Source organism: Aquimarina mycalae, from assembly GCF_029906345.1.
In the GTDB taxonomy this organism is placed as follows: domain Bacteria; phylum Bacteroidota; class Bacteroidia; order Flavobacteriales; family Flavobacteriaceae; genus Aquimarina.
Window position 1 is genome coordinate 566,258 of sequence record NZ_JARYGY010000002.1, and the last position, 57,671, is coordinate 623,928.

Below are 57,671 nucleotides of genomic sequence, written 5' to 3' on the forward strand. Positions count from 1 at the left end.
TGAGAAGCTTTCTCCAAACCAGGTGGCGGTGTTGGTGGCGTATAAGGAACGGACACATATGCTAAGATATCATCAATATCTTTGTTTGTTAACTGCGGAAATGCATTCATTGCAGTTTTATTGTACTCTTCAAAAATAGCAATAGCGTCTGCATCACCAGAAGCGATCATCGCAGCACTATTCTTTATCCAAGAATACAACCATTCTCTATCGTGTTTTTCTGTAACTCCAAACAATGCTGGTCCAGTCATTTTTTTGTAACGCTTATGACAAGCTGCACAAAGTGACTTAAACAAAGCTTCTCCTTTTGTTATATCTCCTCCTGCTGCAGATTCTTCAGCAACGGCTTCAGTTGAAGTCGCTTCTTCCTGAGCACAAACTGGATTCATGAAAGAGAATAAAAAAACAGTTCCTAGGAGTAGGAGTTTTGAGGCTGAATTTCGGTATTTCACCTGTTTCATATTATTAAGTAGAATTATCGTCTAAATTTTGGTACGGTTTTTTCATTATTCATAAAAAAAGATGTAAAAACCACGTCCTTTTAATTCGACGACAAAAGTACTATAATAAGTCGATTTTAGAAATGTTAGCGAACTGTTAAGTACTAATTTATAATAATTCTAAATAATATTTTTAAAGGATTTTGAGTTATTAAACTTTACCTTTGCATCAAATCTATTTGTAATGAGAATTTTAAACCCAATGAACAACCTTTTACTATTAGGTTTTTGTTTTACCGGAATAAGCTATATAAGTGCACAGGATTCTACTAATTCTGACAATCCAACGGTTTTTACAACCATAGAAATAGCTCCTCCTTCTGATCCTACTGTTTCAATTAGTCAAGATCCAAAGATCCAACAACTACTTGACATTAAAACCAAAATGGATAAAGATGGCGAGTTTAGCGATAATTATAAAATTCAATTGTATAATGGCAATATGAATGAAGCCCAAAAGGTTTTAAAGAAAGCAGAAGCTTTGTTTCCTCAATGGAATACAGAAATCAAATGGGAAACTCCAGAATTTAAGGTATGGATTGGTAATTATCGAACTAAGCTAGAAAGAGATCGCGCTCTAAGAGAAATCAAAGCAGAGTTCTCTGGTGCTTTTGGACCTCAGAAAAATAAGTAAATTACTTTTTACCAAATAAAACAAAACCCGATAATTTAATTATCGGGTTTTATTGTTTTACTATTTATTTAAGTTGTTATAATTTCTTCTTCACAGCAACTTCCTGGAAGGATTCAATTACATCACCTATTTTGATATCATTGTAGTTCTTAACTTGCAATCCACAGTCATATCCTTTTGATACTTCTTTTACATCATCTTTAAATCTCTTTAAAGAAGCAAGTTCTCCTGTATACACAACCACACCTTCACGAATTAATCGTACTCCTGCGTTGCGGATAATCTTACCTGTTTGTACCATACAACCAGCGATTGTACCAACTTTAGATATTTTAAATGTCTCTCTAATCTCAGCCGTACCAGTAATCTCTTCCTTCATTACTGGAGAAAGCATACCTTCCATTGCATCTTTAAGATCATTGATCGCATCATAAATAATAGAATATGTTCTGATATCAATTTCTTCCTTATCAGCAACCATTCTAGCATTACCAGCTGGTCTTACATTAAATCCAATAATAATAGCATCTGATGCTGAAGCTAAGAGCACATCACTCTCAGTAATCGCACCAACGGCTTTATGTATAATATTCACATGAATTTCTTCAGTAGACAATTTCTGGAAGGAATCCGTCAATGCTTCTACAGAACCATCCACATCACCTTTAAGAATAATATTCAATTCTTTAAAGTCTCCAAGTGCAATTCGACGTCCTATTTCATCCAGTGTAATATGTCGTTGTGTACGTACAGATTGTTCTCTATGCAATTGAGCACGCTTAGATGCAATATCCTTCGCTTCTCTTTCATCTTCTAAGACACTAAACTTATCTCCCGCTTGAGGCGCACCATCCAGACCTAATATAGATACTGGTATTGAAGGACCAGCCTCTTTTACATTATTACCTCTTTCATCGTGCATTGCCTTAATCTTTCCACTATTCTTTCCTGCCAAGACATAATCTCCAACTCGAAGTGTTCCTGTTTGAACTAAAATAGTTGACACATATCCACGTCCTTTATCTAAGAACGCCTCTACAACAGTACCTGCTGCCAATCTATCTGGATTTGCCTTAAGCTCTAGAATCTCAGCTTCAAGCAATACTTTTTCCAACAATTCCTTAACTCCTAATCCAGTTTTTGCCGAAATATCATGGGACTGGATTTTTCCACCCCAATCTTCAACTAGCAAATTCATAGAAGCTAACTTCTCTTTTATCTTTTCAGGATTTGCTTCAGGTCTATCTACCTTATTAATAGCAAAAACAATTGGCACTCCTGCAGCTTGCGCATGGCTAATCGCCTCCTTAGTCTGAGGCATCACATCATCATCAGCTGCAATTACGATAATTGCTAAATCCGTTACTTGAGCACCACGAGCACGCATTGCTGTAAATGCTTCGTGACCAGGTGTATCTAAAAATGCAATTTTTTGCCCATTTTCTAATTGAACCCCATATGCACCAATATGCTGTGTGATTCCACCACTTTCTCCTGCAATTACATTTTCTTTTCTAATATTATCTAATAGCGATGTTTTACCATGATCTACGTGTCCCATCACCGTAACAATCGGAGCTCTAGACACAAGATCCTCTGGAGCATCTACTATTTCTTCTATAGCTTCTTCTATATCCGAAGTTACAAAGTCAACCTCGTAACCAAATTCATCAGCAACTATAGAAAGTGTTTCAGCGTCCAAACGCTGATTCATAGTAACCATTATACCCAATGACATACAAGCAGATATTACTTGTGTAGTTGGAACATCCATCATGGTTGCTACTTCAGAAACTGTAACAAATTCTGTTACTTTAAGCACTTTGCTTTCTTGTTCCTGTTGCGCCACATCATCTTCCGCTTTTTGACGGTGTTGATCACGCTTATCTCTACGATACTTCGCAGCTTTTGACTTATTAGATTTCCCTTGAAGCTTTTCAAGAGTTTCTCTTACCTGCTTTTGTACTTCTTCTTCACTCGGCTCCTCCTTAACGATAGCAGGTCTTTTACCTTTTCCTGGACCTCTGTTTCCTGGACCTCTATTACCAGGACCACGATTTCCTCCTTGTCTATTACCAGAACCTGGTTTTCCTCCACCAGATCCATCTTTACTTATTCTTTTTCTTCGTTTTTTAGGATCTCCTCCAGAAGTTTTATCAGATTTCTCTTCCTTCTTTTTTGGTGGCTTTTGAAACTTAGTTAAATCAATTTTTTGACCTGTAAAATTTGGGCCATCCAATTTTTTATACTGTGTTTCAACCTTTACAGGATCAGCAGGAACCTCAGCATCTTGATCAGCTGGAGTTTCCTTTTTTGAAGTTGGCTGTTCTGCTGGTTTCTCAGCTTTTTTCTGTTCCAAATCAATTGGAGCAACTTTAGCTATTTTAATACCTTTTTTAGCAGGTCTGTTTGAAACAACTTCCGGCTCCCTTTCCTTTACCTCTTCCTTTTTTACTTCTTCTTTTTTCGGAGCTTCTTCTGCTACTTTTTCTGCTGTTTTTTCTTCGGGCTGTTCAGCAGTTTCTTCTTTTTTATCCAATTCAATCTTACCCACTTGTTTAGGTCCAGTCAATTGGGCTTTAGCTTTTACAACTTCACGAGCTTCAGCACGCTTACGTCTTTCCTCCTGCTCTGTCTCAATCTGCACTCTTAGCGCTTCTTTCTCCTTTCTTTTTTCCTCACCAACCTCTTTTGAAGCCACTTTCTTACTCTTATCTGTTTGGAACTCGTCAAACAAGAGTTGATAGATCTCTGGAGAAATTTTTGTGGTAGGACGCGAGTCTATCTCATGACCTTTTGAATTCAAAAAGTCAACAGCCCGATCTAGTGAGATATTGAATTCACGTAATACCTTATTTAATCTCATTGTTTTTGCTTCAGCCATAAATGCCTATTATTTTATGCTCAAATATAAATTAATTGAAGTTATTAATCTTCAAATTCTGATTTTAATATTCTAATAACTTCACCTACAGTCTCTTCTTCGAGATCTGTTCTTTTTACTAAGTCTTTAATATCTTGTTCTAAAATACTTTTAGCTGTATCTAATCCTATTTTAGCAAACTCTTCTATAATCCAAGAATCGATTTCATCAGAAAACTCAGATAACTCTACATCTTCTTCTACACCTTCTCTAAACACATCTATCTCAAAACCAGTTAACTGACCCGCCAATCGTATATTATGTCCACCTCTTCCAATTGCCTTAGAGACCTCTTCTGGTTTTAACATAACTTCTGCACGTCCTCCATCCTCGTTTAACTTAATCGAAGTTACTTTAGCAGGACTCAACGCTCTGGTAATAAACAACTGCAAGTTATTTGTGTAATTAATTACATCGATATTTTCATTACCTAGTTCTCTTACAATACCATGGATACGAGACCCCTTCATACCTACACAAGCTCCAACAGGATCAATTCTATCATCATAAGAATCTACCGCTACTTTTGCTTTTTCGCCTGGAATTCTAACCACTTTTTTCACAGTAATTAAACCGTCAAAAACTTCTGGTATCTCAGATTCGAATAACTTCTCTAAGAATAAAGGCGATGTTCTTGACATTATAATAGCAGGTTTATTACCTTTTAACTCTACAGACTCTATAACTCCGCGCACATTCTCGCCTTTTCTAAAAAAGTCTGAAGGAATTTGTCTATCCTTAGGCAAAATAATTTCATTCCCCTCATCGTCTAATAAAATTATTGCTCTGTGACGAATATGATGAACCTCCGCAGTATAAATTTCTCCTTCTAATTCTTTAAATTGCTTATAGATGTTAGTATTATCGTGTTCGTGGATTTTAGAAATCAAATTTTGACGTAACGCCAAAATAGATCGTCTTCCTAAATCTATTAATTTCACCTCTTGAGAAACATCTTCACCTATTTCAAAATCAGGTTCTATTTTCTGCGCTTCAGAAAGAGATATTTCCTGATTACCATCTTCTACTTCACCATCTGCAACAACAATACGGTTTCTCCAAATCTCTAAATCCCCTTTATCAGGATTTATAATGATATCGAAATTATCATCACTACCAAATTTCTTTTTTAATGCATTTCTAAATACATCTTCTAAGATCGCCATCAGTGTAACACGATCGATTAACTTATCATCTTTAAATTCCGAAAATGACTCAATTAATGCGATATTTTCCATATCAATCTATAATTAAAATGTTATCATAACTTTTGCTTCTTGTATTTCATTATAAGCAATACAAGCTTCTTTGGTTACTGTTATTTTTCCTTTTCCTACTGGCTTCGGCTCTCTAGCTTTCCAAACCAACGTAATATTCTCATCGGTCACAGAAGTTAATTCTCCTTCAACAGTATTATTATCTTCTTTTTTTACCTTAAGTTTTCTACCCAAGTTCTTCTTATACTGACGTTGATGCATTAAACCTTCAGAAACACCAGCAGACATTACTTGTAAAGAAAAATCTTCTTCTTCGCGATCTAAATTATGCTCAATAGCTCTACTTACAGCAATACAATCTTCTACTGTCACACCTTCATCACCATCTATAATAACTTCGATACTATTATCCGAATGTATTTTATGATCAATCAAAAACAACATAGGCCTCTCGTCAAGTGCCTTTTCTAACAAACTCTGAACTCTATCTTTTAATAACATAAGTAGATAAAAAGAGGGGACTTTTCGTCCCCTCAATCTGGTTTTTTAATTTCAACGGTGCAAAGATAGTAATAATATCTTAGATTCAAAATCTAGATAAGAATGAATTTATTCGTAAATTTAAGTGACTATTAAGGCATTACCTCATTTTATATGATCTAGAAACACATTATCAAAGCTTAATTACGATAAAACAACACTTCTAAATCATTTATTATTCTATTGACTAATTTTTTTAAACATACTTTATCATGATCAAAAAAATACTAGTACCAACAGATTTTTCGCCTCAAGCTGAAAGTGCGTTGAAAGTAGCTGCACAAATAGCCAAAAAAAATGACTGCCAAATTTACTTATTACATATTCTTGAAATGCCAGTCCATTTAGTCGACTTAATGTCCTCTAGCAACTCTGCACCTGCACCAGAAGCTGTATTTTTCATGCAACAAACTCACAAAAAATTTGAGGAAGTAATGGCTAGTGACTACCTACAAGGTCTAGAAGTAATTGAAACAGTTAGTTTTGAAGATGTTCTTCAAGGTATTATAGACTCTTGTGAAAAAAATCAGATAGACATGATCATTATGGGATCTCATGGTTCTTCTGGTTTCGAAGAATTATTTATTGGTTCCAACGCTGAAAAAGTTGTACGAACCTCAAAACAACCAGTCTTAGTTATAAAAGAAGATTGTGACATCTTTAAAGTTAGCGACCTAGTATATGCAACGAATTTTGACGATGAAGACAAACCTTCACTTATTTCTGCACATGAGTTTGCAAAGCAGCTAAACGCAAAACTACATTTAGTATGGATTAACACAGCAAATAGCTTTAAAACAACCAGTGAAACGGAAGAAAAGATGAATTTCATGATTGCTGGTTTACCTATTGACAATTATACATTAAACATATATAATGACATTAACGTTGAAAAAGGAATTTTAAATTTTGCTAACTCTGTAGATGCGGGTCTTATAGGAATTAGCACACACGGAAGAAAAGGTTTATCTCATTTTATCAATGGAAGTTTAGGAGAAGATGTAGTAAATCATGCCAAGAGACCAGTTTTAACTTTTAAGATCTAACGTAGAATTATTACAAATAAAAAAAGGAACGTTAGATACGTTCCTTTTTTGTTGGTCTACTAGGGCTCGAACCTAGACTCTTCTGGACCAAAACCAGACGTGTTGCCAGTTACACCATAGACCAATGCGTGATTGCGGGTGCAAATTTAATACATTCTTTTTGGTCTGCAAACATTTTTTTCAAAAATTTATCTCTACTTCATTTTTTAACAATTAAATTCGACTGAATTTAAATACATACTACGCCAAAATATAAACTTCTGTTAAGCGTTTGCTAAAAAAACTAATAGAGAAGTATTTTTATTACTAAATTCGCCACACGTTATATAACAGTTAGATCTTATGAACACATTCAACTTTAAAAAGTGGAATAAAATATTGGGATGGGCAGTTTTCGGAATCGCCCTATGTGTATACTCCCTTACCGTAGAACCAACAGCTAGTTTTTGGGATGCTGGTGAATATATTGCTACCTCATCAAAACTACAAGTTGGTCACCCTCCTGGAGCTCCTCTGTTCCAAATGATTGGTGCATTTGCTTCTATATTTGCATCAGATGCTACTCAAATTGCATTGGTAGTAAACATGACCTCGGCTTTTGCAAGTGCCTTTTCTATTTTATTTATGTTCTGGTCGATCACAATTCTTGTTCGAAGACTTGTTATAAAAGATGAAGAATTTACAACTGGTAAAGCTTTTGCTGTTTTAGGAAGTGGGTTAGTAGGATCTCTGGCTTTTGCTTTTACTGATAGCTTTTGGTTTAATGCCGTAGAAGCCGAAGTATATGCTATGGCAATTTGTGTTTTATCTATCTTATTCTATCTAGGATTACTTTGGGAGAGAGACATGCATAAACCAAGAGCTAATCGCTGGTTAATTCTTATCGCATTTATTGCTGGACTTTCTTTTGGAATTCACTTTATGGGATTACTTTCAATACCAGCCATAGGTTTATTGTATTATTTTAAAAATTATAAAGTAACTGTAAAAAGCTTCATCACTGCTAACTTAGTAGTAGTTGCAATCTTATTATTCATTTTTAAATTGCTTTTACCTACTACATTGAAGTTATTCGGGTGGTTCGAAGTTACCTTTGTAAATAGTTTTGGAATGCCTTTTAACTCTGGAACTATATTTCTGGGACTCATTATAGCTGCTGCGTTTTATTTTGCACTAAAGTATACTCGAAAAAAAGAATATCCATTAATCAACTCATCAGTACTATGTATCTTGTTTATTTTTATTGGATTTTCTTGTTGGATTATGTTACCTATAAGAGCCAATGCAGGAACTGTTATTAATGAAAACAACCCAAATAATGCACGTGAATTATTAGCATATTATAATCTAGAGCAATATCCAGAAACTCATTTATTCTACGGACCTCAATTTACAGAAATTTATGCTGGATTGGATGAAAACAATCCGTATGAGGACGATAAACCTAAATATGAGAAAAATCTTAAAACTGGCAAATATGATATTGTAAATGACTGGAAAAATGCAAAACAAAATATAGATGACTCCCAAAAAGCTTTTTTACCTAGAATGTGGAGTACAGAGCACATAGCCAACTACATGGATTTTACAGGTCCAATAAAATTTACCATCAAACCCGAATATCAAGATGAAGGTGAATTATTGGATGCTGTTACTCAATTTAGACGAGAATATGCTACTGGAAAGTTAGATAACGATGATTACAATAAATTTTTAAGATCGTTTGGTGACTATATAGATGTAGAAAAACCTTCTTTCAAATCTAATATCCAATACCTTTTAGAATACCAAATGGGATATATGTACTGGAGATATTTTATGTGGAACTTTGTTGGAAGACAAGATGATAACCAAGGTAAGTACACAGATTTAGAAGGAAATTGGTTAAGCGGAATTAAGTTTATTGACGAAATGCACCTAGGCTCTCAAGATAATTTGCCTACTGATGTTCTTAAAAACAAAGCACGTAATACTTATTATTTCTTACCATTATTATTGGGTCTAATTGGTTTTGTGTTTCAGATGCAACGAGACAAAAAGAATTTCTGGGTTTTATTAGTCTTTTTCTTATTTACCGGATTAGCCTTAAAAATATATCTTAATGAACGACCTTTTGAGCCTAGAGAACGAGACTATGCCTTAGTAGGGTCATTTTATGTTTTTGCTATATGGATTGGCTTTGGGGTATATGCGTTATTTGATATTTTAAAAAATGCATTAAAGCCTAAATTATTGGCCCCAATAGTTACCACCGTTTGTTTGTTAGCAGTACCCGTATTATTGGCTGCTCAGAATTGGGATGATCATGATCGTTCTAACAGATATACTGCGCAAGCTATGGCAAAAATGTATTTACAATCCTGCCAGAACGATGCTATTCTCTTTACTATTGGGGATAATGACACATTTGCTTTATGGTATGCTCAAGAAATAGAAGAATACCGAACCGATGTTCGAACTGTAAACACTAGCCTTTTTGCTACTGATTGGTATATCGATCAAATGAAAAAGGCCGCATATGATGGCAAACCAATCCCATCCCAATTGACTCATGATTTTTATCGTTTTGGAAATAATGATGCCATCTATTACCAAAAGGTGACAAATGATACTATGCTTATCAAAAATTGGATGCGCTGGATTGAAACAGATGACCCAAGAACTAAAGGTGACTTAGGAAATGGAAAAAAAGTAAACACTTTCCCAACTAAGCACATTAGAATTCCAGTAGATAAGGAAGCTGTTCTTAGAAACGGGATCGTACCTCAAAAAGATGCTGATCTTATTGTTCCATACATTGACATACACCTTAACGGAAATCTATTATTTAAAAACAGGTTGTTAATGCTAGACATTATTGCCAATAATAATTGGGAACGCCCTATCTATTTTACTGGTGGTAGTTTTGGGGATGATGACTATTTATGGATGAAAGACTATCTGCAATTAGATGGTGTCACATATAAATTAGTTCCTATACGAACCAAATTAGATAAACGTAACCCTTATGACATGGGACGTATCGATACAGATGTTATGTATAAAAATGTAACAAGCTGGGATTGGGGAAATAGCGAAAGCCCTAGTATTTATCATGATCCCGAAACTCGAAAAAACGCAATTACATATCGTAGTAATCTTGCCCGATTAGTTGAAGCTCTAATTATCGAAGGCAAAAAAGACAAGGCTAAGGAGATTCTTGATCTTGGAATGGAAAAAATGCCAATAGAGTATTACGAATATTATACACTCTTAGAACCATATGTTAGTGGTTATTATGAGGTAGGAGAAAAAGAAAAAGCTCGTGAGCTCTGGAATAAAGTTGCAAAAAAATACCAAGAACAACTTACCTATTTCGGAAGTCTTACATTAGAAAACCAATATCAATATGCTGGAGAAATTGTGAGTAATGTAGAACGATACAGAAGTGTTGTAGATCTATTACTAATTAATCAGGATAGAGATATGATCGAAGAAAAAGCAGAAGAATTTAATCGATATCTTAGATTATTTACAAGACTTTATTCTGAAGATGAAGAATATGATCGTGACCAACCAGTGACTATAGAAGAATTAGATGAGAATAGCTCAATTGGGAAAGAGATTCTAGAAGCAACTCCAACCAATGATTCTTTGGATAGTATACCAAATTCGTAAACATAAGGAGCCTCTTTGATGAGGCTCTTTTTTTTCTAGAATAATTTGAAAATAATACCGACTAAAACACCAGACAGTATTAAATTACTTTTTCCAAATTATGTTTGGGATTTTTATGCAAAGAAAGAAAGGAAGATATACCTAACTTTTGATGATGGACCTATACCCATAATAACTGAATTCGTTTTAAATCAGCTAGAACAATATAACGCAAAAGCTACATTCTTTTGTATTGGTGAAAACATTAAAAAACATCCAGAAATATTTAAAAAAATCATTACTGCTGGTCACGCCATAGGAAATCATACTATGAATCATCTAAAGGCGAGAAAAAACAACACCACTACCTATATAGAAAATGTTGCACATTGTGATAAAGAAATAAAACAACATACAGATTGTAAAAACAAACTATTTAGACCTCCTTATGGCCAACTAAGTAAGTCCAAGTTAACAACATTGAGAAAGCTTGGTTATCAAATCATATTATGGGATGTATTATCAAAAGATTGGGATAAAGATACATCTAATGAAGAATGTGCAAGCAACGTTATAAACAACTCAAAAAGTGGCAGTATTATTGTTTTTCATGACAGTATTAAAGCTTCAGAAAATCTAAAGTTTGCACTACCAAAAGTTTTAGCATATTTCACAGAAAAAGGATATATTTTTGATAAGATAACTAGCAGTTAACTTCAAACATACTCTTTCATTAATCCGATAAGTGTGTTAGCGTCTTGTTCCCCACTCTGTCTCCATACCATTTCACCTTCTTTATAAATCATTAGTGTAGGAAGGCCTTTAATACGAAGCGCTGTAGCCAACTCTTCATTTTTATCAACATCTATCTTGATCACTTTGGCTTTATCGCCAAGAGCAGCAGCCACATCTTTTAATACAGGGTGCATGGATACAGATGGTTCATTCCACTCAGTATAAAAATCCAGTAAAACTGGAACCTCGATACCTATTAACTCTCCAAACTTTGACATGTTCTAAAAATTTTATCTTCCAACTCTGTCATAGTAACGAACAAAGCTGCAATATAATTGTAAATATAACATTTTCTATGAACTAAGTTGGTTTAGAACCTTTTCTCAATTCGATTACTGTAATCTCCGGCCAAATCCCAACTCTACCTGGAAACGCATGAAACCCAAAACCTCTATTCACATTTAAATATCGTCCCATCTCAGAATACATACCAGCCCATTGCTTATACACATACTGAACTGGACTCCATTTTAAAAAACCAGGAATTTCTATCCCAAACTGAAATCCATGAGTATGTCCACTTAAGGTAAGATGATAATGATCCTCATGTTTTTTTACCTCGTATTCCCAATGTGAAGGATCATGACTTAACAAAATCTTAAAATCTTCTTTGGAAACTTGCTCAGAAGCCTTTGTTAAATCCCCTGCTTTCTTAAAGTTATGCCCCCAATTCTCTACTCCTACAACAGCTATTCGTTCGCCATCTTTTTCTACAAAAGCACTTTCATTAAGTAATAATTTAAAATCTATCTTGGCATGAACTTCTTTTATTGCTTCAAAATTAGCTTCTTTTTCTTCTTCACTATCCCAAGTTACGTACTCTCCATAATCATGGTTACCTAAAATTGAGTATTTGCCGTACGAAGGTGTTTTAAGCCCTTTAAAAACATCTATCCAGTCATCCATTTCACTTGCCATCGTATTTACAATATCACCTGTAAACACCAATAAATCTGTTTTCTGTTCATTAATCAAATTAACAGCATATTCAATTTTAGTAACCTCATCAAAGCTACCAGAATGAATATCAGAAATCTGAGTTAACCGAAACCCATCGAATGCATTGGGCAGATCTTCAAAATATAATGTGTGATTGATCACTTTAAAATTATACTTCCCCCTAAATATACCGTGTACCAATCCCGTAAAAGGAATAGCAGCTACTCCTAATGCAATCTGGCTAATAAATTTTCTGCGATCAGGTAAATATTGTGTAGCGTTTCCATCAAAAAAAGTATTGGTTAAATACGTATATCCAGCAACGCAAAGCCTGATAATATCCTCTCCAAACATAAACAACACCAAAATCAGTTTTGGAACTAATGTCACTAGCAACAAACCACTAGCTCTAAGACTATATTTTGTAGGCCCTACACTTCTATCATAATTAGTGAATATATAAATTACATATCCAATAATAACTAACGAAAAAACCAAATATAATATCTGAATCCATTGATTTTTGGTAATTGTCCTAATTACCTGGTAAGCATATATTTCTATTAACACATATATTACAAGAGGAATAATCCAACGCATATCTAGCAAAATTTATTAATGGAGCAAAACTATCTTACCTTTTCTCAATCGTAGTTATATTTAAGTAAAAATTAACTGTTTACAAATGAATCGCAAGAAAAAATCACCATTACAAGTGTATACAAATACGGTACTCTATAAATCTTAGTATTTTCTTTCATATGTAAACTTTTTATTCGTACCTTCGTTTCACCATATAACAATGGTATATGTGCAAAAAAAATCTACTTTATTTATAAAATATTACTATCGTATTTATAGCAATTGATAACATTGTTATCAATTTTATTTTGGGGCGAAATGCCGTCATTCATTGACGGCATTTCTTATTTAATAGATTTTGAAACCATTTTCATCAATCTTCTTTTTATATTGTATTTCTAAAAAACTGAACTCATATTATGTCACAAAAACGTCTTTTCCTTCTAGATGCTTTCGCTCTTATTTTTCGCGGTTATTATGCTTTGATTAAAAACCCAAGAATCAATTCTAAAGGGCAAGATACATCCGCAATCATGGGATTTGTCAATTCACTTTTTGATGTTATCAAAAGAGAAAAACCAGATCATCTTGCAGTTGCTTTTGATAAACAAGGTAGTAGGGATCGTTTAGAAATATTTCCAGAATACAAAGCGAATAGAGATGAAACTCCAGAAGCTATAAAAATTGCAGTTCCTATTATACAAGAAATATTAAAAGCCATGCATATTCCTATTATTGAAGAAGCTGGTGTAGAAGCAGATGATTTAATTGGAACTATTGCAAAACAGGCGGAAAAAGAAGGATATCAGACTTACATGGTTACTCCTGACAAAGATTACGCACAATTGGTATCAGAAAATATTTTTATGTATCGCCCAGCCAGGATGGGAAATGGTATTGAAATATGGGGTATTCCTGAAGTACAAAAAAGATTCGAGGTTGAACGACCAGAACAGGTAATCGACTACTTAGGAATGATGGGAGATGCTGTAGATAATATCCCAGGACTACCAGGTGTTGGAGATAAAACTGCTAAAAAGTTTATTGCTGCATATGGTTCTATGGAAGGACTTCTTGCCAACACAGATAAATTGAAAGGCAAAATGAAAGAAAAAGTAGAAGCTAATGCCGAATTAGGGTTACTTTCTAAAAAACTGGCTACAATTATTCTTGATTGTGATGTTACTTTTGATGCAAAAGATTACGAGATTTCTAAACCTGATGCAAAAAAAGTAGGGGAAATCTTCGAAGAACTGGAGTTTAGAAGATTAACAGACCAATTTACTAAAATTTTCTTTCCTTCAGAAACAGCAGCAACCCAAAGCACAACACCTTCTTCTAAAAAACAACCAGAGCAAGCAGGTGCGGGTCAATTTTCGTTGTTTGGAGATAATCAAGAAACTAGCACTTCATCTACCTCATTTTCTAATAGAAAAACAATTGTAAATACAGAGCATTTTTATCAAAGTATTGCACCCGGAATGGCAATGAAGTTATTTCTTCAGAATTTACAGAAACAAAAAAATGTCTGTTTTGACACTGAAACCACAGGTCTTGATCCATTAACTGCAGAATTAGTAGGTATCGCTTTTTCGTGGGAAGCAGGAAAAGGGTTTTATATCCCATTTCCAGAGGATCGTAACGAAGCTCAAGAATTAATTGAACAATTAAGACCATTTTTTGAAGCTTCAAACATTACTAAAATTGGCCAGAACCTAAAATACGACATCAAAGTATTGGCAAAATATAATATCGAAGTAAAAGGACCGCTTTTTGACACCATGCTAGCTCATTATCTTATCAATCCAGATATGAGACATAATATGGATGTACTTTCAGAAACGTACCTTAATTACACTCCTGTTTCTATTACTGAATTGATTGGTAAAAAAGGCAAGAATCAACTATCGTTTAGAGAAGTTCCTGCAGAAAAACAAACAGAATATGCAGTGGAAGATGCTGATATAACCTACCAACTCAAAGAGCATTTTACTCCAGAATTGAATGAGGCTAATATTTTATCTTTATTCGAAGATATCGAAGTGCCTTTATTACGTGTACTTGCCGATATGGAAATCGAAGGAATTAATCTCGATAAAAACTTTTTACAATCCCTTTCTGAAGAGTTAGATAACGACATTAAAACATTAGAATCCAATATATATGCTGAAGCTGGAGAAGAATTCAATATTGCTTCTCCAAAACAATTAGGGATAATCCTTTTTGAAAAAATGAAATTGGTAGATAAACCTAAGAAAACCAAAACAGGTCAATACTCCACCGCAGAAGATGTGCTATCATATCTAGCAAAAGATCATAAGATTATTCAGAATATTTTAGATTTTCGAGGACTTTCTAAACTAAAAAGCACCTATGTAGATGCATTGCCGAATCAGGTAAACGAAACAACTGGTCACGTACATACTGATTATATGCAAACCGTTGCAGCAACAGGTCGATTAAGCTCTAACAATCCTAACCTACAAAACATCCCGATCAGAACCGAACGTGGGCGACAGGTAAGGAAAGCTTTTATCCCTAGAAACGAAGAATATACCTTACTAGCTGCCGATTATTCTCAGATAGAATTAAGAATTATTGCTGCATTAAGTGAGGAAGAAACTATGATTAATGCTTTTAAGAGTGGAGAAGATATTCATGCATCTACAGCCGCAAAAGTGTTCAATGTTCCTTTAGAGGAAGTAACCAGAGAACAACGTAGTAATGCCAAGACAGTAAACTTCGGAATTATATATGGTGTTTCGGCATTTGGATTAAGCAATCAAACAGACCTCTCTCGTAGTGAGGCGAAAGAACTAATTGACACCTATTATAAAACGTATCCTAAATTACGGAACTATATGAGTGAATTAGTAGATTTTGCCAGAGAAAATGGATATGTTCAAACCGTTTTAGGAAGACGTCGATATCTAAAAGATATCAACTCTGGAAACGCAGTTGTTCGTGGAGCTGCAGAACGAAATGCAGTAAATGCACCAATTCAAGGAAGTGCTGCAGATATTATCAAAATTGCTATGATTAATATCCACAATAAATTAAAAGAAGGGAATTACAAAACCAAAATGTTACTACAAGTGCATGATGAATTGGTTTTTGATGTCTATAAACCTGAATTAGAAGAAATACAGTCTCTCATAAAATCCGAAATGGAAAACGCTTATATCTTAGCGGTACCTTTGGATGTAGATATGGGATTAGGAAATAATTGGCTGGAAGCACACTAAAAACTTGTAACTTCTTATTGTAATTTCGTACTTATACATAAAACTAACCAATCTTTATTCAATTTATGGAACAATTACTTACCATTGATAGTTTATTCACTTTATTAATGCTTGTTTTACTACAAGCTGTATTAGGTTTTGACAACCTTTTATATATTTCTTTAGAATCCAAAAAAGCGCCAGCAGAGAAACAGAGTTTCGTTCGTAAAATGGGTGTTGGACTAGCCATCATTCTACGTATTGTTTTACTTTTTGTACTTATGTCTCTCATACAGTTCTTTCAGGATCCTTTTATGAGTCTTCATGATAATAACATTATCGAATTTGAATTTAATGTACATAGTGTCATCGTACTTGTTGGAGGTGTTTTTATTATCTATACCGCAATAAAAGAGATATGGCATATGATGATGATGAAAGAACACGAAGACATCCATAAGGATGAAAATAAAGGTTCCACAAAAAAAATCATTTTCTGGATTGTGATTATGAATCTAGTTTTTTCTTTTGACTCTATTCTTAGTGCCATGGCATTAACGAGTCATATGGAATACATTCCTCAATTAGTTTTAATGTCTATTGCTATTGTTTTAGGAGGTGTTTTAATGATTGTCCTAGCAGATAAAGTATCTAATTTCCTTCAGAAAAACAGAATGTATGAAGTATTAGGTCTTTTTATATTATTTATAGTTGGTATAATGTTATTATCAGAAGGTGGTCATCTGGCGCACTTACACCTTTTCAATAATGCTATTACACCAATGAGTAAAACTACGTTCTATTTTGTAATTGTGGTTTTAGTGATAGTAGATATTGTACAAGGACGTTATCAGAAAAACTTATTAGCTAAACAACAACATCTGGAAAAATTATCTGAAAACAAAGAAGAGCACTAAACCTTTTCATTTAATAGTACAAAAAAGTGCTTCTGCAGAAAACAGAAGCACTTTTTTATTTACTTAAATTCATAAATTATCATTGTCTTGTAAACACTAATGCTACTTGCCCTAAATCAGCCACGGTATCTGTAAAAGAAAGTGTAGTTTCTGTTAATACTATGGTTACTGTATTTACATTCATTCCTGTTGGAGTAAATGTCAATTCATCCCCATCTAAGCTCCAAGTTCCTGTTTCTGTAAGTGTATTGCCTGTGCATTCTGCTGTTACCACAGGAAGTGGTCCAGAAGTATCTACATTCACAGTAATTTCTGTTACGTCCTGACTATACGTATTATCATCACTTACTGTAATTGTATCTTCGAAACAAGGCAACTCCTCTAATAAATTAGTAGATGCCATTCCATCCATATTCAAGTCAACAGGTAGTACTCCTGAAGCAGAAGTAAGTTGCCAAGTCCCAACTATAGAAATCGTAGTTGGATCTCCTCCATTATCATCATCAGAGCTACAAGAAGTAAAAAATAATGCAATAGAAATTGCGAAAAGAAAAAAATTGGTTTTCATAATATGAGTTTTAATTAGTAACGAGTTATTATTAATTCTTAGTATCTACAAAATAAATACATTTAAACACTTAAACCCATCTGTTTTAGCTTAACCACCCGTAGTTGCAGTAAAAAAATCATAATAATTTAAAAAAGTAGGGATCACAGGACCATTAAAAGTATTCGGGCCATTGAACAAAACACAAACAGCAACTCTGTTCTCAAGATCTACCATCAACTGTGTTTTATATTGATTTACGTTTCCGCCGTGATAAATAATTCTTCTTCCTCTGTAATCCAATACTCGCCAGCCCTTAGCATAATAAGAATCTGTAACTCCATCCCATAAGTTCACATATGTATCCTTATTACTAGTACAAATCATAGGGTTAAAAATTTCAGTCAAGCTTTCTTCAGAAATTATATCAGGTCTATATCCCAATAATACCTTTAAGTATTCTGACATGTCCGATATAGATGCATTAATTCCTCCTGCAGCGGCAACATTATAATAGTTTTTATGAATATCTGTTAGATAGTACTTTTTCGAATAATGATTCCACTTATGAGGCAAGGCAACATTCGTATTGTTTTTAATATTGGCATACGTACTTGAAGCATTGTTCATTCCCATTGGCACAAACAATCTTTCTTTAAGTAAGGTTTCAAAAGATTTTCCTGTTCCATTTTCCATTATCTTTTCTATAATAGAAAATGCTGCATTTTGGTATTCATATTCAGCACCTTCCTTTGCTACCACACCATTTCTTTTAAAATTAGAAATAATACTCTTTAAAGGCAATCCTTTGTGTATCAGCTTAGAGTTTGTATACTTATAAAATCCCGCAGTATGAGACAATAGATGATTAACTTTCAATCGATTTGCTTGGGCTTTATCTTTTAAATCAAAATCTTTTACAGATTCTTTGACTCCTTGTTTCCATTGCAATTCATTGCGATCTACAAGATTTCCAGCAAGTACAGATGTTACCCCTTTGGATAAACTCGCTATTCTAAAAACTGTATGTACATCTACAGAATCTGTTGTATGTATTTTTTTTACCCCAAAACCTTTTTTATAGATCACTGTAGAATCTTTAACAATAACGACAGCTGCTCCAGGACATTCAGAAACATTAAAATTGGTGGTAAAAAATCGCTCATAATGATCCAGAAAAAAAGATAAAGAATCCGTTTTCTGTTTTACAAATTTTTGTTCTACAACCACTTCTTTTTCTTCCATTTTAGAGGTAGTACATCCAACGATACAGATAGAAACAAAAAGGCCTAAAATATTCTTCATACAGCAATGATCTTAATTGCTGCAAAATACATTTAAAAATGTTTTATGTAAAAACTTTCTTGGAAGCTTTTTATAATTTTATAAAACAAATCTATATGTAGCTTTAATTAAAAATGTATTATCTGGTTGTTGATCCAAAATTTGATTATCCAAACTCCTAAACAAATGGTCTCCAGGATCTCCTAAACCGGTTACTCCTTGCGACCATACCAGAAAAATCTCTGAACCTGGAATATATTCCCAACGCAATACCAGATTTGATCTAAATTGCACAAAGGCAAAATCGGGATTACCAATGGTATAATCAACAGTTCCATCCCTATTTTCATCTACCGAATATACATCATCAGCAAAAGAAATCTGATTATCATCATACAAGGTAATTCGCTCGTTCAAATCGTTTGATATTGGGTTATTTACATAGTTGAAATCCTTATATCTTCCTCTGGATATAAATGGTTGTCCATAATATTGAATAGTAAGATTTGGGTTTAGATTATAATTAAGACGTATACTTGCACTTAAAGTTTGTTGATCAATTCTAGCAGTAATATATCGAGGTGTTCCCGCAAAATCAGTCTCGGTTACATACTGCGTTTTATTAGGGTTTCTAGTAAACTCAGGGTTTAAAGAAACACTAAACGCATTAAAAGGTTGATATCTCAATCTAAGAACATAGCGTTGAAAAGAAAAATTATTCTGTCGCGCCTGCGAATTCACATGCCCCATTGTGAAACTAAACTTTTTTCTTTGGTCAGAACCAAAAAACAACACTCCGATATTTTCTTGTGAAAAACGAAAACGCGGTCCTCCTCGTAGGATTGTATTCGTAAAAATTCTTGGTTTATGAATATATTCTACTTCTGTCCACCAATTATTAGTATAACTCATAAAACCACTTAATCCATATTGTATTCTATTATAATTCCCTTCAAAATCAAATGTAGAAAACTGATTAAAATTAATGTTCCCTCTTCTATACCATTTTGTAGGTTTCAGAAACAGATAACGAACATTAGTAAACTGTCTAATCTCATCCGCTTGTCTTAAGAACCCTACATCATTTAATTCTAGTTCTGGAGAACGCCAAAACAAGCCACCTTCATATCGCCAATTTCCTCCTCCTGTTTTACCTCCAAGAATCTTACCTCCAGTTCCAGTTAGCGATGTACGATTAGGGTCTACCTCAACATGATCAGCATCCACTCGATTAAATAAATGTGTAAGTGAATTCTGAGTAGCTTCAATTGATTCTTTAGAACCTTCAACATGACTGGTTACAATACTACCCAGCACAAAATACTTTCTATCTTTCCAATTATGCCTAAAATCCAAACCACCAGTGTACGCTGATTTTCTTAAAAAGTTTAGATTATTTTCTCTTAATCCAGCTAACTCAGAGGTTTCATCGGTATCTGGATTATCATAATCTATATTCAGTATATCTCCAAGATCACGATTCGTAGCAGTAAAAATACCACCAATGTATGTATTGCGATCATTAAAATCTTTTTGCAACCTACCTACAAAATAGTTCGTTAGTGGCTCTACTATTGTTTCTCGCCTGTTTCCATCGACATCTTGTATTTTTGCTATTTCTCTTTCTGTAACACTTTCTAAAATACCAATAGACCATCCATTCTTGGTTTTACCGCTAAACTTAGCAGCTCCTAATATTGTTGTATTATTAGGTCTATCAACAAACTCTGTATTAATTGGACTGGAGCCAATAGAGCCTTGTGGATTTCGACCAATTCTTCGCGAATAAAATACATTGTCCTGACCATTAGCAAATCGATAATCAAAAATATTCTTGTTCTCCACAAAAAAAGGTCGTTGTTCTCTAAAGAAAATTTGAAAACCATCTAAAGCTATTGCCGCAGGATCCGCCTCAACTTGACCAAAATCAGGATTCACTGTTAAATCCATAGTAAGATCATTGGTAATACCAATTTTAGCATCCAAACCTCCATTTAACTTAAAATCATCTCCATCTCTAAATGGATTACCTTCTTCTTCTGGAAAGGTATCATATTGAGTAACTGCAAAAGGTTGAATTTCTAACTGCTTTTGTGGTTCGATATTGATCAAGCCGTGTAATTCTCCAAATTCACTAACCCATCCAGGCGCATCCTGAGGAACACGTTGCCATACAGATCGCTCTTCTTGTCTAAAAAATCTTCGAGTGAATTGAAGTCCCCAAATTTGTTCTTTACTTTTTCCAAATTTTAATTGACTTAAAGGTATTTTTACTTCGGCAGTCCAACCTTCATTATCAATATTACTAGCAGCATACCATATTGGGTTCCAACTACTATCCCAATTATTGCCATTATTAGATATAAACTCATCACCTTTTACTCCTGCGGCGGTAATTGTAAAAGAAAAACCTGTACGTTTATCATGATAACTATCTAAATTCATTTCTACCCAATCACCAGCAAAACCATCTCTTCTAGATAATCTCTTTTCAATCTTATCTGGTTCTGTATCATAACATCTATACGCTACATAAAGATATTTCTGATCATATATTATTTTAAATTTTGTCTGTTGGCTTGGCGGTGTATTTTCATCAGGTCGATTTTCAATAAAATCTCCAGACCATTCAACCAAATCCCACGCTGGTTCATCGATTAATCCATTAATAGTTGGCACTTCTGATTCATTAAGTGGCTTGGTTGTATAAATCCTCTTTTTTACAATGGTTGAATCTTGCGCATTCATAAATAATGTAAAAAGGAAGAATCCTAACACTTGAATAGTGTACTTCATGATGATTAGTTTTGTTGATTGATGTTTAATAGAAGACATAAATTATGAATCTTTGTCACAGTTATGTTAGTCATTTAGTAAAATATTAACATGAAAATGAAATTTAGAAAGCCAAAACGATAAAAAAATATCAGATTATTGATCTATCTGAAAACCAATGGATCATACTTATAAAATAATATCAATTACCTGTTTGCTATATAAATATATAATTGTACATTTGCACCCCTATTTTATATAGGAAAGGAATGTTTAATTAGTAAAATTAGTTAGTGTGGACACATTAAGTTACAAGACAGTATCTGCCAACAAGGCAACCGTTTCAAAAGAATGGTTACATATAGATGCTGAAGGACAGACTTTAGGACGTCTATCTTCTGTAGTAGCAATACTACTTAGAGGAAAGCGTAAGCCTAACTTTACCCCACACGTTGATTGCGGTGACAATGTAATTATTACAAATGCCGAAAAAATCAACTTAACAGGAAAAAAGTGGACAGATAAATCGTATATCCGTCACACTGGATATCCTGGAGGGCAAAGAAGTCTTACTGCTCAGGAGTTATTTGACAAAAACCCAGAGCGTTTAATCGAAAAAGCGGTAAAAGGAATGTTACCTAAAAACAAATTAGGAGCAGAATTATTCCGTAATTTAAAGGTTTATGCTGGAGCAGATCACAATCAAGATGCTCAGCAGCCAAAAACTATTAACTTAAAAGAATTTAAGTAATGGAAGTTATTCACAAAATTGGTCGTAGAAAAACGGCTGTAGCTCGAATATACCTTAAAGAAGGTTCTGGAAAAGTTACGATCAACAAGAAAGATCTTAACGATTACTTTACTACTGCTACTTTACAATACAAAGTGAACCAACCTTTTGCTTTAACAAGCAACGAGGACAAATACGATGTAAATGTAAATGTATATGGTGGTGGAATTACAGGACAAGCTGAGGCGGTTCGTTTAGCAATATCCAGAGCGGTATGTGAACTAGACGAAGAAAACAGAGCAATCCTTAAACCAGAAGGTTTATTGACCAGAGATCCTAGAATGGTTGAGCGTAAGAAATTCGGACAGAAGAAAGCTCGTAAGAAATTCCAGTTCTCTAAACGTTAATTTATTAAAACAGTATTTGTTGTTATCCCCTATTATAGGGAGTTAGTTTAGCATCTAAATACTCAAGGCCATATCGCAAAACGATAGCCACTTGGGTATTGCTAATTCAACAGAACGTAAACTATTACAAAAATGGCAAACAATATCGAAGTAAAAGATTTACTTGATGCAGGTGTACATTTTGGTCACCTGACAAGAAGATGGGATCCTAATATGGCACCATATATTTATATGGAGCGTAACGGAATCCACATCATTAACCTATATAAAACAGCTGCAAAAATTGATGAAGCTAGTGAAGCTTTAAAAAAAATAGCAGCTTCTGGTAGAAAAATACTTTTCGTTGCTACCAAAAAACAAGCAAAAGAAATCGTTGCTGAAAAAGCAGCAAAAGCAAATCAACCATACATCACAGAAAGATGGCCTGGTGGTATGCTTACCAACTTTGTTACTATTCGTAAAGCAGTAAAGAAAATGGCTGCTATCGATAGAATGAAGAAAGATGGTACTTTCAACACTTTATCTAAAAAAGAGCGTTTACAAGTAGATCGTTTAAGAGCTAAATTAGAGAAAAACTTAGGTTCTATTTCTGATATGACTCGTCTACCTGGTGCGTTATTTGTTGTAGATATTACTCGTGAACACATCGCAGTAAAAGAAGCTCAAAAATTAAACATTCCTATTTTTGCAATGGTAGATACTAATTCTGATCCACGTCAGGTACAGTATGTAATTCCTGCAAATGATGATGCTTCAAAATCTATCGACAAAGTAATGACTTATGTTAGTGATGCTATTATCGAAGGATTAAGTGAAAGAAAAGCTTCTAAAGAAGCTCCTAAAGCGGAAGCAACTCCAGCTAAAAAGGAAGCTCCTGCTAAAGCTGCAAAAGCACCAGCTAAAACTGAAGCGCCTGCACCTGCTGCAGAAGCACCAGCTAAAGTTGAGGAAGCTCCAGCAGTAGTTGAAGCTGCTAAGCAAGAAGAAGAATAAACATTCATTGATTGCTTTCAATCATTAAAAATTATAAACTAAAAGCTAAGACACATAACTTAGCTTTTAGTTAAAATTAATGAGTCGTTTAGTTCTTTACTTGATAAGTAATATTAACTAAACGACTTATTTTTTTCACAAACACATTAAATATTTATAGACATGGCAAAGATTACAGCCGCAGAAGTAAGCAAACTACGTAAAGCTACAGGTGCTGGAATGATGGATTGTAAAAAAGCACTTGTTGAAGCCGAAGGAGATTTCGACAAAGCAATAAAAATCCTAAGAGAAAAAGGTCAAAAAATAGCAGATAAAAGAGCCGACAGAGAATCTTCTGAAGGTGCAGTTATTGCAACCGTAAATGACGCAAAAAACAAAGGTGTAATTGTTTCTCTTAATTGTGAAACTGATTTTGTTGGAAAGAATGATTCTTTCGTTTCTTTAGCAAAAGAATTAGCACAACTAGGCCTAAATAGCTCTTCTAAAGAAGAATTATTAGCTGCTGATTTTAATGGAATGACTGTTCAGGATAAGCTTATTGAGCAAACTGGAGTTATTGGAGAAAAAATAGAAATCGGAGATTTTAAAGTATTAGAAGCTCCTTTTGTTGGATCTTATATTCACGGTAACAAAATAGGTGCTCTTACTGGACTATCCGCTACCATTGATACTGCTGAAACTCTTGCTAAAGATATCTCTATGCAAGTAGCCTCTATGGGAGCAACTACTTTATCATATAAAGATTTTGACCCAGAATACGTTGCTTCAGAAACTCAAGCAAGAATTGCTGCAATAGAGAAGGAAAACGAAGAACTAGTTAGATTAGGTAAAACTTTAAAGAACGTTCCTCAGTTCATCTCAAGATCTCAGTTAACCGATACTGTAATTGCTGAAGCTGAAGAAAGACTTAAAGCTGAACTTAAAGCCGAAGGTAAGCCAGAACAAATCTGGGATAGAATTCTTCCTGGTAAATTAGAAAGATTCATTTCTGACAATACTACTCTTGATCAGGAACAATGTCTTCTTGACCAGAACTTTATTAAAGACGAAAAGAAAACTGTTGCTGATTATGTGAAAACATTAGGTGACATTTCTGTTGTAAATTTTGAGAGAATATCTCTATAATAAACTTTACAACGTAGAAAAAAATAGTTTTTATTTTTAAACATCAAAAACCGCTTCGATTGAAGCGGTTTTTTTCGTCATTCTTCAAAATACTTTTTTCCTAGTATCAAAAACATTTTTCTAAACATTTCGGACCCCTCCAAAATGCTACCCCAAAAAAGACTAACTCCCCAATTAGCCTAGAACATATATTACACTACTGTGAACATATGGATTCTAAAAAAACGATTCATCACTATTTCAAAAATATTTCTCATCTCCCCTATTTTTGTTTTCCTTTGGCAAACGTATGACATAATTGTAAGTCAATCAATAGCTACATTAGGGGAAAAGAACCCTTTTTTAATACCATTCATCATATTTTAACATTTTAGCACCTTTTAGAAACCCATGTCTTTAGTTATTAAAGTATTTTCTAAATTAAGAATATCGTTATATTTGCACCACAGTACAAGCAAATGATGAAATACAAAAGGATATTACTAAAATTATCAGGAGAAGCCCTGATGGGAGAGCGTCAATATGGTATTGACCCAAAAAGATTAGCAGAATATGCTAATGAAATCAAACAAATAACCGACAAAGGGGTAGAAGTTGCCATAGTTATCGGTGGTGGTAATATTTTTAGAGGTGTTGCTGGTGCAAGTAAAGGCATGGACAGAGTACAAGCTGATCATATGGGTATGCTTGCTACCGTTATTAATGGATTAGCATTACAAAGTGCCTTAGAAGATGCTGAAATTCCAACACGACTCCAATCCGCAGTTAAAATTAATGAAGTAGCCGAACCTTTTATCAGAAGAAGAGCGATGCGACATTTAGAAAAAGGGCGAGTAGTAATTTTTGGAGGAGGAACTGGAAACCCATATTTCACTACAGATTCTGCTGCCGTACTAAGAGCAATAGAAATTAATGCCGATGTAATATTAAAAGGAACAAGAGTAGATGGAATCTATACAGCAGATCCTGAAAAAGATTCTCAAGCTACTAAATTTGATTTTATTACATTTGATGATGTCTTAAGCAAAGGACTTAAGGTTATGGATACTACTGCATTTACATTAAGTCAAGAAAATGAATTGCCAATTGTTGTGTTTGATATGAACAAAACTGGGAATTTACTAAAAGTAGTTTCCGGAGAATCAATAGGAACAAAAGTAAATCTCTAACAATAGTGGCTCATTTTTTGATCTACTGAAAAGAAAAAGAACTATTATAAGATGAACGAAGAAGTAAATTTTATTCTGGATTCAACTAAAGAATCTATGCAAGGTGCAATTGCTCATTTAGAAAAACAACTAATTGTTATTAGAGCAGGTAAGGCGTCTCCAGCAATGCTAAGCGGTGTTATGGTTGAGTATTACGGAAATCCTACACCTCTTAACCAGGTAGGAAATGTAAATACTCCTGATGCTAGAACAATTACAATTCAACCTTTTGAGAAATCTCTTATTCAAGAAATCGAAAAATCGATTTTGATGGCCAATCTTGGATTTAACCCTATGAATAATGGGGAAAGTGTTATCATAAGTGTTCCACCTCTAACAGAAGAACGTCGTCGAGATTTAGTAAAACAAGCTAAAGCTGAGGCAGAAGATTCTAAAGTTGGCGTACGTAATGACCGTAAGAATGCCAATAATGAAATAAAAAAATTAGAAAAAGATGGATTATCTGAGGATATGGCAAAAAATGCCGAATCAGACATTCAAGAATTAACAGATAGCTTCATTAAAAAAATTGATGATATGTTAAGTGTTAAGGAAAAAGAAATCATGACAGTATAATAACACCTTAAGAATCCTACACAAAAGTGTTTTCTTTCACAAAACACTTTTGTGTATTTTTATTTTTTTTTGAACTAATTCGGATAATGCAAAACAAACTATTCTGTTTATTATTATTTTTTCCATTTGTTTTAATATCCCAAATTAGCATTACCGGAAAAGTAATCGATCAAAGCACTAACGCTCCCTTACCATTTGCTACGGTTAAAACAGATACCAATACTTATGCATTAACCTCTGCTACAGGAGAGTTTGTAATTAGATGTGATAGTTACCCAGTAAACCTTACTATAAGCTACATAGGGTATATTACTAAGAACTTCTCTATCAAATCTCAAGATGTTGTAAAAGTAGAAATACAACTCACCTCTAAACAAGAAGATTTAGATGCAGTAAAAATCGATATTCCAGGAAGTGTTGCTTCTAACATCATTAAACAAGCAATTGATAATAAAAATAAAAACAACCCTAATAAGGTTCTAAAAAGTTATACTTACAAAAGCTATAACAAATTTAAAATCACAGAAGATAACCGAGCAAGATTCGAGACTCCCGATACTACAGGAGCAGATATGGAACGCATCTTTAATGATGCCCATTCTTTTCTCTCCGAAAAAGTAAGTGTACACGAATTCAGTAGAGGGCGCGATGAAAAAGAAACAGTACTAGCATCTAGAATGTCAGGTTTTAGTAAGCCTGTATACAATGTACTTGGCATCAAAATTCAATCAAATTCTTTATACAAAGAAAATTATGTAATCTTCAACAACAGATACGCAGGACCGTTATCTAATAGAGCACTTAAAAACTATTATTACAAGGTTCTAGACACCACTCAAGGCAAAAGACCAACGTATGTTATATTATTCCAACCAAGAAGGTCGAAAAGAATAGCCAGCTTAGAAGGTATTCTATATTTAGATATGGAAACGCTGGCTATACAAAAAGCTATTGCCGAAATAAGAGGAGAGCTTAATGTAATGGTTACTCATGATTTTGAATATTTCCCTGATGAAAAATCTTGGTTCCCATTAAACCAAGAAGTTACGATCCGACCAGGCATTGGCAAACAAAAAGTTACACTATTTGGAGGGCAAATATCAGTTGGTAGATTAGGTAATGACAAGAAGAGTTTTACAGGAAATAATGATTTTCTGATTTCAAAAACTGATTATTTTGATTATGAAACTAAATCTGATAGCAAGATTAGACTCCAACAATCTGCTATAGAAATTGATCCACAAGCGACTTCGAGAAATGAAGAATACTGGAACAAGTATCGCACAAGTGCGATTACAGAAAAAGATCTTAATTCTTTCCCGATAGTTGACAGCATCGTTCAAGCACAAAATATAGAACGAAGAATCGATGTAATACAAAGTTTTAATATTGGATATTATCCTGTTGGTTTTTTTGATTTCGACCTTACATACCCCATAAAGTACAACAACTTTGAAGGCTTACGTTTAGGACTTGGAGGTTTAACCAATGATAAATTTTCAAAACGATTTAGAACAGAAGGCTATCTTGTATATGGCTTTAGAGATGGAAGATTTAAATTCGGAATTGGTGGCGGTGTTTTACTAAATAAGAATGCAGGGTCTTGGTTAAATATTAATTATACTGATGACCTTAAGGAAGTTGGAAGTTTCTTTTATTTAACAGATAGACGAGTCTATTCCTTATTCGAACCAAGATTAGTAAATATAGATTTCTATTATAAACACAGAACCTGGAGTACTAGTTTACAACATAGAATTCTCCCTAAATTATTATCAGAAACCCAATTATCTATTAGCAACATTGATCAAACAGGAGGATACACCTATCTTAATGAAGGCACTGTATTCTCATCATACAAAACTGCCGAATCTACTATCGCGCTGCGATGGAGTCCTTTTAGTAAATTCCTAAAGACTCCTGATGGGTTTAAAGAAATCCAAGACGGATATCCTAAAATAACTGCGCAATACACTCAAGGATATAAAGGGTTATTTGATAGCAATTTTAGCTATAGTAAAATAGGGATTAAAGCAGAATATATTATTAATCGACTTAATCAATCCAGCACTAGTTTTTTATTAGAAGGAGATATTGCAAGTGGAGATGTCCCCTTAACACATCTATATCACGCATATCCCAATGCTCCAACAAAAGAAACAGTCTTTCAAAGGTTTTCTGTAGCAGGCCGAAGAAGTTTTGAAACCATGTATTTTAGTGAGTTCTTTAGTGATAGACTAGCAACTTTACAGATCAGACATAGGTTAAGACCTTTTAAAATAGCAAGTTGGTTTAAACCCGAAATGGTACTAATCAGCAGGTATGCCATCGGGGATGTTAGCAATAGAGATAAACATCAAGGAGTGAACTTCAATTCCCTTCAACAAGGTTATCAAGAATCAGGATTCGAAATAAATAAATTGTTTGCTGGTTTTGGATTAAGTTTTGCGTATCGATACGGTGCATATCATTTACCAAAATTAGAGGACAACATCGCATTTAAGTTCACTTTCTATTTAAAGCTTTAGCGTATTGCTGCTTAATAATTTTCTTTTAAGAATTTATTAAATAATAAACCTTCAAATTCTTACATTTGCACAAGGAAAAATAGAGAATGGCAAAGTTATTAACTTTCGGATTTTGGAATACATTAGCTGGAATTATACTCCGTAATAGAGCGGTAATATTTATACTTATAATCGGGATCACAGTTTTTCTTGGTTTTCAATGGAAAAATATGCGTTTCTCTTTTTCCGAAGCCAACCTCCTTCCTGATGATCACGAAGTAAATCTAAAATATCAGGAATTTCTTGAAAAATTTGGAGATGAAGGTAATCTCATTGTAATGGCAGTGAGTGACAGTTCTCTTTTCACCCCAAAGAAACTAAAAGCCTGGAATGATTTTAATGATTCCTTTAAACAATATAGCGAGATTGATTTAGTCATTTCGGTAAGTGACCTAAAAACGCTAAAAAAAGAAGAGAATCCTGCAAGATTTGAACTCGTACCTTTTATTAAAGACAGTGTATATACAGAGAAAAATGTCTCTAAATATGAATATGAGTTATTTAATAAACTTCCTTTTTACGAAGGATTAATTTACAGTAACAAATCCAAAACTATACAAAGTGCAATTTATCTAAACAAAGATATTGTAAACACTATTGTAAGGAAAAAATTTATTGAAGAAGTCCTAAATCCGAAAATAGAGGAATTCGAAGAAAAATACGAAATGGATGTTAAGGTTTCTGGTATGCCATATATCAGAACTATGAATTCTCAAAATATAATGGATGAGATTCAAATATTTATTTTAGCTGCATTGTTAGTGACATCCTTTATTTTCTTTTTCTTTTTTAGATCTTTCAGAGCCACTTTTATTTCAATGACTGCGGTTATTATAGGTGTAATGTGGGCTTTTGGATTATTAGGCCTACTACAATATGAAATAACCGTATTAACGGCTATTATTCCTCCTTTGGTGATTGTTATCGGAATCCCAAACTGTATTTTTCTTATTAATAAATATCAGCAAGAAATAAAAAAACACGGTAATAAAGCAAAATCTTTACAGCGTGTTATTACCAAGGTTGGAAATGCTACATTAATGACCAATGTAACTACTGCCGCGGGTTTTGCCACTTTTGCCCTTACTGAAAGTAAATTGTTAAAAGAGTTTGGTATAGTAGCAGCCTTAAATATAGTAGCTCTTTTTATACTTTGTCTTCTCGTTATAACCATCATTTATAGTTATATGCCTCAACCTAAAGAAAGGCATTTAAAACACTTAGGAAAACAATGGGTAGAAAGGCTTGTTAACTGGATGGAGCATGTAGTTAAGACAAGAAGAATAACGATATATTGTTCTTCTGTCGTTATACTTATTGCAAGCATTATTGGAATTTACACCATTAAAGTTTCTGGTAGTTTATTAGAAGACATGCCAAAATCAGCAGGATTCTTTCAAGACATCCAATTTTTTGAAGATGAGTTTGATGGCATCATGCCTTTAGAAATTCTTATAAACACAAAACGTAAACAAGGAGTTCTAAAACTACCTACATTACGTAGAATGGAACAATTAGAAGATTTATTAGAAGAAACCCCAGAATTATCAAAACCTATTTCTATTGTCAACTTAGTAAAATATGCTAAACAAGCTTATTATAAAGGGAATCCTAAATATTATCAATTACCTACAAGACAAGAACGAAATTTCATTTTACCATATGCCAAAAGTTTTGAATCCGAAACTGCCGCTATGAATAGCTATGTCGATTCGACTGGACAATATGCTAGGATCACTACATTTATGAAAGATGTAGGTACAGAAGAAATGGAAAGAATTGAAGCTAACTTAGCTCCAAAACTTGAGAAAATATTCCCAAAAGATCGATACGAAATATCTTTTACTGGAAAGGCACTTATTTTTCAGAAAGGAACAAATTATCTAGTATGGAACCTTATATTTTCGCTTGGATTAGCCATTATATTAATCGCATTATTTATGGCTTGGATGTTCCGATCATTTAAAATGATCATTATATCATTAATTCCTAACCTGCTTCCGTTGTTGATGACTGCAGGCTTAATGGGGTTCTTAGGAGTTCCTATAAAACCTTCAACTATACTAGTATTTAGCATCGCATTTGGTATTTCTGTAGATGATACAATTCATTTTCTAGCAAAATATCGCCAAGAACTAAAGTCTAATCACTGGAGAATTCGCAAATCTGTTTTTGCAGCATTAAAAGAAACTGGAGTAAGTATGTTCTACACTTCTACTGTTTTATTCTTTGGTTTTTCTGTATTTATGATTTCAAGTTTTGGAGGTACCAAAGCGTTAGGTGGGCTAGTTTCTGCCACATTACTATTCGCAATGTTAGCTAATCTACTACTTTTACCTTCTCTTTTACTTTCTTTAGAAAGAAGTATTGCTAATAAAAAGACGCTAAAAGAACCAGCCTTAAAAATTATTGCAAGTGACGACGAACTTGCTGATGAAGAAGAGAAATAATAACGGTTTTTCTAATTGTCAAATGTTACAAAAAAAGAAGCCTCACCAGTAAACTAGCGAGGCTTCGTGTAAGATAGATTACCCCAAAACCTATCGAACTAAACTTAACGTAAACACAATCGTCATAATTGCATATGCAATATACATCCCCTTTTTGTATTTTGAAACACCTTCAAGGGGGGGAATTCCCCCATGCGCTAAAATAAATATACTTTTAACATTTTATTTGTAGTCTAAAAAATAATATAAAAAATTTAATTATCTAAATATCAGTTTACTATACTTTATTATTCTGTAGGAATATTTACTATAGTTTTAGTAAAAAAATAGAAAAAAACTATTTTTTCCCCGAAAATACTTTATTTTACGGTTTTTACATCGAATCAACATTGTCAAAACCGTCAGATTTTATATTTTTTATTATAGACTCATTTAATTCAATCAAAAAGAATACCAAAATATTAATTACTTAGTATTCTTTTTTTGAAGGATAAGATTATGTATCAATTCGATTAAAAAATTATCTTTGCTACCTTAAAATTTTGTATTTATTAATTTGGGAAAGAAAACTATAAAACAAGAAGATTAACCCAAATAAATGAAATAAGCAAACTATCTAAAAACCGTAGCTTGCTCATTCCATCTGACCGATGTAAAACAAATAAAACTAAATTGATGAAACATACTAAGGTAATAGACGTATTAAAGAGTGAGAAACTATTACAGCCTGTCACGGTAAAAGGATGGGTTCGTTCTTTTCGTAATGATCGTTTTATAGCGATAAATGACGGATCTACAATTAAAAATATACAATGTGTTATCGAAGACAACACTATTGATGCAAAGATTACTGATAAGATCAATGTAGGAGCAGCAATTTCCGTAACTGGTACTTTGGTAGAGAGTGAAGGAAAAGGTCAGCGTGTTGAGATTAAAGTTACCAACGTTGATATAGAAGGAGTAGCTGATCCTGAAGAACTAAAATTAACTATTCTATCACCTAAACGCCATAGTCTAGAAAAATTAAGAGAGCAAGCCCACTTAAGGGTGCGAACTAATACATTTGGAGCAATTATGCGAATGCGATCAAAATTATCCTTTGCTATCCATGAGTACTTCCAAAAAAATGACTTTTACTATGTACATACTCCTGTGATTACAAGAAGTGATGCAGAAGGAGCAGGAGAAGCATTTAAAGTTACAAACCTTGACCTAAACAACATTCCAAAAGATGAAAACGGTGAGGTGGATTATAAACAAGATTTTTTTGGTAGTGAAACCAATCTTACAGTTTCTGGGCAATTAGAAGCCGAAACGTATGCTATGGGATTAGGGCAAGTCTATACTTTTGGACCTACTTTTAGAGCAGAAAACTCTAACACTTCTCGTCATCTTGCAGAATTCTGGATGGTAGAGCCTGAAGTTGCTTTTTGTGACTTGGATGGAAATATGGATCTTGCAGAAGATTTTATAAAGTATGTAATCCAATATATGTTAGATAACTGTCAGGATGATTTAGAGTTTTTAGAAAATCGTCTGGTACAGGAAGACAAACAAAAACCTCAGGCAGAACGTGCAGAGATGTTATTAAGAGATAAACTGAAATTCGTTCTAGACAACAACTTTAAACGAGTAAGTTATACTGAGGCAATTGAGATTCTCAAAAATTCTAAACCCAACAAAAAGAAGAAATTTAAGTTTCCTATTAATGATTGGGGAGCTGATTTACAAAGTGAGCATGAACGTTTTTTAGTTGAAAAACATTTTAAATGTCCTGTAATATTATTCGATTACCCAGCAGATATTAAATCTTTTTACATGCGCTTAAATGAAGATGGTAAGACAGTAAGAGCTATGGATATATTATTTCCTGGGATTGGAGAGATTGTTGGAGGTTCTCAGCGTGAAGAGCGCCTTGATGTGCTAAAAGAAAAAATGGCTGCTCTTAATATCCCTGAAGAAGAATTATGGTGGTATTTGGATACGCGTCGTTTTGGAACCTGTAAACACAGTGGTTTTGGATTAGGTTTCGAAAGACTTGTGTTATTTGTTACAGGAATGGGTAATATTCGTGATGTAATTCCATATCCAAGAACTCCATTAAATGCAGAGTTTTAAAAATCTTAGATTAATTTCTATGTTTCTTTAATAGAATCTCAGAAATCAGATTATCAATCATTTTTTGATTAAGATCTGATTTCTGAGATTTATTTTTTTCATTTTGAATTTTTTCATAATGAGGAACCTTTCCTGTTTCCTTTAACAACTGCAATGTATCTTCAAAAAAGTTGTTTAATATGGGCATAACAAAACGACTATCTTCATTTATATCTATAAGACGAATAAATTTCTTAGCATATGCCAAGAAAATTTGAGGGTATTGAGAAAAAGTAAAAAGCGCTTCGCAAAAACTTTGATGTACCTCTTCTCTTCTTAAATAACACTTAAACTTTAACTTAGCAGGATTAATATGCTTTAAAGTATATAGTATAACACTATCCTTAATAAATATGCTATAATCATTCGAAGAATAATAATAGACTTCCATGCCTATATTTGTATTTATTACGATCACTTCGTTTCCAATACTCTCTTTTAAGAAAGATTGAAAAATCTTTACCATGTTTGAAGACATTAACAGACGTCTTTTGATATCTGTAGATTTTATATTTACAGATTTTATACCTTCTATGTCATTAGTTATACTCACTTAGTTTTATTCAAAAATTCCGAAAAGTCGATTCCTTGGTTTTTCGCATGCATTTCGGCCGTATATCCTTTATTATCTTTTACTTGGATATCAGCTCCATTATTAATTAATAATTTAATAATCTCCTTTTGACCAAAAGTAGCAGCAAATATTAAGGCTGTTGCTTCATTATAATTTTTTATCTCAACATCTGCGCCAGAAGAAATTAGCAATTCAGCAATATTAAAATACCCTTTAAAACACACTCCCATAAGTGCTGTATTACCCGAAGCATCCTGAGCATTGATATCAGGATTATATTTTAGCAGAAGTTCTGTAATCTGTTCTAATCCATAATATGTAGCTAGCAATAAAGGAGTGGATCCTCTTTGATCTTTTGTATTAACAAGATCAGCATTGGTATCCAACAATTGTTTTATGGTATCAAAATTTTCTGATCTTATAGCATTAAAAATAGTATCCATATAGTAACTTGATGATTAAACAAAACTTCGATTAGAAAAGGTATTTTTTGAAGATATCAAAAAAAATATCCACTCTATAAAAATTAGGAGAAATTTATAATTCTATTCATTAGTATATCAATAACAGGTGACTTGAATTCAAATCACCTGTTACAACATATAAAATCTAGGGAAATTAAGAAATGTCAAAACGATCAAGATTCATCACTTTATTCCAAGCTTGTACAAAATCTTTTACGAAACGTTCTTCAGAATCCTTGCAAGCATACACTTCTGCAAGTGCCCGTAACTCAGTATTAGAACCAAATATAAGATCTACACGAGAGCCTGTCCACTTGAGTTCTCCGGTTCTGCGATCACGGCCTTCAAACGCTGTATCCTGATCAGAAGTTGCCTTCCAAGTAGTAATCATATCTAGTAAGTTTACGAAAAAATCGTTGGTAAGAGATCCCGAACGATCAGTAAACACTCCATGTTGAGATCCATCATAGTTTGTATCTAGCACACGTAAACCTCCAACAAGAACAGTCATTTCTGGCGCTGTTAATGTCAACAAATTTGCACGATCTATCAACATTTCTTCTGCAGAAACTTTAAATTGACTTCTTTGGTAATTACGGAAACCATCTGCAACTGGCGCTAATGCTGCAAAAGAAGTCACGTCCGTTTGTTCCTGAGAAGCATCCGTTCGTCCAGCTGTAAAAGGCACTGTAATTTTATGCCCAGCACTTCTAGCAGCTTCTTCTATTCCAGCAGAACCTCCAAGCACTATCAAATCAGCAATAGAAACTGTTTTACCTTTTGCATTAAATTCTTTTTGAATTCCTTCTAATACTTCTAGCACTTTTGCCAATTGCGCTGGGTTATTTACTTCCCAATCCTTTTGGGGTGCAAGTCTTATTCTTCCACCATTCGCTCCTCCTCTTTTATCAGAACCACGAAACGTCGAAGCGGACGCCCAAGCGGTGCTTACCAATTCAGAAATTGTAAGTCCTGAAGCAAGAATCATTTTCTTTAAGGACGCTATATCTGCATCATTTATTAATTCATGAGTAACTGCAGGAATTGGGTCTTGCCAAATCAATTCTTCCCTAGGAACTTCTGAACCAAGATAAAGAGCAACAGGTCCCATATCTCTATGTGTTAATTTAAACCAAGCACGTGCAAATGCATCCTCAAAAGCAGCATGATCGTCACGGAAACGTTTAGAAATTTCAAGATATTTTGGGTCAATTTTAAGTGCCATATCTGCAGTAGTCATCATAAGCACTTGTGTCTTAGATGCATCTCCAGCTGTTGGTGCAACATCCGCATTAGATCCCGCAGTTGGTGTCCATTGATGCGCTCCAGCTGGACTCTTGGTTAATTCCCAATCGTAATCCAAAAGCACTCTAAAATAGTCGTGGTCCCATTTTGTCGGATTTGGCGTCCAAGCACCTTCAATACCACTTGTAATAGTGTCATTTCCAACACCACTTCCAAAAGTGTTTTTCCAACCTAAACTTTGTTCTTCAATACTTGCTCCTGCAGGCTCTGCTCCTACATATGTATCTGGATCAGCAGCGCCATGAGCTTTTCCAAAAGTATGTCCTCCTGCAACAAGTGCTACAGTTTCTTCATCATTCATTGCCATACGTCCGAACGTCTCTCTAATATCTTTTCCTGATGCCATCGGATCTGGATTTCCATTAGGACCTTCAGGGTTTACATAAATAAGTCCCATATGAACTGCTCCTAACGTACTCTCTAGTTCTCCGTCATCATATCGCTCTTCATTACCAAGCCATTCTGTTTCAGAACCCCAATATATATCTTGTTCTGGTTCCCATATATCTTCTCGTCCTCCAGCAAAGCCAAAGGTTTCAAAACCCATAGATTCAAGCGCACAATTTCCCGCAAGGATCATCAAATCTGCCCAAGATATTTTTCTTCCATATTTTTGTTTGATTGGCCATAATAATAATCGTGCTTTATCAAGATTTCCGTTATCAGGCCAACTATTTAAGGGAGCAAAACGTTGTGATCCAGAACCAGCTCCTCCACGACCATCTTGTATACGGTAGGTACCAGCACTATGCCATGCCATACGAATAAAAAGCCCTCCATAATGACCATAATCCGCAGGCCACCAATCTTGCGAATCCGTCATAAGATCATATAAATCTTTCTTTATAGCAGCCAAGTCAAGACTTTTAAATTCTTCTGCATAATTAAAGGTATCTCCCATCGGATTAGATAACTCAGAATTTTGACGAAGTATATTTAATTTTAACTGATTAGGCCACCAATCACGGTTAGTGGTACCACTACCTGCTCCCTGCTTTAGTGAGCCATTTAAAAAAGGACACATGTCTTCTCCAAAAGCACCATTACCCGAACCGTGAGATGATTTGTTATTTTCCATATTAAAAGTTTAAAAGAGTTTACGAATTTTAGATACCTAAAAATACAATAACTTTTACTTATAAATTTAATATGTGTCATATATAATATCTATTCAATTATATGACGATTTTATCAACCATATTCTTAAAGTATTTTTTTTTGTTTATAACTACTTATAGATCATTGTTCTATCCATTTCCTAAAATCTGAAGTTGTTGAAGAACTAGTCATCACTTTTTCTTCTAATCCAATTAATTTTATTAGCAACCTATTTTTGAAATGATTTTCTATTGTCTCTATATATTCGATATGGATAATCTGACTTCGATTAATTCTAAAGAATTTTTTTGGATTTAGTAATTCAGTTAATACTCCTATCTTCTCCAAAATCGGATGAGTTTTTCCTCGTAAATCTGTTGCCACACAAAAATCTCCAGAAGCATTTACAATACTTATATCTGCAACATTTAGAAGTTGAATTCCTTTTGTCCTTTTTATTACAAATCTTTTTTTATAGCTTATCTCGTCTTTTTTTATTGCAGATTTAAGTATATCAATGGTAGTATGATCTAATACATTATAAAGACCTTGCTTAAATAAGGATTGATATTTCTCTATTGCCTTTTCAAAATCATTCTTTGAATATGGTTTTAAAATATACGCTATCCCATTAGTGTTAAAAGCTTGAAATAAATATTCATCATGTGCAGAACAAAAAATTATTGGGCAGTCTACGGATATATTATTAAATAAATCAAATGAAGTACCATCCAACAACTGAATATCAGACAAAATAACATCATAAATATTATTCTGTAAGAATACATTGCCGTTTTTTACCGAACGTGACCAATCATGAGAAAAATCTTCTCCAAAAAAACTATTAAGATGCATAATCAACTTTTGATATGCTGGAATTTCGTCTTCTAAAATTAATATCTTCATAATATTAAGATTCGTAACTTAATTTGATAATCGGAATCGAGATTTTAAACTTTGATTCTGTATTGTGGATTTGTACCTGATCATCTGACAACAGTTTGTAACGTGCTTCTAAATTCTTTAAACCAGTTCCAAAAGATTCTTCTGTAGAATGAACTTTGGATTTAGTATTGGTTACTGTTAACCAATTATTCTCTATTACAATGCTCACTTTTATACTGTTATTATTTTCTGTTTTATTATGCTTTACGACATTTTCCAATAATGTTTGTATAGATCCAGTAGGAATAAATTTATCCATTACTTCATCTTCTTTTTTGATTTCAAAATCATAATCCTTTCCAAATCTAGTTTCTATTAAAAAGATATAATTCTCTGCAAACGCAATTTCTTCAGAAAGTTCCATAACCTCAGCATCTTTAGTTCGAATCAAATAACGATAAATCAATGATAAACGATTAATATATTCTTTAGCCTTTGCTGTATTACTATCAATCAGTGCATCTAACGTATTCAGGTTATTAAATAAAAAATGAGGATCAATCTGAGAACGTAATAGTTTTAATTCATTTTCTTTTTGCTGTTTTTGTACGTTAAAAAACTGAGCTTGACCTTCATAGAATTTTTTTGCTAGTAAAATACCAAAAACAAAACCAGCATCATCAGACAATCTAAAGAAACATTGAAGCAAAAAATCATACCATTTAGGGAACTTATTCCAATCACCGTTACCAGTCCAATATCCTGCTAAATAATCAATAGCTCCAAAAAAACAGAGTATAATGAGACCAAAAAATACAAATTGAACATATTTCTTTTCTTTGACTATATAGCTAGGAATAAGCCAATACATAAAGATTAAAATTATTACAAAAGAAAGTATAGCAGCTAAAGGAATATCAATAAGATATTCTATGAGTACATTACCAGACCTATAATAATCTATGCAATTAAAGAGAATGGTAACCGCATATACTATAATAATAACAATATAATCCGACTTATTTAATCTAGTATCCATAGTTTAAATCTTCTTGTTCTTTGGTTTTCTAATTCTCCTAGCAATCCCTTTTATTAAAAATACTATCACAAGAATAAGAAAAATAGATAATACACCTAATGTAAAGTATAGTTTTGTATAGCCTGGATCTGCGATCAGATAAAAAAACATATCCTGCCCGAGTTGCTCACCATATTCTGAGTTGGTAAATAGCACATATCCCCAATCTTTTTTAGTATCTAAAAGAAACCAACTAGTAAACCCTATGTTATTACCTCCATGACTATAAATATTAGTAAATGCACCTTTAAGTTTGCAAACCCCAGTGTATATCTAACATCAAAATCATCGTAAGGTACTTTAGAATGTGGTTTTAATAATTCTTCATAACTTTTTGGAGATAAAACATCCTCATTCATCACTCCAATCATCCATTTAGAAAAATCTATTGATTCTGAATGAATTGAAGCTGGCGATGAAAATTTATTATCATCTTTTTTAAACCAATAGTCATTTTTCCAATCTATCCAATTATTATTTTTATCGTAGGGCTCTGCTTTATTTTTTCTAGTGTAATCATTTTGTATATACACGGTATGATCCATTCCCATAGGTCTAGCAATTCGTTTTTGAAACTCTTCTTCTAACCCCTTATCATCTATTCTCAAAACATGTTTTAACACTTGGGTCAGATAATCATAACCTTCTCCAGAATACAAGTAATCTGTACCTGGATCAAATTGAATTTTCAACATATTATCTTTATCGTCCTCTCTCCAATTCTGAAAGCCAGATTGATGACTTAATACCATTCTTGCAGTAATTCTTTTATAACGTTCATCATGAGCAATATCAGGATATTCTAAATATTGATATAATGGTTTATCTAGATCAAGAATTCCTTCTTCTACAAAAGTCATTATAAAGAAACCAAATACTGGTTTTGAAATAGATGCACCTTCAAAAATAGTTTGCGCGGTTACAGCTTTTTTTTCTTCCACATTAGCATATCCTTCTATTTTGTGATACACCACTTCTCCATTATTAATAATTGCGATTGATGCTCCAGAGATTTTATATTCCTTCATTTTAGCATCAATAAACACATCTAACGAATCTTTAGGAATATCAAAACCTAAGTAACTATCGATTGAAGAATTCTCTCTCGAAGTACAACTCATACTAAAAGTGCCTAAGAATCCTAGTATTCCTAAATACAGCATAAACTTTTTCATAATAATTCTAGTTTTTATCATCAATTCTATCCTGTTCTTCTTCAGAAACATTACCTCTTTTCTTATTTTTATTAAACTTAGAGCCAAAACTATAGTTTAACTGTAAGAACACATTTTGCCTTGACCAGTCATTCACAATTGAAGCATTTACATTATCATAATTAATAGTTCCATAGAATTTTCTATTCAGAATTTCCTCAAACTCTATACTTACTTTTAATCGATCACTTAAAAATTTCTTACTAAGCGAAACGTCAATACCAGCTATCCATTCATACTCGATTTGCCCTTCTAATCCGCCAGTACTATAATACCCTGAAATTTCAGAATTTATTCCCCAAGGCAGCTTATACTCTGCACTCGTAAACCAGGTTAAACTCCATTGTGACAAATCTAAAGCTGGAGTTAATCTTTCTGATCGATATTCATTGTAATTTACAATAACTCCTGTATAACCATCCAACCCTTTTATAAAATCCAAGGGACCAAATAAACTAGCACTAATATTGTTGTTTTCAGCTAGATTAATAACAGAACGAGATGTTTCTGCGGATGCATCATTTTGTGTTATAATTTCGAAAAGTGCATCTGTTGTTCTTCCATAACTTACACTAAAAAATGGTTGATCTTCATAAGTAAGGTTAAGACGATAGCTATTTGTAAAAGCTGGTTTTAGGTTCGGATTTCCTTCTTCGAATGTAAAAGGGTCATAATAATATACAAATGAGTTTAAAGAACTATATGATGGTCGTTGTATTCTGTAGCTATATGCCAAATTTATTCCAATTTTTTCTGTAATTTCTCTACCAAGACTGGCACTAGGAAAAAACTTAGAAATAGTTCTCGTTCTTGTTTCATTCTGTGTAACTGATGTTCCTTCGGTATTACTTTCTTCCCAACGTAACCCTCCAGAGAAAGACCATTTATTATACTTAGCGTTAAACTTTGAGTAAATTGCCAAAATATTTTCATCAATTAAAAATCTATTACTTTGATTTACATTATTCACAAACTCGCCTTGATCATTCTCTACAAATGCTTGTAAATCACTATCAGAGTTTATCATTGAATACTTAGTTCCAAAACCCCAACTAAAATTATCATTCTGTGTACGTTTATAATCGCCTTTATAAGTAAAAATTTCATAATCTGCATTCTGAAAATATCGTTGATTATCATAATCTACAATACTCTGTTCTACCTTAAATAAATTGTTTTCATTATCAAATGAATAATCTATATAATTAAAATCCAGAGTTATTTTATTTTTTTGATCATCATATTCATAATAAGGGTTTATCGTATAGGTCACTCGATCTCTATCAAAACTATTATCTGTCAACAATTCTGTCTCAGACACATCATCGATAATGATTGTACTATTTTCGGTAATACGATCAGAAATTGACTGAATTCTATTTGCGTTTACTCCAAGAGTATTTTTATCATTTAAGTAATAATCCAAACCTGCACTTATTCTAAATGTTTCGGGATCAAATGGAGAAATTGAAGTTTGATTATATGTTTCATCAAGTACTTGTCTGGATATAATTAAATCTTCTCTCCAAGATGACTTCATATATCCTGCGCTAGCTTGCCAATTCAACTTATTTTTATAGCTTGCTATAGAAGCACTAGTACCGTATACAAAATCCTCTACATAACCAGTAGTAGCTTTAATATTTCCGTGAGTTCCTAATTTTACATTTTTTTTCAGAATGATATTTATAATAGGACCCGAACCTTCTGCATCATACTCTGCTCCAGGCTGCTGAATCAGTTCTACTCTTGCTATATTATCCGCTGGCATCTCTCTTAGTAGAGAAGAAACATCCATATAATCTGTTGTTTTTCCATTAATCAGAATTCTAATATTTCCTTGACCTCCATAACTTAAATTCCCATTAGTCACAATAACTCCTGGAACCTTTTTCATTACATCTTGTAAATTCGTATTAATCATTTCTGACTTTTCGATATCGACAATTAATTTTTCTGCAGTCTGCTTAATAATTGGTTTTTTATAAGTAATTAATACTTCATCTAATTGTTCTGATTGTAATACAAAATTTATAGTTAACTCTTTCCCTTCATTACTCAAACTAAAAGCTTCTGAAGTTTTAGTATCATACCCTAACATTGACACTTCAATTCGATAACTGCCTGCTCCAATGTTTTCGAAAAAGTAAGCTCCTTTTTCACTGGTTGCCATTGCAGAAATTGCAGTATCTGTTTTCTCTTGATAAAGAATAACATTAGCAAAAACCAAAGATTCCTGATTTTGATCTGTAACATTCCCTGTAATTGAGTTCTGTGCACTCATCGTTTTTATTGCTATAAGCAGAATACATACAAGTATTTTTTTGAATTCCATAACTTTTCGTTTCTTGATTGATGATGAAACAAATGTAGATTCGTATTATCCTATTATAAAGTAGATTCTGCCCAAATGGGTCAAAAAACAGTTTAATGGGTATCAATTTACTTTAAGATTTAAAAACAAAAAAGAGGAGCAATTGCTCCTCTTTTAACCATTTCTTATACCATAAAAGTTACCTCATCTTTTCTTTCATTTTAAGCAACTCTTGTTCGATCATTTGTAATTTACCTTCCATACCATCCGCAAATTCTGGGATACGTTTACAAAACACATAACGAACTCTCCACATTTCCTTAATTTTCGAAATCGGATATTCGTCATCTTCAATATTTTTATGATCAGCTCTTAGGACTACATTATTATTAGTAATATAAAGTCTTCTAAAAATCAATTTAGTATCTGTTAAGACAATTACAAGCGTTCCGTTGTTTAGTTTTTTAATTACATCATTAGGAACTTTCTCTCCAACAACGATATCTTTTGGATAAAATCCCTGATCGTGATTGGTCATTTCTAAATTTAAGACTGTATAGGCTCTAAACTCTTTTGAAGGATTGACTGGCAATTGCACCGTAGGAAGTTCTTTTACAAAATTCTCCTTATCATATAAAGATATATATTCATGAGAAGTACTTTCTGTAATACATGGAATCAATGCAAATTGTTCACGTTTGACATCTTCTGCATAAGTAGTAAGATCTCCTTTAAATTTTAAAAGTTCATTTACGGTAAGATCACCTGTTAATAGCTTGTCAATTTCAATGCTAAAATAATTAGCTATTTTTATGATCGTATCTATTTTTGGTTCACTTCTACCTTCCTCATAAGCCCCCAAAGTCCCTCTTTTCAGGTCAAAAAGCTCTGCAAATGCTTGTTGACTTAAACTTTTAACACTTCTAATTTTTTTAATATTTTTTCCAAAAAATGACATTTTTGCTAATTTTATTTGCAATTATAAAAATTTATTGTACATTTACACTAACAATATTAGCTAATATATTTCAATAATGCTAATTTTAGTAGAAATACTTTTATAAGGTATACTGGTTTTGGGCAAAACTAGAGACATTACTAAAAATTTTAGCAAACAACTAATTCATTAACTTATAAAAACAACATACCCATGATAGTCATCGTACAATATCTTGCTAATTTAGCCGTCGATATAATAGAAAAGTTATCTTACTTTTTGTAATATTGATATAGTGTCAGCAACTAGAAATAAATTACTAATTATCAATCAAAAAACAACCATCACATGCAAGATCACTTCCAACTGGTGAAAGATTATTTACTGAAGCTTAATTTTAATATAGTTCATGAAAATGAAAGAGATGGAATTATAATGATCAGTAAAGAAAATGAAGGAATTAAAAACCTTATTCTTGGTGTAGCATTACCAATTTTGATTATAGAACAGCACATATTCAATATCAAAAACAAAAATGAAATTGTATATCGCAGTTTACTTCAAAAAAACAGAGATATCGTTCACGGAGCATTTGTTCTAGACGAAACTGGAGAGAAAGTAATCTTTAGAGATACGCTACAATTAGAAAATTTGGATCTCAACGAATTGGAAGGAACATTAAATTCATTAGGTCTATTATTGAGTGAATACTCGCAACAAATTATAAATTTTTCAAAATATTAATACTATGAACTTTTTCAAAAGACTATTTAAAATAGGTGAAGCTGAAGCACATTCTGCTATCGATAAAATGGAGGATCCTATAAAAATGACAGAGCAAGGGATTCGTGACATGAAAATTGATCTCGAGAAAAGTCTTGAAGCATTAGCGCAAGTAAAAGCGTTAGCGATTAGATCTAAAAACGACACTGAAGAGTTTGCTGCCAAAGCAGAGGATTACCAACAAAAAGCAATGCTTATACTTAAAAAAGCACAAAGCGGTGATCTTGAAACTGCAGAAGCAGATCGTCTTGCAAAAGAAGCTTTAATCAAAAAAGAAGAATCCTTACAACATGTAACACGTGGTAAAGGTGAAACAGAAAAATTTGATAATTCTGTCTCTCAACTTGAAAAAAATGTACAAGAGATCAAACAGAATATTAGCAAATGGGAAAACGAATTAAAAACCCTGAAAGCTCGTGTAAAAGTATCTGCTGCTACAAAAAATGTAAATAAGCAAATGGCAGAAATCGATAGCTCTAGTACAGTTTCTATGTTAGAGCGAATGAAAGACAAAGTAAATCAAGAAGAAGCCTTAGCAGAAGCTTATGGAGATATTGCAAATGCTTCTAAATCGATTGATGATGAGCTAGACAAAGCTGCTGATGCTACAGAAACAACAGCCGAAGATGATTTAGCAAAATTAAAAGAACAATTAGGATTGAATGACAAAAAGAAATAAGTAAAAACTAAACACTTTTGGTCTATTCAGTTTACGTATAACATATAAAACTAATAGCCATGATAATTTCAACAACAGAGACAGTACCCAATAAAGAGATTACCCAAATTTTAGGAATTGCAAGAGGCAGTACCGTTAGAGCCAGAAATATTGGTAGAGATGTATTTGCTGGATTAAAAAATATTGTAGGAGGTGAAATCGAGGAGTACACCAAGCTACAAGCGCAATCCCGAGAACAAGCCATGCAAAGAATGGTGCGTGATGCACAAAATTTAGGTGCTGATGGGGTAATAAATGTGCGACTTACGACATCAATGGTTATGCAAGGTGCATCAGAGATACTTGCATACGGAACAGCAGTGAAATTTAAATAACATCATTATGGAAATATTATTTATAGCACTGTTCTGGATAATAATACTGATTCTCCTTGTCTATTTGATATTTAGGAGAATCAGAATCAAAGAAACTGAAGACTTTGAAAAAAGGGATAATTAAACGACAAATTAACTAACTAAACAACTACAACTTTGAAGGAATTAGTAGACATAGCCTTTTCGCCAGTTAACGCATTTTTCTCCATAATGTGTATTGCGCTAATATTATATTGGATTCTAACCATTCTAACTGGTCTGGATTTAGATTTTTTTGATGTAGAATTTGACGCTTCAACCGATATAGATTTAGATGTGGATATGGACGCGGATGTTGATAATTACAATCCAGATGTAGATTTACCACAAAAAAACCTAAATACAGAAGTTCAATCAGAAAGTGTTGGTGTACAATTTTTAAGGTATTTCAATTTTGATGAATTACCACTAATGTTCATGTTAACCATCTTATTTTTTTCGATCTGGTTTATTTCAATAAACATAACACATACTTTTGGTTGGCAATCTAACTGGTTAGGGTTTCTAATGTTGATTCCAAATTTAATTATAAGTCTTTTCATTACTAAACTTCTAACCAAACCTATTGCAAAATTGTATCGAATGATAGATCATAAAGGCGAAGAAGAAATTGACTTTCTTGGACGAAGGTGTATCGTGAAATCTCCAGTATCTGGTGAAAAATTAGGTCAAATAGAAGTAATGGTAAAAGGTGACCCTATAAGAGTTCAAGCAAAAGGATTCAAAGGAGCATCTATTACTTCTGGAGAAGAAGCTTTGATCGTTAATGAATCTAAAGACAAAAAATATTACTTAATAGAAAAATTTCAATCATAATAACCAACAAAAAATTTAAATTAATATGTTAGAGAAATCATCATTAATAGTCTTGGTAGCTATAGTAATAGTTGCCTTTGGATTGATTGTATGGATAATATCAATGTACAAAAAAATTATCCAGGGGAAAGTTTTGGTACGAACTGGTGCAGGTGGAACAAAGGTCTATTTCAATGCTGGATTAGTAGTTCCAGTACTTCATAAAATGGAAATAATGGACATTTCCGTAAAAAAACTTGAAATCGAAAGAAGCGGTGTAAATGGCCTTATCTGTAAAGATAATATTCGAGCAGATATCAAAGTAGCATTCTTTGTACGTGTAAATAAATCAAAAGCTGATATTATTAATGTCGCACAAACTATAGGTTGTGCAAGAGCTTCAGAAATTGAGGTTCTACGTAATTTATTTGATGCTAAATTCTCGGAAGCGTTAAAAACCGTGGGGAAAAAATTCGAATTCGTAGAACTATATGAAGCTAGACGTGAATTTAGAGATGAGATTGTAAATATCATTGGTACAGATCTTAATGGATACATTCTGGATGATTGTGCGATTGATGATTTAGAGCAAACATCATTAAGCGTTATGAATGCTGATAATATTCTTGATGCAGAAGGAATTAAAAAGATTACAGAATTAACTGCTGCCCAAAATGTAAAATCTAACCTTATCAAACGAGATGAGGAAAAAGTAATTCGCAAACAAGATGTAGAAGCACGTGAAGCAATTCTGGAATTAGATAAGCAGTTAGCTGAAAAAGAAGAACAACAAAGAAGAGAGATCGCAAATATTAAAGCTCGTGAAGAAGCTGAAATATTAAAAGTATCAGAAGAAGAACGCTTAAAATCCGAGTCTGCTCGTATATCTACAGAAGAAAAAGTCAAAGTAGCTGAAGAAAATATGCAGCGCCAGATTATTGTTGCAGAGAAAAACAAACAACGTACTGATGCGGTAGAAACCGAAAGAGTAGAAAAAGATAGAATGCTTGAAGCTACAGAACGTGAACGTATTGTAACATTAGCCCAAATAGAAAAAGAGAAAGTAGTAGAGGTTGAGAAGAAAAACATTCAGGATGTAATTAGAGATCGAGTAATGTTAGAAAAAGGAGTGGTAGAAGAGCAAGAAAACATGAAAGACATCGAAGCTTTTAAAACTGCTGATCGTGAGAAACAAGTAAAAATTACAATTGCAGAAGCAAATGCAGAAGAAGCATTGATTTCTACAATCAAAGCAGCTGAAGCACAAAAAGAAGCTGCTAAACAACAAGCCGAAGAAATTAATATCGAAGCACAAGCACAGAAAGAGGCAAGTGAAAAAGAAGCAGAAGCTCGTAAGACATTAGCCGAAGCAAAAGCAAAAGAAGAAGCAACTATCGGTATGTCTGAAGCTCAAGTAATGCATGCAAAAGCAGATGCCAATGAACGTCAAGGATTGGTTGAAGCAACTATTATAGAGAAGAAAGCCAAAGCGGAAGCAGCTGGTATTCTTGCAAAAGCAGAGGCTATTAAAGAAGAAGGCTTAGCTGAAGCGGAAGTAATTAAAGAAAAAGCATTAGCTGATGCTGCCGGAATCGAAGAGAAAGCTGAAGCTATGAAAAAGCTAGACGGTGTTGGTAAAGAGCACGAAGAGTTTAAACTACGATTAGATAAAGAATTACAAGTTGACTTAGCTCAGATCAATATCCAAAAGGAAATTGCAGATGCACAGGCAGAAGTAATTGGTGAAGCATTAAAAGCAGCTAATATTGATATTGTTGGTGGAGAAACAATGTTCTTTGATCAAATCGTTGGTCAGATCACCAAAGCCAAAGGTATCGACAGATTGGTTCAACATTCTGATAATATCCAGGATGTAAAAGATGCAATCTTAGGTAGTGATGATGTAAAAGGTAATCTTTTAGAAAAAGTAAAAGAATTTGCAACTAAATATGGAGTCTCTTCAGAAGATATCAAGAATTTGACAATCGCCAATATTTTGATGGATCTAAAACAGAAATCAGCTAATGAAGAAGAGAACAATCTGTTTAGCAATCTTTTTAATCTAGCCAAAGGATTAGGATTATCAGATAAGAAATTGAAGTAGTAGCTTACTTCTGTCTTTCCAGAAAAAACAGAAAGACAGAAACTCTCCTCCTTACCAAAGGAGGAGAATACTTCTTAAGTTCTTCAAAAGATAGTAATGATAATACTCCACAATACTTTATGAATACAATCATAAATACATTTTTAGACCCATAAAAGTCAATCCCAGATAGTCCTGAACTCTCTTTGGGGTAGTGAGTGATTGACCAGATGGGATTTGTTTAACTTTTTAATACGGTTTAATATGGGATTCGGAGGAGCTCAAGGAATGATTACTTCCTTGAAAAATAATAGTAGAAGAAATAAAAGAGATGCATATGATAGTTGGACTAGTTCTGATAAAGAAAGTCAAGGCATCAAAACAGAGCCTGTTTCTGAAGAAATTTTAGAAGAAATTCGAACTAAAATTAAGAAACAAAATCGAATGAGTACAATTAAAGGTTTGGTAGTTATTGCGATTGGTATCATAATAGCAGCTTGGTTGTTATTCTAAAAGATCATTGAAATACAAATTATAAACGGAAAGCTTATGAGTGCAATTTCGGGAATGAACATTTCGATGAAGAATAATAATCGAAGAACTAAAAAAGAAGCGTTTAGTCATATCAGCGGAACATCTGATAATGAAAGTCAAGGTATCAAAATAGAAGCAGTTTCAGAAGAAACGTTGATAGAGATTAGACAAAAAATGAAGCAACAACAAAAGAGTGCAAAAAAACGAAATATCCTTGTTGCTATCATAAGTCTATTTCTATTTGTTCTAATCGTATGGGCAACATTATCACAAATGTAAAATGATTCTGATATAAGTTGAGTACCTTTTTCAATCTTAACATAATATAACCACTACAAAATGAATAAAAAATTTATAGGATTAATCGCAGTTTTATTGTTATGTATCGGAGCTTTGGCATATAACACATATACCAAGAGAGAAAACCTTATCAAAAATGGTGAACTCACAAAAGCAGTTATAGAAAAAATAACAACCAACAAATATGATAATGAATTATCTCCCACAGTAGAGAACATACATATCAAATATAAATACATCGTAAATACTAAAGAATTTATACAAACACAAGAGATTTCAAGACATGAACATGACTTGTATTTTGCAACAACAGGTAAGGTAGGAGACTCCGTTACTATAACATATGACACTAAGAACCCTACAAATTCTAAGATTGAAAAAACCAAATAATTATGATATGGTATAAACAAAGGCCATAAATATTATACGTATTAAAAAAACTACAAATATGAACACTATATGCACTAATTGTAAATCTGATAAAATAGTATCTGGAGTTAGAGTCACTGATTTAGGTGAAGGAAATGCAAAATTTGATCTTTCTCTTGAAACTTATAAAAAACCAAAAGCTTTCCTTTTTAAAGGAGCTAAAAGATATACTATTAAGGCAAATGTTTGTTGTTCTTGCGGCAAAGTAGAAACATATATAGAAAACCCTGAAGAATTGTGGGCAGAAAATCAAAAAAACAAACTGAGGCTACAATAATTTAAATTAAAAACCTTAATTGTCAGACTGAGCTTGTCGAAGTCCTTATGAAAACGAAATAATGAAATTATATTATGTATACATAGTTCAATGCAAAGACAATTCCTTTTACATAGGAATTACTAATAATCTGAAAAGAAGACCTGTAAATTTGAAGTGGTTTGAAACTTTTACTAATGCAAATGAAGCAATTAAAATTGAAAAAAAATTAAAAGGTTGGAGTAGAAGGAAGAAAACCGCACTTATTGAAGAAAACTGGTGCAAATTAATTGAGTATTCTAAAAATTATACTCAGTTTGGGAACGACATTGACAACATTAGAGAGTCTTCGACAAGCTCAGACTGACATCAGAACTAACAACTAAAAATTAATTGTCAGACTGAGTTCGCTGAAATCACTATGAAACGGATAAGATATTCGATTGCAAATAACTATGGAAGAAACCAACACGAATAACATACAGCTAGACGGAGGAACCTACGAGATCATTCAAAATCGTTTGCAAAAACAAAAGAACGAACTCCAAAACCGTCTTACTCAATTAAATGATGCTAGAAAAGAGGTTTTTGGTAGTGTAGAAACGAAGCTCATTGCCAATAATCGAATAAATACAGAAAACAACTGTATCGCAAGAGATATCGTAACTATAGGTAATTTTTGTCTTTTTGGATATAATGTTCACTTTGGGTTACGAACAGAAATAAAACTAGAAGATGTATTTAGTATATATACATACACTGAAGATCATTTTGCCAATAAAAAACTTGATTTAATTAGTGACCCCATATTTATAGATGACTTTACCAATCTCTATAAATACTATCGCAATACCATCTTTTCTAAATTTGCCATAGTTGGAAATTACCTGCATATGGTATTTCAGCTAAGTGAAAGTGTTTCTGACATTAAAACCTTTAAATGGTTAATTAATGAAGGTGCGCTTACCTATGTTGATAACCGTAGTGAACACGAGTTTAAGTTTCCCAAACAATACGATTTTGATTGGATAGAAGTCACACGTGACATGCATCGTTATGGAACACATCCACATATATCTATACTAGACAAAGTTTTTGTAGAAACTGTAGGAGGTGATCTAACTATCAAAATCGAGGATAATACCGATGATGGGAAAGGAATTTATAATGAAACGGTGGCACAGGTTGATCAAACCTTGGATGATGGCCAATATCGATATGCGGATCTAGGGAATCTAATCGCGTTAGAGATAAAACCTTTTCAAGAATCTCCGCGTTACTTTGTATACAATCACAAGGTTCAGGAAGTCAAAAAAATCGAATGCATAAAAGATGCTTGTGTATTACTACCAGATGATCAAGGGATCATCTATCCTAATGGATATTATTTGCAATCTGGAGAAGTAAAACTATTCAGTAATGAGATTTCTGATGTAAAGTTTCAAGAAAAAATAAGTTCTCCTAATGGAGAAGATTTCTTGTACGTCTTTTATGAAAGTGAAAAAGGACTCTATACTTTGATGTCTTACAATGTTATTGAGCAAGAAGTAAAAACACCAATTATTTGTAATGGATTTACCATTTTAGAACAAGGAGAATTGTGTTATTTCAAAACAGAGGATGAACAAACAAAACATCATGTTATTCAGATTTGGCAAACACCTTTTCTAACTGGAAATGAAATTCCATCAGAATACACGGATACGTTATTATATAAAATCGGAAATAAAGACATTGTAAAAGCAATGGCCGAATGTCACGCACTCATAACACTACTTAACAAAGAGGATAATTATGATGGATTATACGATGATCTGGCAGCGTCTTCTAATGACATTGTGGACAGTTATTATTGGATACGAGAAGAAGATACTTGTAGGTTAGACATTCCTTTAGGCGAAATTAATAATGCTGCCAATGCTGCTATCGATGAATTCGAAAAAGTAGTACAGCTTCGCAGAAATGCTACGAATATTACTAAAGATACCAAGGATAAGGCAGAAGCTATTTTTGGAAAAATAAAAAGTAGTTCTTTTCGCTCTATTGATGACTTTGTACAGGTTTTATCTCAATTAAGAACATTGCGTGGCGAAGTTATTGGTTTGCATGACATTAGATATGTAGACACTCAATTTATTACCGATCTCGAAACTGAAATAGCAACCCAAACGGACAAAATCTCTCAACAATGTGTTCAATTTCTGTTAGATGACAAAGCGCTTCTTCCCTATCATAATCGTGTAGGCGAAAAACAAGAAGAACTTGATACTATTAAGAAAGTAATTGAAGCAAAAACACTAGAAGATGAAGTCAATCAAATTGCTAAAGATTTAGAAATGTTAATCGACATTGTTTCTAATCTTCAGATTGAAGATACTTCTCATTCTACCAAAATTATTGATGATATCTCTTTAATTTTTGCTACGATTAATCAGTTGAAAGCTGGTATCAAAAATAAAATTAAATCCTTAGGCAGTAAAGAAGCTACTGCAGAGTTTGCAGCGCAATTAAAATTAGTAGATCAAAGCATTATCAACTACCTTGATATTGCCCATACTCCCGAAAAAACAGATGAACTACTAAATAAAGTATCTGTTCAATTAGAAGATTTAGAAGGGCGTTTTGCCGATTTCGAAGAATTCATTTCACAAATCATTGAAAAACGTGAAGAAGTCTACAATGCGTTTGAAGCAAGAAAAAACAGTTTAATTGAAACCAGAAACAAAAAGGCTGTCGCTCTAGAAAATGCTGCAAAACGAATATTAAAAGGTGTCACTAAAAAAGCCTTGAGTTTTGATGCTGTAGCAGATATCAATGGATATTTTGCATCAGATCTAATGATCAATAAACTTAGAGACATCATAAATGACTTGATGGACTTGGATGATGCTGGTAAAGCAGAGACTATAGAAACCGCGTTAAAAGTCGCTAAAGAGGATGCTACACGCAAGCTAAAGGATAAACAAGATCTATATGAAGATGGAGAGAATATTATAAAACTTGGAAAACATAAGTTTGGTGTAAATAAGCAACCGCTGGATCTTACAATTGTATACAAAGATCATACATTACAATACCATCTTACAGGAACCGATTTTTATCAGGAAATTGAAAATGAAGTTCTACTACAATCAAAAAAATACTGGGATCAGGAATTAATCTCTGAAAACAATCTGGTATATCGTGCTGCGTATTTAGCATATAAATTATTTGGTAACAAAAAAGAGAATTTACTACACCTAGGAGAAAGTGAGTTATTAGACCTAGTGAAATCTGAAAGTAGTAAAAATTATGCAGAAGGATATATAAAGGGAGTTCATGATGTAGATGCAGCCAAAATCTTAAAAGTATTAATACACAAAGATCATGATCTTGGATTATTACGCTATAGCTCAGCATCGAGATCTTATGCTCAATACTTTTGGCAAAGTTTAAATCCTGAAAAGAAATCCTATTGGAACGCTGCCATTAAAGCTTCTGGTCAAGTGTTAGAAACATTTCCAGACACTACTGCGTATCAAACTGTACTTTCTGATTTAGAAAAGGAAGTTTCAAACTCTGAAATTATAATAGCATTATCTGAAGAAAAAAGACTTCAGCAGAATAAGCACGAGACTAATCCTACTGATATCACGCTAAACGTATCGAGACAAATATCGAACTATCTTTTCGCAGAACTACAAACCGATGATACATTTTGTATTAGTCAAACAGCTCATGAATTACACGAAGCTTTTATTTCAGAATTAAAAAAGAAGAAGGTATTAAGTAAATTCAAAAAATCTATTGATTTACAAAATATTGATCACCTCAAAGACGTAGTACGCTTAGCGATACAATGGGTTACTTCTTTTCTAAATGCTTATCACCCTTTGCATATAGCATATGCACATGAGATTGTATGTATTGTGTTGTTTAAAAAAGAATCTGTTTCAGAAGTAATACATGTCAATCCTTCACAAACCATAGAAGGACTAAAAGGCAGTCATTCAGAAATCATTGAAGGAAATTTAGAATTTAATTATCATCATTTTGTTTCAACATTATCTGAGTTTGCCGCTAAAGAGGTTCCTGCTTTTGAAGCATATCGTGAAGCAAAACATATGGTAACTGAAACCTTAAAAGAAGATCTGAAGTTACAAGAGTTTAAGCCAAGAGTATTATCTTCTTTTGTTCGTAACAAATTAATTGATCAGGTATATCTACCACTGTTTGGAGATAATTTATCTAAGCAATTAGGAAGTGTTGGAGACAATAAACGAACAGATAGAATGGGGATGCTACTACTAATTTCGCCTCCAGGATATGGTAAAACAACGTTGATGGAATATATGGCCAATCGTTTAGGCTTGGTGTTTATGAAAATTAATGGTCCAGCAATTGGTCACGAAGTTACTTCAGTAGATCCTATGGCTGCAAATAATGCTGCCGCCAGAGAAGAGCTCAAAAAACTGAATCTAGCTTTCGAAATGGGTAATAATGTAATGTTATACCTGGATGATATTCAACATTGTAATCCAGAGTTTTTACAGAAATTTATTTCGTTAGCAGATGGCACTCGTAAGATTGAGGGTATCTATAACGGAAAACCCAAAACCTATGATTTACGTAGTAAAAAATTCTGCGTGATTATGGCAGGGAACCCATATACAGAAAGTGGTGAAAAATTTCAGATTCCTGATATGTTAGCCAACAGAGCGGATATTTATAATCTGGGAGATATCATTGGTGATACAGCAGACTTGTTTAAGCTGAGTTTGATTGAAAATGCATTGACTTCTAATCCTGTACTACATCAATTAAGTAGTAAGTATTTTGAAGATATCTATGGATTGATAGAGATGGTAGAAACTGGTACTCAAGAAGGTGTCGAACTAAAAGGTAATCATACGAAGCAAGAAATTCAGGATTATCTTGCAGTATTAGAAAAAGTAGTGATCATACGTAATACAGTAATGCAAGTAAATGCTACATACATACAATCCGCTGCTATGGAAGATTCTTATCGTACAGAACCGTCATTTAAATTACAAGGGTCTTATCGTGATATGAGTAAATTGGTTGCTAAAGTGGTTCCGATTATGAATTCGACAGAATTAGAGACCTTACTTCTATCTCACTATGAAAATGAGTCGCAAACACTTACAAGTGCTGCCGAGGCAAACCTTCTTAAATACAAAGAATTGACCAACACTATTTCGAAAACAGAAACTACTCGTTGGGAAACAATCAAGGACACTTTTGTAAAGAATAATAAATTAAAAGGTTTCGGAGATAAAAATGAAATGGCACAAGTATTAGCACAAATGATGCAATTTAGCGAGCATCTATCGGGAATTCAGGACGTTCTAAAAAAAGGATTAGAGAAGTAATTGGTTTTATGCTTAGAAATGTAAAGATATTATTTTATATAATCGCATTATTATTATACACCTCTAACTATGCGCAAAAAGGAAAAGAGTGGAATACTGACTTATTAAAAGACAACCCCAAAATCCTTAAAAAAATCAAAAAAGATGGGATAAAATTTATCTCTTCTTTAAAAAATGGAAAAATTGAATACTTTAAGGGCCAAAAACCTCCACAAAATACTTGGCGTTATGAAAAATTGGCGCAATATAGAGATAGTCTACATTCAGACAGGTTTATTGCTTATGGGGATCTAATAATGCCATCAAACAAAAAAAATTCTTTCTCTTATAATTTTTTTGCAATTGCTAATAAAGACAAATACAGTTATTATTATTTTGTTGCAATTGTTTCCTTTGATGTCACCAATAATCTCGAAGTGAAGAAGTCTACCTCCTTTCTCTTAACAGAAAAAAAATCATTGATGAGTTGGTGGAATTCTATTTTCTATTTTTACCAAAGTGGACTTGCGGATAAGTTACCTGAAGAATATGTATTTAAGATTTGTCCGCCTCCACCAAGCAATTTATAAGATTAGAGAGATCGATAACAATTCAATATTGTTGTCTATTTCCTTAAAATAAAATTTTTTAATATATTTACATAAGCGCTTATATAAATACTTATGAAATATACATTACAACAACTTGGAGAATTAGGTCTAGGATCCAGGCTAAATAGATTAAGTGAATATTTGATGAAAGAAACTCAAGTTATATACAATACATTAGGTATTGATTTTGATCCGTACCTCTTTCCTATCTTTAAAATTATAGCTGATCAAAACAACACTACCACTTCTACAATACAAGAACAACTACAATACACACAACCCGCTATTACGCAAGCCATAAAAAAATTACTCACCAAAGGATTGATCAAATTTCGGATAGACAAAACAGATAAAAGAAAGAAGCTTTTTAGATTATCTCAAAAAGGAAAAGAAACACATTTGCAATTGGTTCCTGTATGGTCCGTGATTGACACACATGTAAAATGGCTAACAGAAGGAAGCTCTAATAGCCTTACACGTCATCTAACCCATTTCGAAAACCAACTAAAAGAAAAAGCACTAAGTCAAAGAATATTAGAAAACCTAAAATAATACCAAATGGAAACAACACAAAACATTACGATTATACCATTTGACCCTAAATACGCAAAGAATTTTGCAGACCTTAATGTAGCATGGTTAGAAAAGTACTTTGTTGTAGAACCTCATGACGTCGATCTATTAGAACGATGTGAAGAAACAATCATCAATAAAGGCGGTTACATTTTCTTTGCAAAATCTGGAGAAGAAATTGCAGGGACATTCTCTCTGATCAACGTACGAAAAGGAGTTTATGAACTCGGAAAAATGGCCGTTTCTCCAAAATATCAAGGACTTCGTATTGGTCAGCAATTAATGACTTTCTGTCTAAATTTTGCAAGAGAACAACATTGGTCTAGTCTTATTCTTTACTCTAATACAATACTTGAAAACGCCATCCATATTTATAGAAAATATGGTTTTGTAGAAATTGATCTTGAAGAAAATTCACCATATCAACGAAGTAATATTAAAATGGAATGCATATTATAATACTATCATTTACCCGACAGATTCTAACCTATTGCTATTGTAAAATCTGTCGGGTTTTTGAAACTTCAACTCTTTTTTAAGAGTTAAAACTTATGAATTTTTATGGTTTACGAACTGTATAGTTTTTTCCATAATTATTATCCCAATATGTTTCTCCATTTACTTTATATACTACTGCATATACTATTTCAGTAATATCTGCGGGAACATCATATACATATCCCGACCAACGCTCAAGATTATTCACATTAGGGCTTACAATCGCTTGTTGATATCCACTATACCAATATGGATTATAGTCCAATGAGAAGTTGAATTTAGTCTGCCATCCATCGTATGTATATACTACAGATACGTCTTTATCTGGCGCTATATTTCTTACATCCACTACCACATTAAATTGACTTTGATCTGTTCCATATCTCGGGAACAAAGCACTATAATTATCATCTGCGCTTACATTTAAATCTTCAATAGCAAAAAATGCACCTTCATGCCTAGACATACTATAATTAATTCCATTGTTATTATCCCAATAGACATTCCCATTTACTTCATATCTAATTACAAATTCATCGTCATAAATACGACTTCCTGTATTTTGATAATCCAAGGTCCATATTTCGTCTGTGCCAATGCTATAATTATATGACATTGGGATTTCTTCCCAGTTACCATCTACTTTTTGATGGTAGACACTTACTTTTTTTTCAAAAGCTAGATTAGCAACCTTTACAGTAAACCTTCTAACATATGTATCAAAC

The 57,671-nt window shown here is 33.1% G+C and carries 48 protein-coding genes, 1 tRNA gene and 1 pseudogene (2 of these 50 running past the window's edge); 30 read left to right on the plus strand and 20 right to left on the minus strand.

All coding sequences use genetic code 11. The features are described 5' to 3' along the window. Positions 1–461: the start of a c-type cytochrome gene (locus tag QBK95_RS07160; RefSeq protein WP_280932036.1), read on the minus strand. The gene continues 853 nt to the left of window position 1, outside the view; only the first 461 of its 1,314 coding nucleotides appear in the window; it begins with the start codon at positions 459–461; its stop codon lies beyond the left edge, outside the window. Positions 462–684: 223 nt separating this feature from the next. Between QBK95_RS07160 and QBK95_RS07165 the strand changes: the two genes are divergently transcribed. After that, a complete protein-coding gene (locus QBK95_RS07165; protein ID WP_280932037.1) occupies positions 685–1,134 on the plus strand; it encodes an SPOR domain-containing protein in 450 nt (149 codons plus the stop codon). A gap of 76 nt (positions 1,135–1,210) precedes the next feature. Here QBK95_RS07165 and infB read toward each other — a convergent pair whose 3' ends face one another. From infB to rimP, 3 genes are read right to left on the minus strand one after another with little or no spacing between them, the layout of a single operon-like run. After that, on the minus strand, positions 1,211–4,018 hold the full coding sequence (gene infB, locus QBK95_RS07170) for a translation initiation factor IF-2 (protein WP_280932040.1): 2,808 nt from the start codon (positions 4,016–4,018) through the stop codon (positions 1,211–1,213). 44 nt (positions 4,019–4,062) lie between these two features. Continuing rightward, on the minus strand, positions 4,063–5,295 hold the full coding sequence (nusA, locus tag QBK95_RS07175) for a transcription termination factor NusA (RefSeq protein WP_280932042.1): 1,233 nt from the start codon (positions 5,293–5,295) through the stop codon (positions 4,063–4,065). Positions 5,296–5,307: 12 nt separating this feature from the next. Then, entirely contained in the window at positions 5,308–5,775 is a 468-nt protein-coding gene (gene rimP / locus QBK95_RS07180) for a ribosome assembly cofactor RimP (protein WP_280932044.1), read from the minus strand. Between the two features lie 251 nt (positions 5,776–6,026). Between rimP and QBK95_RS07185 the strand changes: the two genes are divergently transcribed. Further along, complete coding sequence (locus tag QBK95_RS07185) at positions 6,027–6,860, plus strand: universal stress protein (protein WP_348637327.1); 834 nt, start codon at positions 6,027–6,029, stop codon at positions 6,858–6,860. Between the two features lie 51 nt (positions 6,861–6,911). On the opposite strand, the gene QBK95_RS07190 is transcribed toward QBK95_RS07185, so the two are convergent. Next, positions 6,912–6,984, minus strand: a tRNA-Gln gene (locus QBK95_RS07190). 218 nt (positions 6,985–7,202) lie between these two features. On the opposite strand from QBK95_RS07190, the gene QBK95_RS07195 reads away from it, so the two are divergent. Both QBK95_RS07195 and QBK95_RS07200 read left to right on the plus strand, forming a co-directional pair. Further along, positions 7,203–10,517: a glycosyltransferase family 117 protein gene (locus QBK95_RS07195; RefSeq protein WP_280932045.1), complete on the plus strand. Its 3,315-nt coding sequence runs from the start codon at positions 7,203–7,205 to the stop codon at positions 10,515–10,517. Positions 10,518–10,562: 45 nt separating this feature from the next. Next, on the plus strand, positions 10,563–11,210 hold the full coding sequence (locus QBK95_RS07200) for a polysaccharide deacetylase family protein (protein ID WP_280932047.1): 648 nt from the start codon (positions 10,563–10,565) through the stop codon (positions 11,208–11,210). Between the two features lie 2 nt (positions 11,211–11,212). Here the strand turns inward: QBK95_RS07200 and QBK95_RS07205 are convergent, their stop codons facing one another. Continuing rightward, a complete protein-coding gene (locus QBK95_RS07205; protein WP_027393424.1) occupies positions 11,213–11,509 on the minus strand; it encodes a thioredoxin family protein in 297 nt (98 codons plus the stop codon). Between the two features lie 82 nt (positions 11,510–11,591). Next, positions 11,592–12,830, minus strand: coding sequence for a metallophosphoesterase (locus QBK95_RS07210; protein WP_280932054.1), 1,239 nt, complete (start codon positions 12,828–12,830; stop codon positions 11,592–11,594). Positions 12,831–13,228: 398 nt separating this feature from the next. Here QBK95_RS07210 and polA point away from each other — a divergent pair, with 398 nt between their 5' ends. Both polA and QBK95_RS07220 read left to right on the plus strand, forming a co-directional pair. After that, the gene (gene polA, locus QBK95_RS07215) at positions 13,229–16,057 is read left to right on the plus strand and encodes a DNA polymerase I (protein ID WP_280932303.1); all 2,829 of its coding nucleotides are present in this window, start codon (positions 13,229–13,231) and stop codon (positions 16,055–16,057) included. A gap of 65 nt (positions 16,058–16,122) precedes the next feature. After that, positions 16,123–16,953 (plus strand): TerC family protein, encoded by an 831-nt coding sequence (locus QBK95_RS07220; RefSeq protein WP_280932056.1) that lies wholly within the window; start codon positions 16,123–16,125, stop codon positions 16,951–16,953. Between the two features lie 79 nt (positions 16,954–17,032). Here the strand turns inward: QBK95_RS07220 and QBK95_RS07225 are convergent, their stop codons facing one another. The 3 genes from QBK95_RS07225 to QBK95_RS07235 all read right to left on the minus strand — a co-directional run bounded on the left by QBK95_RS07225 (position 17,033) and on the right by QBK95_RS07235 (position 21,580). Next, positions 17,033–17,521, minus strand: coding sequence for a lipocalin family protein (locus QBK95_RS07225; RefSeq protein WP_280932058.1), 489 nt, complete (start codon positions 17,519–17,521; stop codon positions 17,033–17,035). Positions 17,522–17,611: 90 nt separating this feature from the next. Further along, a complete protein-coding gene (locus QBK95_RS07230; protein WP_280932059.1) occupies positions 17,612–18,805 on the minus strand; it encodes a serine hydrolase domain-containing protein in 1,194 nt (397 codons plus the stop codon). Positions 18,806–18,883: 78 nt separating this feature from the next. Then, positions 18,884–21,580 carry a DUF5916 domain-containing protein gene (locus QBK95_RS07235; protein WP_280932061.1) on the minus strand — a complete coding sequence of 899 codons (2,697 nt, stop codon included), beginning with the start codon at positions 21,578–21,580 and terminating at the stop codon, positions 18,884–18,886. Positions 21,581–21,854: 274 nt separating this feature from the next. Here QBK95_RS07235 and rplM point away from each other — a divergent pair, with 274 nt between their 5' ends. From rplM to asnS, 9 genes are all read left to right on the plus strand, one after another. Further along, positions 21,855–22,310: a 50S ribosomal protein L13 gene (gene rplM, locus QBK95_RS07240; RefSeq protein WP_280932062.1), complete on the plus strand. Its 456-nt coding sequence runs from the start codon at positions 21,855–21,857 to the stop codon at positions 22,308–22,310. Further along, the gene (gene rpsI / locus QBK95_RS07245; RefSeq protein ID WP_280932064.1) at positions 22,310–22,696 is read left to right on the plus strand and encodes a 30S ribosomal protein S9; all 387 of its coding nucleotides are present in this window, start codon (positions 22,310–22,312) and stop codon (positions 22,694–22,696) included. The genes rplM and rpsI overlap by 1 nt, the downstream gene beginning before the upstream one ends. Before the next feature lie 132 nt (positions 22,697–22,828). After that, positions 22,829–23,689: a 30S ribosomal protein S2 gene (gene rpsB / locus QBK95_RS07250; protein ID WP_280932067.1), complete on the plus strand. Its 861-nt coding sequence runs from the start codon at positions 22,829–22,831 to the stop codon at positions 23,687–23,689. 162 nt (positions 23,690–23,851) lie between these two features. Beyond that, complete coding sequence (gene tsf / locus QBK95_RS07255; protein ID WP_280932069.1) at positions 23,852–24,814, plus strand: translation elongation factor Ts; 963 nt, start codon at positions 23,852–23,854, stop codon at positions 24,812–24,814. A 461-nt stretch (positions 24,815–25,275) separates the two neighbouring features. After that, entirely contained in the window at positions 25,276–25,983 is a 708-nt protein-coding gene (pyrH, locus tag QBK95_RS07260; RefSeq protein ID WP_280932305.1) for a UMP kinase, read from the plus strand. A gap of 51 nt (positions 25,984–26,034) precedes the next feature. Beyond that, on the plus strand, positions 26,035–26,598 hold the full coding sequence (frr, locus tag QBK95_RS07265) for a ribosome recycling factor (protein WP_280932070.1): 564 nt from the start codon (positions 26,035–26,037) through the stop codon (positions 26,596–26,598). A gap of 86 nt (positions 26,599–26,684) precedes the next feature. After that, positions 26,685–29,126 carry a DUF5686 family protein gene (locus QBK95_RS07270; RefSeq protein WP_280932072.1) on the plus strand — a complete coding sequence of 814 codons (2,442 nt, stop codon included), beginning with the start codon at positions 26,685–26,687 and terminating at the stop codon, positions 29,124–29,126. 86 nt (positions 29,127–29,212) lie between these two features. Next, on the plus strand, positions 29,213–31,615 hold the full coding sequence (locus tag QBK95_RS07275; protein ID WP_280932075.1) for an efflux RND transporter permease subunit: 2,403 nt from the start codon (positions 29,213–29,215) through the stop codon (positions 31,613–31,615). 675 nt (positions 31,616–32,290) lie between these two features. Beyond that, positions 32,291–33,733: an asparagine--tRNA ligase gene (asnS, locus tag QBK95_RS07280; RefSeq protein WP_280932076.1), complete on the plus strand. Its 1,443-nt coding sequence runs from the start codon at positions 32,291–32,293 to the stop codon at positions 33,731–33,733. A gap of 10 nt (positions 33,734–33,743) precedes the next feature. Here asnS and QBK95_RS07285 read toward each other — a convergent pair whose 3' ends face one another. The 8 genes from QBK95_RS07285 to QBK95_RS07320 all read right to left on the minus strand — a co-directional run bounded on the left by QBK95_RS07285 (position 33,744) and on the right by QBK95_RS07320 (position 43,662). Beyond that, positions 33,744–34,325: a hypothetical protein gene (locus tag QBK95_RS07285; RefSeq protein WP_280932078.1), complete on the minus strand. Its 582-nt coding sequence runs from the start codon at positions 34,323–34,325 to the stop codon at positions 33,744–33,746. Next, positions 34,322–34,789 carry an ankyrin repeat domain-containing protein gene (locus QBK95_RS07290; protein WP_280932080.1) on the minus strand — a complete coding sequence of 156 codons (468 nt, stop codon included), beginning with the start codon at positions 34,787–34,789 and terminating at the stop codon, positions 34,322–34,324. Before QBK95_RS07290 ends, QBK95_RS07285 begins: the two co-directional genes overlap by 4 nt. A gap of 175 nt (positions 34,790–34,964) precedes the next feature. Beyond that, entirely contained in the window at positions 34,965–37,193 is a 2,229-nt protein-coding gene (katG, locus tag QBK95_RS07295) for a catalase/peroxidase HPI (protein WP_280932082.1), read from the minus strand. Between the two features lie 161 nt (positions 37,194–37,354). Next, on the minus strand, positions 37,355–38,119 hold the full coding sequence (locus QBK95_RS07300) for a LytR/AlgR family response regulator transcription factor (protein WP_280932084.1): 765 nt from the start codon (positions 38,117–38,119) through the stop codon (positions 37,355–37,357). Between the two features lie 4 nt (positions 38,120–38,123). Continuing rightward, on the minus strand, positions 38,124–39,137 hold the full coding sequence (locus QBK95_RS07305) for a sensor histidine kinase (protein ID WP_280932087.1): 1,014 nt from the start codon (positions 39,135–39,137) through the stop codon (positions 38,124–38,126). 242 nt (positions 39,138–39,379) lie between these two features. Next, positions 39,380–40,351, minus strand: a complete 972-nt coding sequence (locus QBK95_RS07310; RefSeq protein ID WP_280932089.1) for a serine hydrolase domain-containing protein — start codon at positions 40,349–40,351, stop codon at positions 39,380–39,382. Between the two features lie 7 nt (positions 40,352–40,358). After that, entirely contained in the window at positions 40,359–42,674 is a 2,316-nt protein-coding gene (locus QBK95_RS07315) for an outer membrane beta-barrel protein (RefSeq protein WP_280932092.1), read from the minus strand. Positions 42,675–42,903: 229 nt separating this feature from the next. Next, positions 42,904–43,662 (minus strand): helix-turn-helix domain-containing protein, encoded by a 759-nt coding sequence (locus tag QBK95_RS07320; protein ID WP_280932093.1) that lies wholly within the window; start codon positions 43,660–43,662, stop codon positions 42,904–42,906. Positions 43,663–43,989: 327 nt separating this feature from the next. Here QBK95_RS07320 and QBK95_RS07325 point away from each other — a divergent pair, with 327 nt between their 5' ends. The 5 genes from QBK95_RS07325 to QBK95_RS07345 all read left to right on the plus strand — a co-directional run bounded on the left by QBK95_RS07325 (position 43,990) and on the right by QBK95_RS07345 (position 48,415). Then, the gene (locus QBK95_RS07325; RefSeq protein WP_280932095.1) at positions 43,990–44,385 is read left to right on the plus strand and encodes a CesT family type III secretion system chaperone; all 396 of its coding nucleotides are present in this window, start codon (positions 43,990–43,992) and stop codon (positions 44,383–44,385) included. Between the two features lie 4 nt (positions 44,386–44,389). Next, entirely contained in the window at positions 44,390–45,103 is a 714-nt protein-coding gene (locus QBK95_RS07330) for a PspA/IM30 family protein (protein WP_280932098.1), read from the plus strand. Between the two features lie 59 nt (positions 45,104–45,162). Further along, a complete protein-coding gene (locus QBK95_RS07335) occupies positions 45,163–45,477 on the plus strand; it encodes a YbjQ family protein (RefSeq protein WP_280932099.1) in 315 nt (104 codons plus the stop codon). A 156-nt stretch (positions 45,478–45,633) separates the two neighbouring features. Next, complete coding sequence (locus QBK95_RS07340) at positions 45,634–46,332, plus strand: OB-fold-containig protein (RefSeq protein ID WP_280932101.1); 699 nt, start codon at positions 45,634–45,636, stop codon at positions 46,330–46,332. 25 nt (positions 46,333–46,357) lie between these two features. Continuing rightward, entirely contained in the window at positions 46,358–48,415 is a 2,058-nt protein-coding gene (locus QBK95_RS07345) for a flotillin family protein (RefSeq protein WP_280932103.1), read from the plus strand. A 4-nt stretch (positions 48,416–48,419) separates the two neighbouring features. Here the strand turns inward: QBK95_RS07345 and QBK95_RS07350 are convergent, their stop codons facing one another. Next, positions 48,420–48,548 (minus strand): hypothetical protein, encoded by a 129-nt coding sequence (locus QBK95_RS07350; RefSeq protein WP_280932105.1) that lies wholly within the window; start codon positions 48,546–48,548, stop codon positions 48,420–48,422. 110 nt (positions 48,549–48,658) lie between these two features. On the opposite strand from QBK95_RS07350, the gene QBK95_RS07355 reads away from it, so the two are divergent. From QBK95_RS07355 to QBK95_RS07395, 10 genes and pseudogenes are all read left to right on the plus strand, one after another. Further along, positions 48,659–48,907 (plus strand): hypothetical protein, encoded by a 249-nt coding sequence (locus tag QBK95_RS07355; RefSeq protein WP_280932107.1) that lies wholly within the window; start codon positions 48,659–48,661, stop codon positions 48,905–48,907. Between the two features lie 36 nt (positions 48,908–48,943). Further along, positions 48,944–49,207: a hypothetical protein gene (locus QBK95_RS07360; RefSeq protein ID WP_280932109.1), complete on the plus strand. Its 264-nt coding sequence runs from the start codon at positions 48,944–48,946 to the stop codon at positions 49,205–49,207. Positions 49,208–49,267: 60 nt separating this feature from the next. Continuing rightward, positions 49,268–49,618 carry a DUF3592 domain-containing protein gene (locus QBK95_RS07365; protein ID WP_280932111.1) on the plus strand — a complete coding sequence of 117 codons (351 nt, stop codon included), beginning with the start codon at positions 49,268–49,270 and terminating at the stop codon, positions 49,616–49,618. 58 nt (positions 49,619–49,676) lie between these two features. Beyond that, the gene (locus QBK95_RS07370; RefSeq protein WP_280932113.1) at positions 49,677–49,934 is read left to right on the plus strand and encodes a hypothetical protein; all 258 of its coding nucleotides are present in this window, start codon (positions 49,677–49,679) and stop codon (positions 49,932–49,934) included. 61 nt (positions 49,935–49,995) lie between these two features. Next, positions 49,996–50,067: pseudogene (locus tag QBK95_RS22900) on the plus strand (GIY-YIG nuclease family protein); the annotation flags it as partial. 18 nt (positions 50,068–50,085) lie between these two features. Continuing rightward, positions 50,086–50,280 (plus strand): hypothetical protein, encoded by a 195-nt coding sequence (locus QBK95_RS07375; RefSeq protein ID WP_348637328.1) that lies wholly within the window; start codon positions 50,086–50,088, stop codon positions 50,278–50,280. An 88-nt stretch (positions 50,281–50,368) separates the two neighbouring features. After that, entirely contained in the window at positions 50,369–55,285 is a 4,917-nt protein-coding gene (locus QBK95_RS07380) for a DNA repair ATPase (RefSeq protein ID WP_280932118.1), read from the plus strand. 8 nt (positions 55,286–55,293) lie between these two features. Continuing rightward, positions 55,294–55,854 carry a hypothetical protein gene (locus tag QBK95_RS07385; protein WP_280932119.1) on the plus strand — a complete coding sequence of 187 codons (561 nt, stop codon included), beginning with the start codon at positions 55,294–55,296 and terminating at the stop codon, positions 55,852–55,854. A gap of 93 nt (positions 55,855–55,947) precedes the next feature. Beyond that, positions 55,948–56,427 (plus strand): MarR family winged helix-turn-helix transcriptional regulator, encoded by a 480-nt coding sequence (locus QBK95_RS07390; RefSeq protein ID WP_280932122.1) that lies wholly within the window; start codon positions 55,948–55,950, stop codon positions 56,425–56,427. A 6-nt stretch (positions 56,428–56,433) separates the two neighbouring features. Next, positions 56,434–56,907, plus strand: coding sequence for a GNAT family N-acetyltransferase (locus QBK95_RS07395; protein ID WP_280932123.1), 474 nt, complete (start codon positions 56,434–56,436; stop codon positions 56,905–56,907). Between the two features lie 100 nt (positions 56,908–57,007). Here the strand turns inward: QBK95_RS07395 and QBK95_RS07400 are convergent, their stop codons facing one another. Then, a protein-coding gene (locus QBK95_RS07400) for a carbohydrate-binding protein (protein WP_280932124.1) crosses the window boundary here: on the minus strand, positions 57,008–57,671 show its 3' portion. It continues 176 nt past the right edge of the window; the window shows 664 of its 840 coding nt (coding positions 177–840); its start codon lies beyond the right edge, outside the window; it ends in the stop codon at positions 57,008–57,010.

What these genes read in the sequence shown, in the direction of transcription:
- QBK95_RS07165 (WP_280932037.1), top strand. Translation starts at nt 685, where the DNA reads ATGAGAATTTTAAACCCAATGAACAACCTTTTACTATTAGGTTTTTGT.
- infB (WP_280932040.1), bottom strand. Translation starts at nt 4,018, where the DNA reads ATGGCTGAAGCAAAAACAATGAGATTAAATAAGGTATTACGTGAATTC.
- nusA (WP_280932042.1), bottom strand. Translation starts at nt 5,295, where the DNA reads ATGGAAAATATCGCATTAATTGAGTCATTTTCGGAATTTAAAGATGAT.
- rimP (WP_280932044.1), bottom strand. Translation starts at nt 5,775, where the DNA reads ATGTTATTAAAAGATAGAGTTCAGAGTTTGTTAGAAAAGGCACTTGAC.
- QBK95_RS07185 (WP_348637327.1), top strand. Translation starts at nt 6,027, where the DNA reads ATGATCAAAAAAATACTAGTACCAACAGATTTTTCGCCTCAAGCTGAA.
- QBK95_RS07195 (WP_280932045.1), top strand. Translation starts at nt 7,203, where the DNA reads ATGAACACATTCAACTTTAAAAAGTGGAATAAAATATTGGGATGGGCA.
- QBK95_RS07205 (WP_027393424.1), bottom strand. Translation starts at nt 11,509, where the DNA reads ATGTCAAAGTTTGGAGAGTTAATAGGTATCGAGGTTCCAGTTTTACTG.
- QBK95_RS07210 (WP_280932054.1), bottom strand. Translation starts at nt 12,830, where the DNA reads ATGCGTTGGATTATTCCTCTTGTAATATATGTGTTAATAGAAATATAT.
- QBK95_RS07220 (WP_280932056.1), top strand. Translation starts at nt 16,123, where the DNA reads ATGGAACAATTACTTACCATTGATAGTTTATTCACTTTATTAATGCTT.
- QBK95_RS07225 (WP_280932058.1), bottom strand. Translation starts at nt 17,521, where the DNA reads ATGAAAACCAATTTTTTTCTTTTCGCAATTTCTATTGCATTATTTTTT.
- QBK95_RS07230 (WP_280932059.1), bottom strand. Translation starts at nt 18,805, where the DNA reads ATGAAGAATATTTTAGGCCTTTTTGTTTCTATCTGTATCGTTGGATGT.
- QBK95_RS07235 (WP_280932061.1), bottom strand. Translation starts at nt 21,580, where the DNA reads ATGAAGTACACTATTCAAGTGTTAGGATTCTTCCTTTTTACATTATTT.
- rpsI (WP_280932064.1), top strand. Translation starts at nt 22,310, where the DNA reads ATGGAAGTTATTCACAAAATTGGTCGTAGAAAAACGGCTGTAGCTCGA.
- rpsB (WP_280932067.1), top strand. Translation starts at nt 22,829, where the DNA reads ATGGCAAACAATATCGAAGTAAAAGATTTACTTGATGCAGGTGTACAT.
- tsf (WP_280932069.1), top strand. Translation starts at nt 23,852, where the DNA reads ATGGCAAAGATTACAGCCGCAGAAGTAAGCAAACTACGTAAAGCTACA.
- pyrH (WP_280932305.1), top strand. Translation starts at nt 25,276, where the DNA reads ATGAAATACAAAAGGATATTACTAAAATTATCAGGAGAAGCCCTGATG.
- frr (WP_280932070.1), top strand. Translation starts at nt 26,035, where the DNA reads ATGAACGAAGAAGTAAATTTTATTCTGGATTCAACTAAAGAATCTATG.
- QBK95_RS07270 (WP_280932072.1), top strand. Translation starts at nt 26,685, where the DNA reads ATGCAAAACAAACTATTCTGTTTATTATTATTTTTTCCATTTGTTTTA.
- QBK95_RS07275 (WP_280932075.1), top strand. Translation starts at nt 29,213, where the DNA reads ATGGCAAAGTTATTAACTTTCGGATTTTGGAATACATTAGCTGGAATT.
- asnS (WP_280932076.1), top strand. Translation starts at nt 32,291, where the DNA reads ATGAAACATACTAAGGTAATAGACGTATTAAAGAGTGAGAAACTATTA.
- QBK95_RS07290 (WP_280932080.1), bottom strand. Translation starts at nt 34,789, where the DNA reads ATGGATACTATTTTTAATGCTATAAGATCAGAAAATTTTGATACCATA.
- katG (WP_280932082.1), bottom strand. Translation starts at nt 37,193, where the DNA reads ATGGAAAATAACAAATCATCTCACGGTTCGGGTAATGGTGCTTTTGGA.
- QBK95_RS07300 (WP_280932084.1), bottom strand. Translation starts at nt 38,119, where the DNA reads ATGAAGATATTAATTTTAGAAGACGAAATTCCAGCATATCAAAAGTTG.
- QBK95_RS07305 (WP_280932087.1), bottom strand. Translation starts at nt 39,137, where the DNA reads ATGGATACTAGATTAAATAAGTCGGATTATATTGTTATTATTATAGTA.
- QBK95_RS07310 (WP_280932089.1), bottom strand. Translation starts at nt 40,351, where the DNA reads ATGAAAAAGTTTATGCTGTATTTAGGAATACTAGGATTCTTAGGCACT.
- QBK95_RS07315 (WP_280932092.1), bottom strand. Translation starts at nt 42,674, where the DNA reads ATGAGTGCACAGAACTCAATTACAGGGAATGTTACAGATCAAAATCAG.
- QBK95_RS07320 (WP_280932093.1), bottom strand. Translation starts at nt 43,662, where the DNA reads ATGTCATTTTTTGGAAAAAATATTAAAAAAATTAGAAGTGTTAAAAGT.
- QBK95_RS07325 (WP_280932095.1), top strand. Translation starts at nt 43,990, where the DNA reads ATGCAAGATCACTTCCAACTGGTGAAAGATTATTTACTGAAGCTTAAT.
- QBK95_RS07330 (WP_280932098.1), top strand. Translation starts at nt 44,390, where the DNA reads ATGAACTTTTTCAAAAGACTATTTAAAATAGGTGAAGCTGAAGCACAT.
- QBK95_RS07335 (WP_280932099.1), top strand. Translation starts at nt 45,163, where the DNA reads ATGATAATTTCAACAACAGAGACAGTACCCAATAAAGAGATTACCCAA.
- QBK95_RS07345 (WP_280932103.1), top strand. Translation starts at nt 46,358, where the DNA reads ATGTTAGAGAAATCATCATTAATAGTCTTGGTAGCTATAGTAATAGTT.
- QBK95_RS07350 (WP_280932105.1), bottom strand. Translation starts at nt 48,548, where the DNA reads ATGATTGTATTCATAAAGTATTGTGGAGTATTATCATTACTATCTTTT.
- QBK95_RS07355 (WP_280932107.1), top strand. Translation starts at nt 48,659, where the DNA reads ATGGGATTCGGAGGAGCTCAAGGAATGATTACTTCCTTGAAAAATAAT.
- QBK95_RS07360 (WP_280932109.1), top strand. Translation starts at nt 48,944, where the DNA reads ATGAGTGCAATTTCGGGAATGAACATTTCGATGAAGAATAATAATCGA.
- QBK95_RS07365 (WP_280932111.1), top strand. Translation starts at nt 49,268, where the DNA reads ATGAATAAAAAATTTATAGGATTAATCGCAGTTTTATTGTTATGTATC.
- QBK95_RS07370 (WP_280932113.1), top strand. Translation starts at nt 49,677, where the DNA reads ATGAACACTATATGCACTAATTGTAAATCTGATAAAATAGTATCTGGA.
- QBK95_RS07380 (WP_280932118.1), top strand. Translation starts at nt 50,369, where the DNA reads ATGGAAGAAACCAACACGAATAACATACAGCTAGACGGAGGAACCTAC.
- QBK95_RS07385 (WP_280932119.1), top strand. Translation starts at nt 55,294, where the DNA reads ATGCTTAGAAATGTAAAGATATTATTTTATATAATCGCATTATTATTA.
- QBK95_RS07390 (WP_280932122.1), top strand. Translation starts at nt 55,948, where the DNA reads ATGAAATATACATTACAACAACTTGGAGAATTAGGTCTAGGATCCAGG.
- QBK95_RS07395 (WP_280932123.1), top strand. Translation starts at nt 56,434, where the DNA reads ATGGAAACAACACAAAACATTACGATTATACCATTTGACCCTAAATAC.